Origin of the sequence: Rhizobium quercicola (genome assembly GCF_021168455.1) — a bacterium.
GTDB classification, from domain to species: domain Bacteria; phylum Pseudomonadota; class Alphaproteobacteria; order Rhizobiales; family Rhizobiaceae; genus Ferranicluibacter; species Ferranicluibacter quercicola.
In genome coordinates, this window is record NZ_JAJOZR010000005.1 from 283,612 (window position 1) to 340,292 (window position 56,681).

The window sequence follows — 56,681 nt, forward strand, 5'->3', positions numbered from 1 at the left end:
ATGATGAGGCTAGGAAAGGGCAAGGGCATCGCCGGCGGCGCGGCGAAGGACAGACGTGCCGGATGCAGCGCCTCGGTCCGCCGGAGATCGCAGGGCGCAACGAGAAAAGCACCCCTGACACGCCGCGCCGACGGGCGCTGACCGAGATGGGCCGTCAGCAGGCAGCCGAGGCTGTGCGCGATGATATAGGTCTCGCCGGCCGCCTCGACCGCCGCATCCATTGCCGCGAGCCAGGTTTCGAGGTCCGGATGCTCCCAGTCCGCCTGCTGCAGCATGCGCGTCTGCGGCCTGTCCGCGTGCCAGATCCTCTGCCAGTGCCCGTCGCCGGACCCGAAAAGACCGGGAACGATGAGCACCTGGACCGCAGAACCGGGTGGCCCTGGGGTCCGGGCCGGGATCGGGCCTGCACGCTCGACCCTCGTCATCCGGGATGCCGCCCAAAACAGGCGCGTTCCCGGGAACAGGCGCCTAGTACCATGGCCCGCCTGCCATGCCCCAGTAGAACATCTCTTCGGAGCGATGCGAGGATCGCCGCTCGTCGCCGTCCGTCTCCTGCCCGCTCCGCTCGGAGACCTCACGCTCGCCGAGGGATATGCGGGTCTGTGCCGCACCGGCCCCGATGCCGGGGAAGCCGTTGCTTCGAAATGCCTCGATGCTCGATTTCAGGATGGCCATCATCGCTCGTACCTCGCTGGGTTGGTGTCGAACATAGCCCCCGGGAACGGTCCGGGCCGCAGGCGCTCCGGTTCCGCGGGGCCGCCTGCAAGCCGGCGCCCTGCCGGCTGCATCTGCCATCAAACCCTTTAGTCTACAATTTTGGTAGAAAGGAATTGGCGTTGCGCACGCCTCCGGGAAACTGTTTTTCCGCAGAGGCCGCGAAACCCGGAACGGCCGGCCCATACCAAAGGTCTATGAGCGGAATCCTTCGGATGGCTCCTCGCATCGACAGAGGGACTACGTCGCGTCCGGCCAGCGATGCGCGGCCCCGACATGCGTATCAGGCAGCCGGTCGCCGCGGCCGAACAGGCGGTTCCGGAACGAGCCCTCGCCATAGGCCGTCTTGTAGAGCCCGCGCTCCTGCAGCACCGGCACGACATGATCGATCACGTCCTCGTAGCTTTCCGGCACCACCGTACGGGTGATGTTGAAACCGTCGATTTCGCCCTCTTCGACCCATTGTCCAAGAGCCGTGGCGACCTCTGCGCCGGTTCCAACCAGCACCGGATAGCGCCCGCCGAGCGCGGCCTCCTCCAGAATGCGCCGGCGCGTCCAGCCGGCCGCGCGCGCGACCTCGACCGCCGACTGGCTGGCATTCGACACGCCGTAGGTGATCGGCGCATCGAGATCGTATTGCGCAAAGTCGATGCCGGTGCTGGCCGAGAAATGCGCGAGCCCCGCTTCCGGATTGGCATGCGCCAGATAGTCCGCATGCTTCTCGCGGGCGATGGCGCCGGTCTCGCCGGCGACGATGGTGATGCCGACGAAGATGCGCAGCGCGTCCACGCCCCGGCCGGCATCGGCCGCTTCCTGCCGCAGCTGCCGGGCCGTCTTGCGCGCCGCGGCGGGGCTGGTGGCGGTGATGAAGATGCACTCCCCGTGACGCGCGGCGAAGGCACGGCCGCGGCCGGAGGTTCCCGCCTGGTAGAGAAGCGGCGTGCGCTGGCGCGACGGCTCGGCCAGGTGGATACCGTGCGAGCGGTAAAAGGGCCCGTCATGGGCGATGGCCCGGACACGGGCGGGATCGGCATAGATCCGCGCCGCCTTGTCGCGCCGCACGGCATCGTCCGCCCAGCTCCCCTCCCACAGCTTGTAGAGCACCTCCATATAGTCGTCGGCCCGGTCGTAGCGGCTGTCGTGCTCCGCCTGGCCGGCGTCGCCCAGCGCCCGCGCCGCGCTGTCGAGATAGCCGGTGACGATGTTCCAGCCGATGCGCCCCTGCGTCAGGTGATCGAGTGTCGAGAAACGCCGGGCGAAGAGGTAGGGCGCTTCCGCGCTCTGGTTGGCCGTGACGCCGAAGCCGAGATGGTCCGTGACCGCCGCCATGGCGGAGATCAGCATGGCGGGATCGTTGACCGGCAGCTGGATCGACTCGCGATGCGTGAGATCCGCCGAACCGCCATAGACATCGTAGACCCCGATGATATCGGCAAGAAACAACCCGTCGAACAGCCCCCGCTCCAGCGTGCGGGCAAGCGCGGTCCAGTAGGGCAGCGTCGTATAGAGATGCGACTGGTCGCGCGGATGGGTCCAGAGGCCATGGTTGATATGGCCGACGCAATTCATGCCGAAGGCGTTGAAGAGAATCTGCTTCGTGTCGGTCGTCATGCTGCGCTCCCGCTGGTGGCACGCGTTTTCGCCCGACGGCTCGGCAAGATCAAGGCGCAAGGCCCGAACGGCGAACGCACTGTCCAGCGAATGCGAGACTGTCGCGACGGCTGCGGATATGCGAAAACGGCGGCATCGCAGGCTGTTGCTCTGACAGGAACGGGCGCTGGATCGACGAACGGATGTTCGATCGCAGGCGCCGGGCATGGGAACTATCATGAAAAAGATCGGCTTTCTCTCCTTCGGGCATTGGACGCCCTCGACGCAGTCGCAGACGCGCAGCGCGGCGGATACGCTGCTGCAGTCGATCGACCTTGCCGTCGCGGCCGAAGCGCTGGGCGCGGATGGCGCCTATTTCCGCGTGCACCATTTCGCCCGCCAGCTGGCATCGCCTTTCCCGCTGCTGGCCGCCGTCGGCGCACGCACCAGCCGGATCGAGATCGGCACCGCCGTCATCGACATGCGCTACGAGAACCCGCTCTACATGGCCGAAGATGCGGGCGCGGCCGACATCATCGCCAGTGGCCGCCTGCAGCTCGGCATCAGCCGCGGCTCGCCCGAACAGGTCATCGACGGCTGGCGCCATTTCGGCTATGCCCCTATGGACGGCGAGACCGGCGGCGACATGGCCCGGCGCCATGCCGAGGTCTTCTACGACGTGCTGCGCGGCGAAGGCTTCGCACAGCCGAACCCCAATCCGATGTTCCCCAACCCGCCCGGCCTCCTGCGGCTGGAACCGCATGCGCCGGGCCTGCGCGACCGCATCTGGTGGGGCGCCAGCTCCAACGCGACCGCCATCTGGGCGGCGAACCTCGGCATGAACCTGCAGAGCTCGACCCTCAAGGACGACGAGACCGGCGAGCCCTTCCACGTGCAGCAGGCCGACCAGATCCGCGCCTACCGCGCCGCCTTCAAGGCTGCGGGCCATAGCCGCACGCCGCGCGTCTCCGTTAGCCGCAGCATCTTCGCCATCACCAACGACCTCGACCGCGCCTATTTCGGCCGCTCGGGCGATGCCGGCGACAAGATCGGCTTCATCGACGCCGACACCCGCGCCATCTTCGGCCGCGGCTACGCCGCCGAACCCGATGTCCTCATCGACCAGCTGCGCACCGACGAAGCCATCACAGAGGCCGACACCCTCCTCCTCACCGTCCCCAACCAGCTCGGCGTCGACTACAACGCCCACGTCATCGAAGCCATCCTGACCCAGGTGGCGCCAGCGCTGGGGTGGCGGTGACGGCACGCGGTCTTTCGATCATCCCCCGGGCGCTGCCGGTTGCGCGCTCCGCAGACAGGCCCAATGGCTGCTTCGAGACCCTTTCGCTCGAAATTTGGATTGTGTCGCCGATTTTCGATGGACATGCCCAGGCATCGGTCCTTTAATATGCGGATCTTCTCATAAAGTCGTCGGAGGGGGCGTAGCGCGATGAGACGTTTTTTCGCATCAATGGGTCTGGCTGCAGCCTTGCTCCCCGTGCCGGGGTTTTTCTCGGCGCCCGGTCTTGCGGCAGAGGCAATGACCGGCGCCGAGCTGACCGCGCTTTTGGCAAACGGCAAAGTGATCCTTCTTGGTGGCCCCGGCAAAGGCTACAGCGGCACGCTGAACATCACGGCGGACGGCAAGGGCAAGGGAGAGGTCAAGCTCGCCGGTGGCGATATCATTTCGATCGAAGGCGTCTGGAAAATCAAGAAGAACAGGTTCTGCCGCGTCTGGAAAGGTGGACGCGACGCCGGCAAGGAAGTCTGCGAAACCTGGGTGAAAACCGGACCGAAGGCTGTCGACGTCATCGCCGCCAAAAAGAACATCGGAAGCAATTCCTGGGAGTAGCCACGTTCTGCCGTTGGCGGCGCCCTGTCATCCCTCCGCCAGCATCGCGACGAGCACGTCCGACTGCGAGAGGATGCCGGCGAGGCGGTTTTGGGGGTCGGTGACGGGGAGGTGGTGGAGGCCGCCTTCGGCAAAGAGGAGGATGGCTTCGGAGAGGGAGCTTTCGGGCGAGACGCTCCGCACGGGGCTGGTCATGATATCCTTGACGGTGCCGTTGGGCGCCGTGGCGCCCGAGACGGCCAGCTGGTAGCGGCGGCGCAGTCCGATGGTCGGGCGGCCGCGGGTCCAGTCCGCGCGGTCGAGTATATCGGTCTGGGTCAGGATGCCGATGACGCGCGCATGGTCGTCGGTCACCGGCAGGGCCTTGATGTGATGGGCCCGCAGGAGCGCGTGCGCCTCCGACAGCGAGGCATCCGGCGCGATCGCGATCACGTCGCGCGACATGATCTGCCCGCACGGTGTCTGGCCGGACCGGCGCTGGAACGACCGTAATTCCGTGCGCTTCAGGATGGTGACGAGTTCGTCGCGCTGGATGTCGAGGACCCGGTCGTAATCCTTCAGCACGGCATCGAGATCCTCCGCGGCAAAGCCGATCCGCGCGGCCGGCGGCGGATCCTTCGTCTGATGGCTTCCGAGCGTCGGCGCGGCGAGATGCGGATAGCGGCGGCCGGTGAGATTGTTGAAGAGCAGCGCGGCGGCCAGAAGCAGCAGCGAATTTCCCAGCACCGGCCAGAGAAGGAACCCATAGCCGAGCGCGTGGATCGCCGGGCCGCCGAGAACCGCCGTCAGCGCGATCGCGCCGCTCGGCGGATGCAGGCAGCGCAGGCTCATCATCAGGCCGATGGCCGCGGCCCCCGCCAGCGCCGCGGCGAGCATGGGGTCGGCCACGAGCTTTGCCACCGTCACCCCGACGAAGGCCGCGACGAGATTGCCGCCGATCAGCGACCAGGGCTGGGCGAGCGGACTGGACGGCACGGCAAAGAGGAGCACCGCCGAGGCCCCCATCGGTGCGACCAGGGCCGGCGAGAGGGGAAATGTCACGCTCAGCAAGGCGCCGAGGAGACCCGTCACGAGCAGGCCGAACAGGGCGCCGGCCGCCGAGCGAAGCCGCTCCTTCGGGCTGACGGGCGAAGCCGGCCAGGGCATGAAGCGGGCCGCGCGGGAACGTGTCGTGGATGGCATGCAGTGGTCTCCGCAGGGCAGGCCCGCATTGGCGGAAGCCGTGTCGATCGTGCCGGGCGAGCCCCGGAAATTGGCGGGACCCCTGTGATGCCCCGGCGAAGGTTACCATCTCCCGGCAGGATTCCCGAGGCGCGACGTGAGACCGAGAGGGCGTTTTTCTGTGCGGAGCGATATCGAAGACCGGGCGATCCCCTCTCCGTCATTCCGCTCGGTCTCGTGCCCGGTTCGCAAGGGAATCGGCCGGCGGCCGGAATCCGGCCTGCGCCTGCGCTCCAATCCTTTGCGTCGTCGGGTCTACCCCTCGCCCTGCCCGTCCAGATCGTGCTGGCGGGCGGCGATATCCGGTGGGGTCCAGCCGCGTTCGGTCCGGTCGTGCAGCGCGCTGCGATCGCCCATCATCGCCTGCTCCAGCACATCGGCGATCTCGCGGGCCCGCGCGATATAGTCCTTGTTCTCGAACACCGGCACGCCCTCCTTCCAGAGCGGCGCGAGCTGACGCAGGCCCCAATTGTCCTGCTTGACGAAGACGGCCTTGCTCTTTTCCACATCGAAGGGATGCATGCCGAGGCTCTGCAGCGCGTAGCCGGCGGCCCGCACGGAGCTGTCGAAAACCTCGCGCACGATGTCGTCGGCACCGGCCTCGTAGAGCTGGTAGACATGGTTGCGATCATAGGCGCGCGCGATGATGTGGATATCGGGGTTCTCGTGCCGGGCGTGGCGGACGATGCTGAGGGCGCGCTCGACATCGTCGATGGCGACGACCAGCAGCCGCGCCTGGCGCAGACCGGCGGAATGCAGAAGATCGGGGCGGCCGGCATCGCCGAAGAAGGAGCGCACGCCGAATTTGCGCAGCCCGTCGATGACGTCGGAGCGGCTGTCGAGCACGATGGTCTTGTGGCCGTTGGCCAGCAGCATGCGGTTGATGATCTGCCCGAAGCGGCCGAGCCCCGCGATGATGACGGAGGCCTCCTCGCCGATGGCGTCGGCCTCCCGCATCTGCCCCCGGTCGAGACGTGGCATGATGCCCTTGTCGAACAGGATGAAGAGCGCCGGCGTCAGCAGCATGGAAAAGGCGATGACCAGCATGAGGATGGCGGCGAGGTCCGAGGGCAGCACCGCGTTCTGGACGGTGAAGGAGACGAGCACGAAACCGAACTCGCCCGCCTGCGCCAGCCCGAGCGCCAGCAGCCAGCGGTCCGAACCCCGCAGCTTGTAGAAATGCCCGATGAGCCACAGCACCGCCGCCTTGATGACGATGACGCAAAGCGTCAGCAACAGCACGAGGCCGAGATTGGCGGTCAGCAGCGAGAAGTCGATGCCGGCTCCGACGGTGATGAAGAAGAGGCCGAGAAGCAGGCCCTTGAACGGCTCGATATCGCTTTCCAGCTCGTGGCGGAATTCGCTGTTGGCCAGCACCACGCCGGCAAGAAAGGTTCCGAGTGCCGGGGAAAGGCCGACCATGCTCATCAGCAGCGCGGTGGACACGACGAGCAGCAGCGCGGCGGCCGTGAACATCTCGCGCAGGCGCGAGGCCGCGATCAACCGGAAGATCGGGCGCGAAAGGAAGTGCCCGGCGACCACGACGAAGGCGATGGCGAGAAGCGTGACCAGCGCCACCTGCCAGCCGGGAAGGTCGGAGACGAGCGTCGCCGCAGTGCCGGCACCATGCGCGGCATGCTCGCCGCCCTGCAGGGCGGGATGTGTCAGAAGCGGCAGCACGGCCAGCATGGGAATGACGGCGATATCCTGAAACAGGAGCACGGAGAAGCTGGACCGCCCGCCCTCGGACTTCAAGAGCCCCTTCTCGCTCAGCGTCTGCAGCACGATGGCGGTGGAGGAGAGCGACAGGATGAGCCCGACGGCGACCGCCGTCTGCCAGGGCAGCCCGGCAGCAAGCCCGATGCCCGTGACGACCGCCGCCGAGCCCGCGACCTGCAGGCCGCCGAGACCGAGCAGTCGCGCGCGCATGTCCCACAGCGCCTGTGGCTGAAGCTCCAGCCCGACCAGAAACAGCATCATGACAACGCCGAACTCGGCGAAATGCTGCAGATCCTGCGTCTCGTTGCCGACGACATGGAAAACGGGGCCGATGACGATGCCGGCGATGAGGTAGCCGAGCACCGAGCCGAGCCCGAGCCGGGCCGCGATAATGACGGAGGTGACGGCGGCCGCGAGATAGACGAAGGCCTGGAACATGAAGCCGCTCATTCGGAGATCCTCGCGGTGATGGCCGTGGGAGACGGCGATGTGTCGGAAAGCGTCGGGGCGTGCGAGGCGCCGATCAGGGGAATATCGTCGTCCAGAAGCTCGCGCCCCGAGACGGCATCGAGATCCAGCGTCTCGTCGCGCAGGGCCGAAAGCAGGCGGAGATAGGCCGCGATATGCGTGTCCGCGCGGCCATCGACGGCGGAATCATGGGCGGAGAACAGCGCGAACGGTGGCAGGAAGCGCATGCCGCAGAGCGAGGCCGTCTGTTCCAGCGGCGACAGCAGCGTGCGCAGCCGGAAATGGTTGGAGCCCTCCTCGCGATAAGCATCCCGCGCGCCGCCGGTGGTCACCACCGGCAGGAACAGCTTGCCCGCCAGCTTCGAGCCGCTCTGCCCATAGGCAAAGCCGTATTCCAGCACGAGATCCTGCCACTCCTTCAAAAGAGCCGGCACGGAATACCAGTAGATCGGAAACTGGAAGACGATGACGTCATGCGCCAGCAGCCGCGCCTGTTCGGCATCGATATCGATGTTGAAACGGGGATAATCCGCATAGAGATCGACGAAGGTGACACCGTCCAGCTGCCGCGCTGCCTGCGCCATGCGCACATTGAGGCGCGAATGCCGCTGACCGGGATGGGCAAACAGGATGAGGACGCGCGCCATGATGTCTTCCTCGGGATGTCTATCACGGGGTGCGACCGTCACCGGGGGCACGAGGCCGGGCGAAACGATCGACACGACCGGGCAAAGGGAGCAGCCGAAACGGGGTGATGGCCACAGACGTGGCCTCGGCGACAATCGATGTTGCGGGAAGATCTTGTCAAGCGGCAAGACGGATGCGATGGTGGGGCAGAGCGGAATGCTCCCGATGTGCACATCTTATTGCCGGCCGGCGCCCTTGCAGGGGCCGTCAGTCGCCGGAGAGAATGAGATTTGGCACTTTTCTTCGCTCTTTTTTCGAGCCAACCCCTTTTCATGACGGACGTGTGGTGAGATAAGGAGCGCCGAAGTCACCATACCACCGCCCCAGCGGGCGACAGAGATCAAGGTTCGAGATGCAGGTTCTGGTTCGAGACAACAATGTTGAGCAGGCGCTGCGCGTGCTCAAGAAGAAGCTTCAGCGCGAAGGCGTCTTCCGCGAAATGCGTATGCGCGAAGCCTATGAAAAGCCGTCTGTGAAGCGTGCTCGCCAGAAGGCTGAAGCTGTTTCCCGCCAGCGCAAGAATGCCCGCAAGCAGCTGCAGCGCGAAGGCCTCCTGCCCGGCCCGAAGAAAAAAGTCGCGACCCGCTAAGATCCGAACGGCGGCCGCCGGACGGTATCCGGTGGCGCGCGGCTGGTCTTCGAAATCACCTCGGAACGACGCTCTGCGTCGCGCCGGGGTTTTTCTGCGTCTTGTCGTTCCGTCCTCCCGTCGTCTCGTGACGCGCGACCGCGAACCGGCCCTGCGACCGGTCCGCAGCCTGCAACGGCGCGCTTTATGATGCCGTGTCAAACAACGTCTTGAACTGCCGGGGCTGGCAGCGGAGATACTGGGGCGCCGCCTCGACCGTCGCGCCGAAATGCGCGGCCGCATGCCAGGGCCAGCGGGGATCGTAGAGAATCGTCCGCGCCAGCGCGATCATGTCGGCATCGCCCGTGCCGATGATCGATTCGGCCTGCTCGAATTCGGTGATCAGGCCCACGGCGACGACCGGGATGGAGACGGCCTGCTTCACATCCCGGGCAAGCGGCACCTGATAGCTCGGACCGACGGGAATGTCCTGCGCATCGCTCAGACCACCGCTCGACACATGGATCGCCGCGCAACCGCGCGCTTCCAGCGCCTGAGCGAAGGCAACGGTCTGTGCGCTGTCCCATCCACCTTCCACCCAGTCCGTCCCCGAGACACGCATGGTGACGGGACGCTCCGCGGGGAAAGCCGCGCGAACGGCCTCGAACACCTCGAGCGGAAACCGCATGCGGTTTTCGAGCGAGCCGCCATACGCATCGGTCCGGCTATTGGAGAGCGGCGAGAGGAACTGGTGCAGCAGATAGCCATGGGCGCCATGGATCTGCACGGCATCGATGCCGAGACGTGCGGCCCTGCGGGCGGCATCGGTAAAGCCCTCTCTGATCCGCGCCAGACCTTCCTCGTCCAGCGCCTCGGGCGCATCATAGGTCGGCTTGAACGCCGATGCCGAAGGCGCCACCGTCTTCCAGCCACGCGCATCGTCCGGCGGCAGTTGCGCCCCGCCCTTCCAGGGCAGATCGGTGGATGCCTTGCGGCCGGCATGGCCGAGCTGGATCGCGATCGGCATGTCCGACCAGCGGCGCACGCCCTCCAGCACGCGAGCCATCGCCGCTTCGCAGGCATCGTTCCACAGCCCGACATCGCCGAAGCTGATGCGGCCCTCCGGCGTCACCGCCGTCGCCTCGATCGTCAGAAGTCCGGCGCCCGACTGTGCGAGCATGCCGAGATGGGTCAGGTGCCAATCGCTCATTTCACCGTTTTCGGCGGAATACTGGCACATCGGCGCAATGACGATGCGGTTGCGCAAGGTCAGACCACCGACGTCGATGGGCGAAAAGAGTTTGGGGGAAGCCATGTCGATCTCCTGAAGACATCCGAGCGGCGCAGGAAAAGCCGCCGCTGCCGGGCAGCATATGGGGTGGCGATCCGCCCATGTCATGCAGCCCTTGACGCATTACCGGCGATCCCGCGCCCAAACGTTCGCCACCGCTTGCGAAAACCGGACGGGCGGGCGACAACATCAGCGGGTATCGGCGCCGCCATCGGCCGCGGCCAGACAGAAGGGAGTGCGCATGTTCGACCATGTTTCCATCGGCGTCCGGGATATCGACCGGTCGCGCATCTTCTACGATGCCGCCCTGACTCCGCTCGGCTATGGCCGGCTGACCAGCGGCGCGACGATGCTCGGTTACGGCGACGAGCAGGTGAGCCTCTGGGTCACGCAGGCCGACCATCCGGTCCGCCCGGATCTTCGCTCCGGCCTCCACTTCTGCTTCAAGGCCTATAGCGAAGAGGACGTCGAAGCCTTTCATGCCGCGGCCATCGCCCATGGCGGGGAGGACAACGGCGCCCCGGGCCTGCGCCCGGAATACGCCACCTTCTACTACGCAGCCTTCGTCATCGACCCCGACGGCTACCGGTTGGAAGCCTTCTTCCACAAGCCGGACCTGTAAACCGCACGCTGCAGACGGCGAACCGATCAGACCGGGATCTGGGTGGCGACATCCCGGTCAGACGCGCGCGCGCTTTCGGACAGCCCGTTGGCCACGCCCTGGCGATCGGCCTCGTTGCGGTTCTGGCTCATCTTCCGCTTGCCCTCCAGATGCGTGATCGGCATGCGCAGGCCGATAATGCCACGCAACTGGGATGCGATGAAATCCGCCGGCGCGTCGTCCACCGCCCAAGCGACGGCCCTCGGCGCCTCGTGCAGGGCCGTCAGCCGGGTCACGACATCGAGCAGCCGCCCGGCATCGTCGAAGAACTCGACCGGCCCGCGCGCCTGAACCGTCACATAGTTCCAGGTCGGCACGACCTTTCCCGTCTGCTGCTTGGTGGCGTACCAGGCCGGCGTGACATAGGCATCCGGGCCCATGAAAATGGCCAGCCCATCGCCGATGACCGGCGTTCGCCATTGCGGGTTGGCCTTCGCAAGGTGCCCGTAAAGGACGCCGTACTCCCCTTCGCTTTCGTCCAGAAACAGCGGCAGAGGCGTCGCGAACGGCCCGTCGGCCGTCGCGGTGATGACGTTCGCCAGCCGCGCCGCCCGCATGGTCGTAAACATGTCGCGACGATCGTCAAGACGGAATGCGGGCGGTGTGTACATGATGGCGATCCTCGTTCGACGCGGGAGACTACCGCGAAACGGGACATCGACGAAAGCCCGTTCGCAGACATGACCCGGAAGGCCGGCCGGCCGGCCTCAGCCGAACTCGACCGTCGTCAAGGCGAGCGCCTCGCGGCGCAGATCGGCCGCGCGCTCCGGGGCGAAGGATCGCTCCAGCGCCGCCTGCGCCGCTTTCCAGAGCGGCACGGCCCTTTCCCGCATCCGCCGGCCCTCGTCCGTCAGCGCATAGCTATAGGCCTGTTCGCCTTTCGCTCGCGTGCTTGCCATCCAGCCGGCGGACAGCAGCGGCTTCAGCCCGCGCAACAGCGTGGTACGTTCCATCACCATGATCCCGCTCAGCTCGGATATCCGGATACCCGGCCGGCGGTTGACGATGCTGAGAAGCGAATATTGCGAGATCGACAGGCCGATCGGCGCGAGATGGGCGTCATAGAGCCGCGTGACATGGCGCGAGCCCCGGCGGAGGGCAAGGCAGTGACACGAATGGGATCCCTCGGATATCGACATGCATCGAGGATAGATGTGTATTTACACACCGTCAATCCTCCACTACGAAGGAGGGGCAGCGTCGTCGCTTGTCGGCCGTTGCCGGGTTCGCCTGCGCGCAATCGACTCGATGCCACCCACGAAGGTTCTCCCATGCTCTCCACCACCGTCTCCGCATGGCTTGCCCGCAAGAAGATCCACTACGGCTGGGTCGTCGTCGTCACGACATTTCTCACCATGCTGGCGACAGCGGGCGCGATGGGCTCGGCCGGCGTCCTCATCCAGCCACTGCATCAGGAGTTCGGCTGGGATATCGCCGATATCTCCTTCGCCATGGCAGTGCGCCTCGTGCTCTTCGGCCTGCTCGGGCCCTTCGCCGCGGCGTTCATGACGCATTTCGGCGTGCGACGGGTCGTGTGTTCGGCGCTTCTGCTCATCATGAGCGGCATCGTCCTTTCCTTCTTCATGCAGGAGGTCTGGCAGCTCGTTCTCCTCTGGGGTGTCGTCATCGGCACGGGAACGGGCATGACGGCGCTGGTGCTGGGCGCGACCGTCGCCACGCGCTGGTTTTCCAAGCGCCGCGGCCTCGTCATCGGCCTGATGACGGCGAGCAACGCCACCGGTCAGCTCGTCTTCCTGCCCCTGCTGGCAGCCCTGTCGGAGGCCTATGGCTGGCGCACGGCGCTGACCTTCATCACCGGCGTCCTGGCGCTCGCCATGGTGCTCGTGATGCTGCTGATGCGCGACCACCCGGCCGATCTCGGCCTTCCCGCCTATGGCGACACGCAACCGAGCCCTGTTCCGCGCCGGAACCAGGCCTTCCTGACCACGCTCGTCTCGCCCCTGAAGACGTTGCGCGAGGTCTCCGGCCAGCCGGTGTTCTGGCTGCTCTTCGGCACCTTCTTCGTCTGCGGCCTCTCCACCAACGGGCTCATCCAGACCCACTGGATCTCCATCTGCGGCGATTTCGGCATGACGGCGGTCACGGCGGCCGGTACGCTGGCCGTCATCGGCGTGTTCGATTTCCTCGGCACCATCGGGGCCGGCTGGCTGTCCGACCGTTTCGACAATCGCTGGCTGCTCTTCTGGTTCTACGGCCTGCGCGGCCTGTCGCTCCTCTACCTCTCGATCTCCGGTTTCGGCTTCACCGAACTCTCCGTCTTCGCCATCTTCTACGGCCTCGACTGGGTGGCGACCGTTCCCCCGACCGTCAAGCTGACGGCCGACAGTTTCGGCCGCGAGAAGGCACCGCTCGTCTTCGGCTGGATCTTCACCGGCCACCAGCTAGGCGCCGCGACCGCCGCCTTCGGCGCGGGCTGGTTGCGCTCGGATTACGAGAGCTACATGCCGGCGCTGCAGATGGCCGGCCTCATGTGCATTCTCGCAGCGCTGGCCGTGGTCATGCTCCGTCGTCCCGCCACCGCCGTCCCGGCCGGCGCCTGAAAAGGCGGGCCGTGACCTGCCCCGCTGCGCGACACGCCGGCCGCGTGGAATAGCATTTCCCTTCGGCCGGCATCTTCGCGAACTTCTTCTTTGTCTATCAATTGACTCAGCAATAACGTGACCGCGGCTCGGACCCTGAGCTGCCCGGTCGCCGGGCCAATCCGTCATGCACAGAACGGGCCTGCCGGTGTCGGACATCGCTGCCCGCCTGCCGATCGAGGAAGACGCCATGAGCCTGCTTCACGCCCTGCGCTCCCCTGCCCCTGAAACCGCCCCCGAACCGGAGCGGCCACCTGCCCCGACGGCCGCCGCTTCGGCGGCCGACCGCGAGCGCCTCTTTGCCCGCGCCACGGCCATCGCCGCAGATCTCAGAGCCCGGGGAGCCGCCCTCGACCGGGATGGCCGCCCGCCCTTCAGCGAGATCACCGAGCTAAAGGCGGCAGGCCTGCTCAACGCCCTGCATCCACCCGAAATCGGCGGCGGCGGTCTCGACTGGGTCGACGGCCTGCGTCTCGTGCGCATCCTCGCACGCGGCGAAAGCTCCATCGGCCAGCTGCTCGGCTATCACTTCGTCAACAGCCAGTACATTGTCTGGGCAGCCGAGGACGGCGACCTTGCCTGGCGGCTGTCGTCGGAAACCGTGGCGAAGAGCCTCTATTGGGGCGCCGCCGTCAATCCGCGCGACCCCGGCCTCGTGCTGACGCGAAAGGACGATCACTATGTTCTGAACGGCAGAAAGACGTTTTCGACCGGCGCGCGGATTTCCGACCGCATCAATGCGAGCGCCGCCTTCGGCGACCAGATCGCCAGCCTCGTCCTGCCCACCGACAGGCCGGGCTATATCGCCCATGACGACTGGGACAATATCGGGCAGCGCCTGTCGGACAGCGGCAGTGTCGTGTTCGAGGACTTCCCGGTCCATGACGGCGATTTCCTGCTGCCGCTCGCGGCCCCGGACGCCGCCCCGAAGGTGCTGGCAAGCTTCAACACGCCGCTGATCCAGCTGGTCTTTGCCAATTTCTATATCGGCACGGCCGAAGGTGCGCTCGCCGAGGCGCTCGACTACGTGCGCGACACCACCCGCCCCTGGATCACCTCCGGCGTCGAACGCGCCGCCGACGACCCGCATATTCTGGAGCGCGTCGGCGAATTCCGCGCCGCGCTGAAGGCGGCCGCAGCTCTCGCCGACAGCGCCGGCCACGCCGTGCAGACAGCCCTCGCGCGCGGCCACGCCATCACCGAGCGCGAACGCGGAGAAGCCGCCATCGAGGCTTACGAATCCAAGGTCAACGCAACCCACGTCGCGCTGGATGTGACCGCCCGAGTCTTCGAGCTCATGGGCGCCCGTGCGACGGCCGGCCATTACCGCTTCGACCGCTACTGGCGCAACGTCCGCACCCACACGCTCCACGATCCGGTGTTCTACAAGGCCCGCGAGGTCGGCGATTTCGCCCTGAACGACCGGATACCGACACCAAGCCTCTACAGCTGAGACAAACCCTCAAAACGAAACGCCGTCATCCCGCACACACGGGATGACGGCGTTTTCTCGAGACGGACGGGACGGACGGCGTGCCTTGCGCGGCGGCCGTCCTTCGCCGGAACGCGTCAGTTCTGCCCGGAGGCGAGCTTCTGCTCCACGCGGCCGAGGTCGCGATAGGCGGCACCGGGATGCGGCGCAACGAGGCGTGGGCCTTCGCCAAAAAGCTTCTCGCGCAGTGTCCCCTGCCGGTACGCCGTCTTGTAGACGCCGCGCTTCTGCAGCTCCGGCACCAGCAGATCGACCGCGTCCTCAAATGTCTCCGGCGTCACGGCGTACGCCAGGTTGAAACCGTCCACATCGGTTTCCTCGACCCATTCCTGCATGAGATCGGCCACCGTCTGCGGCGAGCCGACGAAGACGGGCCCGAAGCCGCCGATGCCGACCCAGTCGGCCATCTCCCGCACCGTCCATTCCTTGGCCGGATCGATGGTGGTGAAGGTCTCGACAGCCGATTGCACGGCATTGGTATGACGATGGCGCAAGACCTCGTCCGGCGAGAACTGTCCGAAGTCGATGCCGGTCCAGCCGGAGATCAGCGTCAGCGCGCCCTCGTAGGAGACGTATTTGCGGTATTCGTCGAACTTGCGCTTGGCGTCGGCATCCGTCTCGCCGACGATGACGGTCTGCAGGTTGAAAGCGAGAATGCCGCGCGGGTCGCGCCCCGCCTGCACGGCCGCTTCGCGAACATTGGCAACATAGCGCTTCAGAACGGCCTTGGACGGCGCGGCGACGAAGATGCATTCGGCATGCTGGCCGGCGAAATCCTTGCCGCGGCTGGAAGCGCCGGCCTGGTAGAGCACCGGCGTGCGCTGGGGCGACGGCTCCGACAGGTGAATGCCCGGCACGCTGAAATGCGGCCCCTTGTGGCCGATGGCGTGAACCTTGGAAGGATGCGTGAAGATGCCGGACTCGCGGTCGCGCACCACGGCATCATCCTCCCAGCTGCCCTCCCAGAGCTTGTAACAGACCTCCAGATAGTCCTCCGCCACGTCGTAGCGGTTGTCATGCTGCATCTGCGCCGACTGACCGACATTCAGCGCGCCGCTGTTGAGATAGGAGGTGACGATGTTCCAGCCGATGCGCCCCTTGGTCAGGTGGTCGAGCGTCGAGATGCGGCGGGCGAAGGTATAGGGGTGCTCGAACGACAGCGACGCCGTCAGGCCGAAACCGAGATGTTCGGTGAGATAGGCCATGGTCGGGATGAGCTGCAGCGGGTCGTTCACCGGCACCTGGGCCGAATGTTTCAGCGCCGCATTCACATTGCCGTTCAGCACGTCATAGACACCGAGCACGTCGGCGATGAACAAGCCGTCGAACTTGCCGCGCTCCAGCGTCTTGGCGAGGTTCACCCAGTAATCGAGATCCTTGTAGGATGCCGACTGGTCGCGCGGATGCCGCCAGAGGCCGGGCGACTGGTGCCCGACGCAGTTCATGTCGAAGGCGTTCAGCCGGATTTCACGTGTCATGCTCGTCTCCTGGCCTCAGAGGCCGTTTGGGAACCCGGCGGCGAAAAGCCGGCCAGGGATTTTGTGTTCCGGCGGAAGGGGATCGCAGGCGAACTCCCGAGAGATCGGCCAGATGCTCGAGGCACCGGCGTGCGACAAGCATTGGCGGCTCGCCCCGTCCGGATCGTCCGACAACCTCTCAGAGGGCACCGCTTCTGGGCGGAGGCACGTCGTTCAGGTGGAAATTGCCGGCCACGTGGTACTTCCAGCGGACCGGGTCGTGCAGCGTGTGGGTGCGGGCATTGCGCCAGTGACGGTCGAGGTTCAGCCCCTCGCGGGCGGATGCCGTGCCGGCAAGCTCGAACAGCGTGTTGGTGGCCTCGATCGCGATCTCGGTGGTCAGCACCTTGGCGCTGGCCACGGCCAAAGAGGCGGCGACGGCCGTCTCCTCGGTCAGGTCGACCTGGGCGTGATCCACCTTGCGGCCGGCATAGTCCACGATGGCGGTTGCCGCCTCGATGCGGATGGCGACCTGGCCCACCCGGGCGATCGTCAGCGGATCCTCCGACGCCCGCTCGACGCCGCTGTTCGTCCAGGGCCGCGAGACCGTGCGGATGAAGCGGACCATGTCGGCAAAGGCCGCCCGGGCAATGCCGAGATCGATGCCGGCATGGATGATCTGCCCGACGGAGCCGATCGTGCCGGGGCGCTCGAAGCCCTTGTGGTGGCGCACCACGGCGCTCGGGGGCACGCGGACGCCGTCGAGGATGGTGGTGCCGCTGCCGGTCGTGCGCTGGCCGATGCCGTCCCAGTCGTCGACGATCTCGACGCCCTCCGTGCCGCGCGGCACGAAGGAGATGGTGATCTTCTCGTCCTCGTCGAGCGCGAAGATGGCGATCCAGTCGGCAAAGAGCACGCCGGTGGAATAGAACTTGCGGCCGTCGATGCGGAAGCCGGCGCCGTCCCGCGTCAGCCGCGTGTTGTAGTGCCCGACGGTCTTGGTCCCCGTCTCCGACAGGGCATTGCCGAACCGGTCACCGGCCAGGGCACGACCGTAATAGAACCGTTTCTGGTCGTCGGTCCCGTCATGGCGCAGGGCTTCCAGAATGTAGAAATGGTTCTGCGGGATCTGCCCGATCGAGCCATCGGCCTCCGACAGGATGGCGGTGACCTCGGCCAGCACGGCGTTGGAGACGTCGATGCCGCCAAAGTCGGCCGGCACGGTGATAGCCAGCAGGCCGGAGGCGGCGAGCCGGTCCATTTCCGCATGCGGCAGGGTCCGGTCGCGGTCCCGCTCGCTCGCGGTGAGCGCGAAGTCCGCCGCCAGCGTCCGGGCGACACTAAGCGCTTCCTCCTCGCTTGCGATCCTGTCTGCCGTGCGGTCGGTGTCGTGGGTGTTGAGGCGTATTAGTTTGGTCATGGCTCTTCTCCCGAGAAGCACCGCGCGTCAGGCGCGGGCCACGGCCTTGCGGTTGGCAAAGCTGATGGCGAGGACGGCAAAGATCAGGAGACCGGTGCCCACCTGCTGCCAATAAAAATTCAGACCGGTCAGAAGCAGTCCGTTGGAGACGATGCTGAGCAGCAGGACGCCGAGCACCGTGCCGGCGATGTTCGGCCGCCCGTGCGGACTGAGCGTCGTGCCGATGAAGGTCGCGCCGATGGCGTTGAGCAGGAAGGCATTGCCGGACGACGGAATGTAGACGGTGACGGTCGAGGTCAGCACCAGCCCGGCAACGGCTGCGATCACCGAGACGAGAAGATAGGTGACCGCGATATGCGCCTTCAGCGCAATACCGGAATAGCGCACGACATTCGCCTCGACGCCGGTCGCCAGCACCACGCGCCCAAAGCGGCTGCGTGTGAGGACGAGCGCCGCGACCGCGATGACCAGCGCCGCGACGATGAGCGGCACCGGCACGCCGGCAACGACGCCGCGACCAAGAAACCGGAAGCTTTCGGGAATGCCGGCCGGCGGCAGATAGACCGGATTGCCGCCATTGGTCAGGATCTGCTGGGCGCTGCGGCCGATGAACAGCGTGCCGAGCGTCGCCAGAAACGGCGAGATGCCGATGCCGGAGATCAGCGCTGCATTGAAGAGCCCCACCAGCGCACCGCCGCCGATGCCGACAAGGGCGGCGAGCGGCACCGGCTGCCCGGCCAGCACCAGCGAGACGAAGGTGAAGCTGGAAAAATCGATCGCGGTGCCGACCGAGAGGTCGATGCCGCCGGCGGCCACCGCAAAGGTCATGGCGATGGAGACGATGGCGAGCAGCGTGAAATTGTTGACGAGGATGCTCTGCAGATTGGCGACGGTGAGGAAGCTCGGCGCTGCCGCGGAGAAGGCGGCAAACACCGCCACTAAGGCCACGACCAGAGCATACCGGGCGGAGCGGCGCAGCAGGCCATAGGGAAGTCGGGCCTGGGAACCGGACACGAGCGTCATGCCGACGTCTCCTGTTTGCGCAGCAGCGTGGTGGCGGACACGACGAAGAGGATCAGGAGACCCTGGATGCCGCTCACCAGCGTGCTGGAAAGGTTGAGAAGCTGGAAGCCGTTGACGAGGAAACCGACGAACAGTGCCGAGAGCAGCGTGCCGGTGACGGTCGGCACCAGCCGGCGCGAGAAGACAGTGCCGAGCAGCGCCGTCACCACCACCGGCAGCAGGAGATCGCCCGCTCCCGTCGTGCTGCCGCTGAGATAGGACACAGAGAGAATGCCGGCGATGCCGCCGCAGAACCCGCTGAACACGAACGAACCGGCGATGAACGGCTTGACGGAGAGGCCAGACGCCCGTGCGGCCTCGGGAAATTCGCCGACCGCATAAAGCCGCAGACCGAGCGGCGTCGCCTGTACGACGAGCGCTGCGACCAGCGTGAAGCCGATGAGGACATAGGCGAGAACGGGGATATCGAAGGGACCGCTGCCCGACAGCAGCGTCAGCAGATCGCCGGTTGCGGGAATGACGGTGTTCTGCGTCAGAACGAGCTCGAGCCCGGCCACGACATTCATGACGGCGAGCGTCGCCAGCAGGGGCACGATGCCCGCAAGGGTGATGGCGAGCGCATTGACGATGCCGATGGCAAGCCCCGTCGCCAGCGCGCCGGCCACAGCCACCGAATCTCCCAACCCCGCCTGTGACAAGGCCGCATAGACGGCGGCGCTCAGACCCATGTTGGCGGCAAGCGACAGGTCGATGCCGCCCGTCACCACATTGCCGCCGCCGGCGATCATCACGACCGTCAGCCCGATCGCGAGCACGCCGGCAATGGCCGACTGGCCGAGCACATTGCCGATATTGCCGACCGACAGGAAATACGGCGCCGTGACGGAGAAGGCGATCAGCACCGCGACGAAGACAGCCAGCGACCCGCCGCGCAGGAGCAGCGTCGCAATCCGCCGCCCCGCCGTGCCGGAAGCCGCACCGAAACCACGCACCGGAACGGGCGCAGTGTCGCCCTGTTGCGAGCCGCCGAAAGGAACAGCCTCAACCGACATGACGCAGCGCCTCCGAAGATCCCGTGACGTCGGCAAGGACGGCATCGACGCTCGTCTCGGCCGTGACGCGTTCGGCCGCGATGCGCCCGCGGAAGAGCACAAGGATGCGGTCGGTGATGCCCAGCAGCTCCGGCAGGTCGGTCGACAGCACGATGACGCCGGCGCCGCGCGCGGCAAGGTCGGCGATCAGCTGGTAGATCTCCACCTTCGCGCCGACATCCACGCCGACGGTCGGCTCGTCGAGCAGGTAGATTTCCGAATGGCGGCTCAGCCACTTGGCGATCGCCACCTTCTGCTGGTTGCCGCCCGACAGGGTGCGCACCAGCGCGCCGCTGCCGTCGGTCTTGATCTGCAGGCGTTCGACCAGCCGGCGCGCCTCCGCCGTCTCCGTATCGGCATCGAGAAGCCCGAAGTGGGTGAAACGATCGAGGCTCGCCAGCGTGATGTTTTCGGCCACGCTGAGGTCGAGCGCCACCCCATGGCGGCGGCGATCTTCGGGCACGAGGGCGAGGCGCCGACGCGCGGCCTGTGCCGGCGTCTTCGTCCAGACCGTCTCGCCATTCACCTCGACGCGTCCCGAGGCCGGCTGCTCCAGCCCGAACAGGGTGCGGACCAGATCTTTCGCGCCCGAACCGAGAAGCCCCGTCAGACCGAGCACCTCGCCGCGGCGCAGCGCGAAGCTCACATTCTCGTAGCGGCCGGACGCGCTCAGCCCTTCGACCCGCAGCAGCGTCGCGCGGAGCGCGGCGGTCCGCTTCGGGTAGAGTTCGCCGATCTCGCGATTGACCATGAGACCCGCGATTTCGGAGGCGGACGTCTGCGCCACCGGCTTCGTCGCGACGTCGCGGCCGTTGCGCAACACGGTGACCGTGTCGCAAAGATCCTCGATCTCGCCGAGATAGTGCGAAATATAGATGACCGTGATGCCGTCGTCGCGCAGGCGCCGGATCAGCCTGAAGAGCATGTCGGCCTCGCGGCGGACGAGTGCGGCGGTCGGCTCGTCGAACACGAGAACCTTCGGCGCGTGCAGCAGGGCGCGGGTGATCTGAACGATCTGCTTTTCGGCCGTCGACAGTTCGGCGATGAGCGCGGATGTCGGCAGGCGCAGGCCGAAATAGCGATCGAGAACCTCGGCGGCACGCCGCTGCATCAGCCGACGGTCGAGAAACGGCGTCCCCGCGATGCGCGGCTCGCGGCCGAGAAACAGCGATTCGCCGACCGTGAAGGTCGGCACCAGCAGGCGGTCCTGGTGGATGAAATGGATGCCGAGCGCCTCGACGTCATGCGGCGTCAGATGATCGTGGACGATGCCGTCGATCGCGATCTCGCCGGCATCCGCCCGGTGCAGCCCGGCGAGCAGCTTGATCAGCGTCGATTTTCCCGCGCCGTTCTGCCCCACGAGACCGTGCACCGAACCGCGCGCGACCGTCAGCGACACGCCGGACAGTGCCTTCGTCCCGCCAAAGCTTTTTTCGATTCCGGTCAACCTGATGATCGGGCGGATGATCTCATCCTCTTGCGGCGACGCCATTTCGCAAACTCCTGCCAGACAGTCTCAACGACACACGATCGGGGACCGCGACCCTGATGGCCACGGTCCCCGGGGACGGCTGGGGAGGATCAGCCGATACCGAGTTTCTTGGTGACGTCGTTGACGTTCGCCTTGTTGGCGAGAAGCGCGGGGACGTAGGTCTCGCGCGGCAGCGTCTCTCCGGCGAGCAGACGGGCGACGTTGCGGATGGCCGTGCGGCCGAGCTCGGCCGGCTGCTGGGCGACGTCTGCGGCGGCCGGCGACGCCGGGTCCGCCACCAGCTGCAGCACTTCGGGGCTGCCATCCACGCCATAGGTGCGGATCTCGGTGCGGCCGGCCGCCGCCAGCGCCTGCGTCGCGCCCAGCTGCGGGATGTCCCAGGCCGACCAGATCGCCTTGATCGAGCCCTTCTCGGGATATTTGTTGAGGATGGCGGTGATCTGCGTGAAGGCGTCCTGCACCGTGTTCGGAATGATGTCGCGGAGCTCGGGCTCGAGGATCTTCACCTTGGGGAAGTACTTCACCACATTGACCAGCTGGTCGTAGCGGATGGCGCAGGGCGTGACGCCGTAGAAGCCGTTGAACACGACGATATTGCCCTCGCCGCCGATGTCCGACACGAGCTGCAGGGCCAGATCCTTGCCGATGCCCCAGTTGTCGGAGGTCGAGTTGTTCAGCGAATGCGTCGAACCGACATCGATCGTCAGCACCGGAATGCCGGCATCGCGCGCCTTCTTCAGCCAGGGATCGATCACCGTCAGCGTGCCGAGCAGCTGGACGATCGCATCCGGCTTCTGCGCGATCAGCGTCTGCAACTGCGACACGAGCTTGCCGTCGTTGCGGCCGGCATCCACCGCGATCGGCTCGCCGCCGAGCCGCTTCACTTCCTCGATCTGGGCATTGTAGGCCTGCAGGTCGAAGAAGTGGTCCGTGCCCGCCGTGCTGATGCCGATGCGCTTGCCCTTCAGCGAGCCCTCGGCTGCCGAGGCGAAAGCGGATGTGCCGCTGAGAAGCGTCGTGCCTGCCGCAGCAACGCCGGCAACCGCCGACCACTTCAGGATTTCGCGTCGGCCAAACCAGCCGCGTGCCCCATTATCACTCATGTCCCCGTCTCCAAATCCATCACTTCGATAATGTCTATCGTTTCAGTAGATTGGATGGCTTTCGAGGAAGCGGATTTTGTTTGAGAGGCGTTCCAGAGAAACGATCACTCTTTTTAGGGCACGCGAGGAAACGCTGCGAATGCCGCATGGCTCCCGCCCGGAAACGGCCGGACGGGACGTGGGATGGACGACGATCGCGCCGCAGCGTTGACGCTCAGGCGACCTTGACGACCAGCTTGCCGAAGTTGCGGCCCTCCAGAAGCCCGATGAAGGCCTGCGGCGCGTTCTCGAGCCCCTCGACGACGTCTTCGCGATAGCGCAGCCGTCCATCGGCGATCCAGCCGGCGGCGTCCTTCAGGAAAGTGTCGCGCTGGTCGCTGAACTCGGTCTGGATGAAGCCGCGGATCTGCAGGCTGCGGCTGAGCACCTGCCGCATGAAGCCGGGCAGTCGATCCGGACCGTCCTGCGCCTGTCCGTCCTGGTTGTAATGCGCGATGAGGCCGCAGACCGGCACCCGCGCATAGGTGTTGAGCAGCGGGAATACCGCCTCGAAGACGTGACCGCCGACATTCTCGAAATAGACGTCGATACCATTCGGGCAGGCCGCCTTCAGTTGCTCGGCGAAATCCGGCGCCCGGTGGTCCACCGCGACATCGAAGCCCAGCTCCTCCCGCAGGAAAGCACACTTGTCCGGCCCGCCGGCGATGCCCACCGCGCGCGCGCCCTTGATGCGGGCGATCTGTCCGACGACGGAGCCGACGGCACCGCTGGCTGCAGCCACCACCACCGTCTCGCCCGGCTTCGGCTGGCCGATGGTCAGCAGTCCGGCATAGGCGGTGAAGCCCGGCATACCGAGAACCCCGAGGGCCGTCGAGATGGGTGCCGTATCCGGATCGAGCTTGCGCAGCCCCTTACCGTCGGACAGCGCATAGGACTGCCAGCCGGAATGGGAGAGGACGATATCGCCGGGCTTGAAATCGGCATGGTTCGAGCGGACGACCTCGGCCACCGTGCCGCCCTCCATCACGTTGCCGATCTCGACCGGCTTGGCATAGGATTTTGCCGTGCTCATCCGCCCGCGCATATAGGGGTCGAGCGAGAGATGCAGGATCTTCAACAGCACCTCGCCCTCGGAGGGCTGGGGCACGGGCACCTGCTCGATGTGGAAATCCTCCGCGACCGGCGCGCCCTGCGGCCGGCGGGCCAGCGTGATCCGTGTGTTCGTGAGGTCTGTCATAGCGTCTTCCTTGCTGTCTCCGCCGATGCGGCGGATCGGCGGAACGTCCACCGATTGTCAGGCTCTGACATAGGCCGCAAAGCCGAAGGTGCAACGTTTCCGCGTCGTCTCAGGCACCAGCCACGGGGTAACCGAGCGCCCGCGCGCCCTCGGCAAGTGCGGCCAGCGGCGCGTAATCCGCATCCTCGAGACGGGCGAAACCGACAAGGCCGAGCTGATCGCGCACCCTTTCCAGGGCCGGATCGGCCGCCGCGGCATCGAGCACCTGCCGGAGAAGCGCCACCTCCGCGTCGGGCGCGGACAGGCGGGTGATCAGCGGCAGGCCCGGCCCCTTCATCGTCTCGCCGAGCACCCGGATGCCGGCCAGGCGGCGGGGGTCGAAGCGGAGGATGTTGGCATAGGTGATGCCATCGATCGCCGCGATATCCGCCGCACCTTCGCGCACCGCATCGATGCTGGCGGCATGGCTGCCGGTCTGGAGCGAGGCACTGAAAAAGTGGCCGCCCACGGCCAGCGGCGCGACCACGGCGCGGAAGAGATTGGCGCCGGAATTGCTGTCGGACTGGTTGATGGCGGCACGGGCACCTTTCAGGTCGATCAGCGCGGTCGCCGTGCTGTTGCTGCGCACGATGAGAAAGCTGCACATGTCCGACCCGTCGCACCCGGGATGGCGATAGACCGGCGTCGCGACGAGCCGCACCCTGCCCCGCAGCCGGCTGACGAAGGGAAAGCCGCAGGTCTGGGCCAGCAGCAGATCCGGCCGCAGCCAGGCCTCGTCGTAAGGCAGCGTCGAAAGCGCCCCGGGCACGCCTGCCAGACCCTCGGCGCGAAGCCTGTCGCGGAGATAATGCCAGAGCTCTGCCGTTGCCGCCGCCACGGGCTCCGGGCTCGCATACATGGCGAGGCTGGCGAGACGCGGCGCGACGTTCAGGATCTGCGGCATAGGCTCCCTTCGCCAATGGATGCCGCCGCGTCGCCCCGCTCAGGCGGAATGATGCGGATGCGTGATGCGGTCGTGCGGCCGCAGGAGGAAGCGGCGGGCGACATCGAGATAGCCGTTGTAGACCAGACCGCCATTCGCCGCCACCAGCGCCTCCCGGTCGCGCCGATAGATGGCCGGCAGGCGATACCAGGGCAGGCCGGGCTTGCGGTGATGCAGCACATGCAGGTTGTTGAACAGGAAGACCGGTCCGAAGATGCGGCTGTTCTCCACGATCGCGGTCCGCTCCGCCTCCGCCTCGGCAAAGCGGTGCTCGGCATAGGACCGCAGCCGCGTGATGGCGGCTCCGGGATAGACGAAGCCGAAGAAGTAGAGCCAGAACGGCATGCCGCAGATGGCGACGACCCAGGTGAGGACCAGCGCGACGCCCACCGCATGCAGCGCCCAGATGCGCCGACGACCGGCCTCGTTGCGCCAGACGAGCCGCGCCTCGCCGGCCAGAAAGCTGGCCAGCATCACCGCAGGCCCGATCGTCAGCCGCCCGAGCAGCGTCAGGTTCCACTGCGCCAGCCGCTTGCCCGCACGCCCGAGGCTCAGCCACATGGCCTGCGTGAAATAGGAGGATTCGGGATCCTCCACCGGATCGGTCAGGAATTCGTCCCTGTGGTGGTCGAGATGGCTGTCCTTGTAGATCGGATAGGGCAGCCACAGCGACAGCGGCACGGAGCCGATCGCATCGTTGATGCGCCGGCTGCGCGTCGGGTGATGGTGGATGACCTCATGCTGCAGCGAGGCGTGCCACGCGATCAGCAATCCGCCGATGACCACCACAAGCGGCAGCGGCAACACCGCCCACCACCACGTCACCGCCAGAAAGCCGCCGTGAATGCCGACAGCGAGAAGAACCGTCGGCCATTCCACCCGGAGACCCGGGTCCGCGCGCGAAACGGGCGGTGGCGTGAAGCGGTGCGTGGCAGTCTCGGTCATCGATGTCCCCCTGTTCTTCGCGTGTGTCGTCAGGCCGCGTCGATCGCCTGGCGCAGATCGGCGATGATATCGTCGGGATGCTCGATGCCGATCGACAGCCTGACATAGCCAGGGGTCACGCCGGTCGCGCGCTGGTCCTCGACGCTCAGTTGCGAATGCGTCGTGGTCGAGGGATGGATGGCCAGCGATCGCGCATCGCCGATATTCGCAAGATGATAGAAGAGCGTCAGCGCATCGATGAACCGGCGTCCGGCCTCGCGGCCGCCCTTCAGCTCGAAGCCCACCAGTGCGCCGAAGCTTCCCGGAACAAAATAGGCCTCCGCCCTTTCACGTGCCTGACCGGTCTGGAACTTCGGGAAGATCACCGTCTCCACCTTCGGGTGGGAGAGGAGGAAATCGGCCACCTTGATCGCATTGTCATTGTGCTGGCGCAGACGCAGCGGCAGCGTCTCCAGCCCCTGGATCAGGTTGAAGGCATTCTGCGGGCTGATGGCGGCCCCGAGGTCCCGCAGCAGCACGGCACGCGCCCGCAGGATATAAGGGTGGAAACCGATCGCATCCGCCTTCTCGATCCAGGTCTTGCCCTGATAGCTCTGGTCGGGCTCGTTGAGGTTCGGGTGCCGCTCGGCCAGATCCCGCCAGGGAAAGGTGCCGCCGTCGATGATCGCGCCGCCGATCGAGGTGCCGTGGCCGCCGATATATTTCGTCGTCGAGTAGACCACGATCGCCGCGCCATGCTCCAGCGGTCGGATGATGAGCGGCGCCGCCGTATTGTCCACGATCAGCGGAATGCCGAAGCGCCGCCCGACGGCCGCGACCTCGGCGATCGGGAACACCTCGAGCTTCGGATTGGGCAGCGATTCCCCGTAATAGGCCCGCGTCCGGTCGTCGGTCGCGCGTGCGAAGGCCTCAGGATCGGCCGCATCCACGAAGCGGGTCTCGATGCCGAAGCTCTTCAGCGTCGCGGCGAACAGCGCCCAGGTGCCGCCGTAGAGGCCCGCGGCACTGACGATGTTGTCGCCGTGTCGGGCGAGGTTGAGGATGGAATAGGCGGACGCCGCTTGGCCCGAGGCGACGGCCAGTGCCGCGGCACCGCCTTCGATTTCGGCCAGCCGCTGCTCGAAGGCATCCTGCGTCGGATTGGAAATGCGGGAATAGAGATGGCCGGCGGCCTCGAGCGCAAAGAGCTTGTCGGCCGTCTCGGTGCTGGAGATCTGGAACGACGAGGTCTGATAGATCGGCACCGCCACGGCACCGGTCGCCGGATCGAACCGGAAGCTGCCGCCATGCAGCGCCAGCGTCTCGGGATGCCGGCTCCTGAAGGTCGGCGCACCCGTCGGCACGCTCGGTTCCTGGCGTGCGCTCTGCTGTTCTGCGAGGTCTGGTGGCTGGTGGATCGTCATGACGCTGTCTCCCGTGGAAGTCGGATGATCGGGTTGCCGATGCAGACAGCGTAGGGCCAGGCCTAAAAATACACAGTTTTAATAGACTATTTTTACGCGCATATGTGAAATCGCTTTCTCACGCGCGGCGTTCCCGCGAAACGCTATCGGCGAGACGGTGACCCACGGCGCGTCTGCGACCGCCGATCGGCCGACCATGGTGGATGCTTTGCGTAAGCGCTCGCATCGGCACAAACACATGCTCGCGAGGCCGTAAAAAAGAGCATGCGATATCTGTCATCGGCAGGCTCCACGCTTAGTCTACGGAGAAACTCAGTTTCCCGGGGTCGCCCTCCGGGATTTTCGGACCCGCGACGGAGCACATTTCATGCTGATCACCAGACGTTCCCTCACCGCCGCTTTGGCCGGCACGGCACTTCTTCCCCTCCTCGGCACCTTGCCCGCCCGGGCAGCCGACAAGGTGATCCGCGTCGGCTACCAGAAATACGGCACGCTGGTGCTGCTGAAGGGCAAGGGCATTCTGGAGAAGAAGCTGGAGACGATCGGCTACACGGTGGAATGGTCCGAATTCCCGGCAGGACCGCAGCTGCTGGAAGCGCTGAACGTCGGCGCCGTCGATTTCGGCTCGACCGGCGAGACGCCGCCGATCTTCGCGCAGGCCGCCGGCGCGCCGCTCGTCTACGTCGCCCACGAGCCGCCGGCGCCCCGCGGCGAGGCGATCCTCGTGCCCGCCGACAGCCCCATCAAGACCGTCGCCGATCTCAAGGGCAAGAACGTCGCGCTGAACAAGGGCTCGAACGTCCACTTCCTGCTGGTCAAGGCACTGGAGGAAGCAGGCCTTGCCTATACCGATATCAAGACCTCGTTCCTGCCGCCGGCCGACGCCCGCGCCGCCTTCGAACAGGGCGCCGTCGATGCCTGGGTGATCTGGGATCCCTTCCAGGCCGCCGCCGAAGCCGCCATCGGCGCCCGCACGCTGCGCAACGGCGAGAACCTTGTGCCCAACCACCAGTTCTACCTGAGCACCAAGACCTTCGTGGACGCGCATGCCGAAGCGCTCGACGTCACGATCGCCGCCATCGGCGAGATCGACCAGTGGGCAAAGGCGAACGCCGCGGCCGCCGCGCAGGAGCTCGCCCCCATCGTCGGCATTCCCGGCGATATCCTCGCCGTCGCGCTCGAACGCCAGTCCTTCGGCGTCACGCCTCTCAGCGAAGCCGTCGTCGCGCAGCAGCAGGCGATCGCCGATACGTTCCACACGCTCGGCCTCATCCCCGCGCCGATCGTCATTGCCGACAACGTTCGCAAGGGTGGTGCCTGATGGCGGAGGCCTCGCTCGCCGGCGCCCGAACCGAAGCCTCCGGCGCATCGCGGCGACAGCCGGTCTCCGACCGGGCTCCCGGCCAGGGTGCCGCCTTCCGGCAGCGCCTGGCACCCTGGGCGCTGCCGATTGCGATCCTGATCCTCTGGGAGATCGCCTCGCGCAGCGGTCTCGTGACGGCCCGGCTCATTCCCGCGCCGACGTCGGTCGCCGCCGCCTTCTGGCGGCTGCTGCTCGACGGCTCGCTCCTCTACCACACGCTCGCCTCCACCCAGCGCGCGGTGATCGGCCTTGTCATCGGCGGCGGCATCGGCTTCGTGCTCGGCGTGGTCAACGGCCTGTGGCGGCCGGCCGAAACCTTTCTCGACAGCACGATCCAGATGGTGCGCAACGTGCCGCATCTGGCGCTGATCCCGCTCGTTATCCTGTGGTTCGGCATCGGCGAGACGGCCAAGATCTTCCTCGTCTCCGTCGGGGTCTTCTTCCCGATCTACATGAACACCTTCTACGGGGTGCGCACCATCGACCCGCAGGTCGTGGAGATGGCCGAGGTTTACGGGCTCAACCGCCGCGCCATGATCCTGCGGATCATCCTGCCCGGCGCCCTGCCCTCGATCCTCGTCGGGCTGCGCTACGCACTCGGCTTCATGTGGCTGACGCTGATCGTCGCGGAAACCATCTCGGCCACCAACGGCATCGGCTACATGACCATGAACGCCCGCGAGTTCCTGCAGACCGACGTCGTGCTGCTCGGCATCATCGTCTACGCTTTGCTCGGCAAGGTCGCCGATCTCGCCACGCGCGCCATCGAACGGCGCGTCCTCTCCTGGCATCCGGCCTATCAAGGCCAGAAAAAGGGAACGCCATGATCCTCGCACTGACATCGTCCGACACCGTGAAGCCGCCAGCGGCGAGAGAACCGAAGCCCCCGGTGAACGGCCTGCCCTTGTCGCTGTCGAACGTGGAAAAACGCTTCGGCGCGCTCAGCGTCCTCCAGCACTTCTCGCTCGACGTGCCCGCCGGCCGGTTCCTCGCCGTCGTCGGGCGCTCGGGCGGCGGCAAGTCCACGCTGATGCGCCTGATCGCCGGGCTGGACAAGCCGAGTTCCGGCACCGTCTCCATCGGCGGCGCGGCCGTGGACGGTCTGAATCCCGACGTGCGCCTGCTCTTCCAGGAGGCCCGGCTGGTGCCGTGGCAGCGCGTGGGAGAAAATGTCGGCATTGCCCGCGGCCCCCAATGGCAGGAAACGGCCCGCGCGACGCTCCGGGATGTCGGTCTCGAGGACCGGGAAAACGACTGGCCGAGCGTGCTCTCCGGCGGGCAAAAGCAGCGCGTCGCGCTCGCCCGCGCCCTTGTCAGCCAGCCGCGCATTCTCCTGCTTGACGAGCCCTTCGGCGCGCTCGACGCGCTGACCCGCATCGAGATGCACCGCCTTCTCGAAACCCTGTGGACCGCCCGCGGCTTCACCACCGTGCTGATCACCCACGACGTCGCGGAAGCCGTGGCACTGGCCGATCGCGTCGTCGTGCTGCGCGAAGGCGCCGTCGCGCTGGACATCGACATCGACCTCGAACGTCCCCGCCGCGAACTGGCCGATCCTCGCGCCGTGGATCTGCAACGGCGGATTCTGGAGGCGGTCTGACCTCTTTCCGGTGAGCCGCCATCCGCTGAACGAGCGTGTTGCCGTCGTGACAGGCGGCAAAGCGGACACGGTGGCTGCACAATGATCGAACCGCCCCGGACAGACGTCAGGCAATCGCTCCGGAAAGCGTCCTCTCCCGAAACCTTATCCCGCCCCTGCGCGTTAACCCGTCATAAAAATCATAAGATCGCGCAGGGAGTGAGACATGACCGACCAGCAGAAAATGTCCTTTGACGCCAGCCTTCTGAAGATCGTCATTGCCGCCAGTGCGGCGCTCATCACCGTGGCGGCCCCAGTGCTCTTCCTGGTCTGATCAGCGCTAGGTCTGATCAGCGCTAGACGCGCCGCTTGGCGGCGGCGCACATATTTTGCGGATGATGAAAGAGATAGCGGCTTCGGGAAAGCCATTTTTCGGCTGGTCGGAGTGGCAGGATTTGAACCTGCGACCCCCACGTCCCGAACGTGGTGCGCTACCAGGCTGCGCTACACTCCGTGACCAGCGGCGTCTCTATAGAACAGCGGTTTTCATTCCACAAGCGGCAAATCATCCGTACGGTCGAGTTTTTGACAGGATGATGTCGGAAGGCCGGATGTGGTGACCGGGCGGTAGAGATTTTCGGCAACGCTTGGAAATTATTGCGCATCGGCAGGTCCCCGACGATTTTCTTTGCGCACGATTGGGGATAGAGGCGTGAGCCGAACGGGCGGTGCGCCTCATGCCGGCACGGGGCTGGTGGCAGGCGGCAGGGCGTCCGGTTTCAGGATCTTTCGAAGGGGACGATACATGACCTTGCGGGTTTTCGCCGCTGCCGGCCTTGCGCTGACGCTTGCCGGATGCACGACCATTGCGCCAACGCAGCAGAACGCGGTCGAAGCCCGCTGGGCCGGACAGCCGGCCGGCGTCTTTTTCGCCCAGTTCGGCCCGCCGATCGCCGACGTGCAGAGCGGCGGCGATACGCTCTATTCGTGGAAGGGCGGCTATCGCAACCGCAAGGTTCCCGCGACCTATGCCAAGAAGGCGGACGGCTCGCGCGGCAAGCAGACGGCACCCGCCCGCACCGAATATCTCAGCTGCTCGGTGCAGCTCACGGTCTCCTCGGACTACATCATCCGGTCAGTCCGCCTCGTCGGCGACCGCCGCCAGCCGGGCGGCCCGAGCTGGTGCGAGGAAGTGCTGGCCGGCGCCAAGGCGTCCTGAGCCCAACCGCCAGACGATGCGAAGACAGAAACACCGGGGCGATCGACGCTCCGGTGTTTTTCGTTGCGGGTCGGTGCAAGGTGCGGATCAGGCCTTCGGCCGGCCCTTGCGCCCGTCCAGCACCACCAGCAGGATGACGCCCGCAAGGCCGATGAAGCCGCCGAGGATGGACGTGAAGCCGTAATCGCCGAGCCGCGTGCCGGCGGCGAAGACGACGGCGCTGATGCCGGCGCTGAGGAACATATTGACGGCGATCAGCGAGCTGCCGAGGCCGGGACGATCGGCGATGAGATCCTGCAGATAGGTAATCGGCAGGCTGATGATGGCGGCCGCCGCGATGCCGCTGATGATCGTCTGGGCGTAGATATGCCAGGTCTGCGTCGCCATGCCCTGCAGCGCCATGTAGACGGCATAGAGCGTGGCGCCGATGACCAGCGAGCGCAGCGACGTGATCCGCCGCTCGGCCGCGCTCCAGAACAGGATGAAGACGATTTCCAGAAGCGCCACGATGCCGACGACGATGCCGATATCGCGCACCGTACCGCCGGCCTTGCCGGTGATGATGAGAGAGCGCACCGCATCGTTGACGAACAGCATGGAGCAGATGAGCGCTATGGCGAGGAGTCGCAGCGCGACGCGCGGAGAGACGACCTCTCGCAGCGATGCCAGCACCCGGTAGCGCGCGACATCGTCGCGGTCCCCGAGCGGCAGCGGCCGCGGCAGATAGAAGGCCGCAAGGATGAAGCAGACGCCGGCGGCCAGCGCCGCGATGAGATAGGCCGGCAGCATGGATTGCGAGCCCGCCAGCGCGATGCCGACGATGCCCGGCACCAGCACCCAGGACAGCGAGATCGTGGCGCGCATCGTCGCGTTGACCGCCACGAGCTGCGACTGCGACAGCTCGGCCGACGCCGCGCGCACATTGGCGAAGATCAGCGAATTCAGCGCGCCGAAGACGGGCAGCAGGACGAGCTTGGCGATGACGAAGGCCGTGATGGTCGCGGAGAGATAGACGAGCGCGAAGCCGGAAATGCCGAACAGCGCGACATAGAGGATGGAGGTGCGATAATCGCCGAGCCGATCGGCGAAGATGCCCATGAGCACGCTTGCCGTCACGCTGACGGCGGCGGCCGCAAACATCAGGCTGGCATAGCCGCCGTCGGTCAAGCCGAGTTCGCGAATGCCGATGATTGACTGGTAGGGCTGGGTCGCCGCTCCGGAAAACCCGAAGAAGAAGATGGCAAGCGCGCTGACGCGCAGCGACGGATCCCGCAGGGCGGTCGCGATCGAGAGACTCATGGGATCACCAGGGCGCGAATCGGCCCAGCTGGAGAGACGGCACATCGCCGGAACTGCGAGGATGCGGGATGTTCTATACCAGAAACAACGGCGCGGAGAGCGCCGTTGCAGACGATTTTCAGGTATGCAGACGGCGCCTACGCCCAGCGGGCGGACGACGTCGGCTGGGGCACATAAACGAAATCCCGATCGAACGGATAGGACGGCCGCCGGCGCCGCTCATTGGGCAGACGCTCGATATCCTGATTGATGACACCATCCGTCAACGCCATCAGGTTCGGCCGGGCGATGGGCGCAAGCTCCGGCGAGAGATAGCCGGACTTGACCACGAGCAGACGCACGCTCGCCGGGTCGATGCCGTGGCGGGTGAAGTCGGCGATATCGTGATAGGGCCGCCGGCGCGCCGCGAGAATGACCGTGATGCCGCCCACCGTAACGACTGCCTGCCGCGCCCCTGCGACGCCGGTGTCATCCAGCCGGACGACGGTCGCGGAAACCTCGACGGAGGGGCTCGCGGGATCGAGCGCCCCGCCGATCCGCAGAGACAGGGTCGCGCCCTCGCCCGCCGCAAAGCAGGCCTCCACGGCCGGCCGGTCGGTCAGGCCGCCGATGACGGCGCCTTGGAAATCGCGGGCGATCAGGGCCTTGAGCACATCGGCCCGGTCGCCTACGCCGCCGCCCGTCGGGTTGTCGCCGGAATCCGCGAGAATGACGGGCCGCGTTTCGCTCGCCTGAGCGATATCCAGCATCTCCTCGAGCGGCCCGGTCACGGGGCCGAAGCGGAGGGCCTCGCGGGCATCCCAGTAGGATCGCGCGATGTCGGCAGCCGTCGCTTCCGCCGCCGCCTTGTCGGTTCCGGTCACGACGGCGCAGGCGGTTCCGCGCGGCTCGTCGGCCCAGACATAGCCGACCATCAGGTTCGCGTCCCACACACCCGGCACCGCATCGTGCCGCGACAGCGCCTCGTAGAGGCTTTTGGCCGGCTCGTCTTCGGTCGAGGTGCGCTCGCCCGGCAGCAGCACCGGTACCGGCGCCCAGGCGACACCGGGCTTTTCTCCCGTCTGCAGCGTCTTCACCAGCATGGACCAGGCCCGCACCATGGTTTCGCGCGTGTCGATATGCGGCGCGGTGCGGTAGGCCGCAAAGATATCCAGCTGGTCGATGATGCGCTGGGTGACGTTACCGTGCAGGTCGTAGCTCGCGGCCACGGGAATATCCGGGCCGACCACGCTGCGTGCCGCCGAAATCCAGTCGCCCTCCGCATCGTCCATGCCCTCGACATTCATCGCGCCATGCATGGCGAGGTAGAGCCCGTCGAGCGGCAGGGACGCCTTCAGCAGATCGAGGAATTCCGCCTTGAACCCTTCATAGGTGTCCCGCGCCAGAGGCCCGCCCGGTACGGCGCGGGCATGAAGCAGCGGCAGCAGCGCGACATCGGGGTTCGGCAGAAACGAGAACGTCTCGGCCGACAGCAGATCGGGACCGCGCAGCACGCGAAAATCCTCCGGCCGCATCAGGACCGGGGAAGAGGTGCTGCACTCGGTATGGATGCCGCCGACGGCGATACGGAAGGTCATGATGTCTGGCCCCTGGGTGGGTTTCGGATTGGGCGGGAGAAAGAAGGAAGAAGAAAGGAAGGAAAACCCTCTCTGGCCTGCCGGCCATCTCCTCCACAAGGAGGGAGAGGACTCGCGGTCGGCCCATCACTTTACCCTTCAACATCTGCTGAAGGAAAGGGAGGACAGCCCCAGGTCTTCTCGCCCTTGTGGCGGAGATGCCCGGCAGGGCAGAGAGGGTTTTTTCCTAAAGCTTAGGGCTCAACGGCGCCAGAGCTGCAAAACGCTGCCAGTCCTTGCGCTCCCGCGGCGTCCACGCGGCTTCGGCAATCGCCGCGAGCCGGGGGAAAACCAGGTGGTTGAAATAGTCGCGGTTGAGGAAGTGCTCCGACCAGATGCAGGCCTGCACGCCGCGCATGCGGGCCTGCAGCGCGTCCGGGAAATCGCCGACCGCCTCGTATGTATAGGTGTGCTGCGGCGGCACGGTGCCGGCCCAGCTCGCGCCCGGTTCCTGGAAGGCCTCGTCCTGCACCATGTCGAGATAATAGGCCTGCCCCGGCGTCATCACCACGTCATAGCCCTGGCGTGCCAGCTCCACGCCGACCTCCGGCTTCTGCCAGGCCATCAGCAGCGTCCCCTCGGGATCGACGCCGCCGCCATGGGAGACCTCGTCCCAGCCGGCGAGACGGCGGCCGCGTGCCGCCAACATCTGCTGGATCCGCTTCATGAAGTAGCTCTGCAGCCCGAACGTGCCCTCGACGCCCTCCTCCGCCATCAGCTTGCGCGCGAGCGGCGAGGCCATCCAGGTGTTGGAAGCCACCTCGTCGCCGCCGATATGGAGAAGCTCCGAGGGGAAGAGCGTGACCATCTCGTCGAACACCTTGCCGAGAAACACATAGGTGTCCTCGACCGCCGGGTTCAGCGCATTGTTGGGAAAGCCCTGAACGGAGCGGTAGCTGTCGGGCGCTTCCTGCCCGTCGGCAAGCTCCGGCAGGGCGACCAGCGTCGCCGTGCTGTGGCCGGGAATGTCGATCTCCGGCACGACCTCGACATGCAGCGCCAAGGCATGCGCGACGATCTCCTTGACGTCGTCCTGCGAGTAAAATCCGCCGACCGGCTTGGCGCCGTTGCCGAGCTGCGGCAGCATCGGCTCGTCCGGGCCGCGCAGCACACCAAGCGTCGTCAGCGTCGGATAGGCCTTGATCTCCAGCCGCCACGCTTCGTCGTCCGAGAGATGCCAGTGGAACACGTTCATCCGGTACCAGGCGAGAATGTCGATCAGCCTGATGACATCGGCGACCGGATAGAACTGCCGCGATACGTCGAGATGGCAGCCGCGCCAGACATAGCGCGGCGCGTCCGCGATCTCGCCGGCCGCGGGAAAGCGGAACAGGGCCTTTTCCGTCCGCGTCCCGTGCAGCATCTGGGCAAGCGCCGTCAGCCCGTACTGCCGGCCGGCAGCGCCACCATACGTAAGCGTGACGACATCGCCGAAGTCCAGCCTGTAGCCCTCGGCCCCGAGATCTTCGGCCTGCCGGAACCGAAGCGCGCGCCCTTCATGGACCGGCGCGAGCGACAGCGGCACATGCCCGACGCTGAACAGGCGCCGGTAGAGCGCAATGACCGTTGTGACCGCCTTCAGATCCTCGACCCCCGTCCCCTCCGCAGGATAGAGCGCGACGGGCACGGCATCGCCAGCCGTCAAGCTGGCCGCCTTCGGCCAGGGAAGTAGGTAGAACGGTTCCGTCACCGCGCCCTTCGGCAGCAAATCCGGTGCGGGCTCGGCCGGACGTCCGCCCAGAAGCAGGTCATCCACATCGACAGGCACATGGACACCGTCGGCGCGTGTCAGATAGGCGGACTTCGCGCCATCTGTCCGGTGCTTGGCCGGACGCCATAGACCCGACACGGTGAAGCGCCAGCAGCCGCCCGGCGCCAGCACGAAGCCTTCCGGCGGGGCGAACTGGTGGAAATTGGCGTTGCGCATGAGGAAGGTGGCATTGTCGCAGGCGGGATCGTCCATCACGCGGGTCAGCGACGTATAGGCCAGCTTGAAGCCGGAAATGGGCGCGTCCGACAGGTTGAACAGCGTGAAGACGAAGCCGCCGCAGTCTTCTCCCTCGATCGGGTGCCAGCTGTTCTCGAGCCGGAAATCATGTGCCTTTGCCATGGTGGTTTCCCTTCTGGACGGTCGTGATGTCAATAATGGTCGGATTGCGAAAACGTCCGCGCCAGCTCGGCCTGCCCGGCCGTCAGCCCGCAGTCCACCGCAAGGCACACGCCGGTGATGGCGCGCGCCTGCTCGCCGGCCAGAAAGAAGACGGCATTGGCCACATCGTTCGCCGTCGCGATGCGACGCAGCGCGTACCAGCGCTTCACATCCTCGAAAACCTCCGGGTTGGCGCGCGCACGCGCCTCCCAGGCCTGCGTGCGCACCGTGCCCGGAGCGACCGCATTGGCGCGTATGCCGAACTTGCCGTATTCCACGGCAATCGACTGCGTCAGGTGGATCAGCCCGGCCTTGGCCGCACTGTAGGCGGGGTGGCCGAACACGGCGAGGCCGTTGACGGAGGCGATATTGACCACCGCGCCCTGCGTCGCCTTCAGCGCTGCTTCCAGCGCGCGGAACACCAGGAACGGCGCTTCCAGATTAAGGGCCGCATCGGCCCGCCAGATGGCGCCATCCGTATCGTGCAGGCTGACGGCGCGCGCAGCCCCCGCATTGTTGACCAGCGTGCGCACGAGGCCGAGGCCGGCCGTGGCCTGCGCCATCGACCGGATGCTTGCCTCGTCGGTGACGTCGCAGACGATCGTCGCGAAGCGGTCGGAGGAGCCGAGGGCGCCCGCAGCCGCGTCGAGCGCCGTCGCATCGATATCGACCAGAACGACGACATCATGGCTTTCGGACAGGCGGGCGGCGATCGCACGGCCGATATCGCCGGCCGCGCCCGTGACGACGGCAACCGAGCGGGTCATCGGCGGCCCTCTCTCACGTGGGCAGAGGTGCACGGCATGGTCAGTCTCCGAGGATCTGGCGGTCGTCACCGTCGCGGTGTTCGACCAGCTGTTGCTTGATATGGCGCAGCGTCACGGTGGAAAGCTTGCGGTTGCGATAGGCGACGAGGCTCGCGATCACATCGACGACGGCCAGGAAGGCGAAACGGGTGGAGGTGGGGCGGAAAATGTTGGCCCCCTCCGGCAGGTCGATGCCGACGACCAGTTCGGCCGCGCGCGCCACCGGGCTGTCCGATTGCGTGAGCGCGATGGTGGTGATGCCGTTTTCGCGGGCAAGCGCAAAGCAGCGCGCGAGGTCCTGATTGCGGCCGGAGAAGGACGAGCCGACGATGACATCGTTGGTGCGCGCGGCGGCCGTCAGCATCAGCTGCATATTGTGATCGTTGCTGGCCGTCACCCGGGAGCCGAGGCGGAACAGCCGGTTCTGCATCTCGGTGGCGATCATCGAGGAATTGCCGCCGGAGCCGAACGTATAGACCATCTCGGCGCGGGATATGCGGTCGGCCACCTTGTCCAGCAGCGCGGGATCGAGCGCGCGATGCATCATGAACAGCGCGTTCTGCGCCTTGGTGATCACATCCTCCGCCACATCCTTCGGCTCGGTGCTCTTGGCCTCGGGATTGAGGTAGCGCACGCCGATGAAGGCGGTCTTCGCGAGGTTCACCTTGAAATCGGAAAAGCTCTGGCAGCCGACATTGCGGCAGAAGCGGGTAACGGTCGGCGGCGACACTTCCGCCCGTTCGGCAAGCTCGATGATGGAGGCGTTGACCGCAAACTCGAAGTCGCCGAGGAGAATATCGGCAATCCGCTGCTCGGATGGCGAAAACTGTGCCCGGCCTTCCTGGATCGTCGTGAAGATATCCATCCCGCCTCCCCTCAAGCCCTTCGACGCGACCGGTACCGCGGTCCGTCAGACCGGCGCCTTGTAGGCGATGCAGTCGATCTCGACCTTGCAATCCACCATCATGGATGCCTGAACGCAGGCCCGCGCCGGCGGATGCTCGCCGAACGTGGACTGGTAGATCCTGTTGAACGTCCAGAAGTCGCGCGGATCGTCCAGCCAGACGCCGCAGCGCACGACATGCTCGACGCCGTAGCCGGCTTCGTCCAGAATGGCGAGCACATTGGCGATGGTCTTGTGGGTCTGCTCGACGATGCCGCCCGGAATGATCTCGCCGTCTTCCATGGCCACCTGGCCGGAGACGTGCAGCCAGCCGGCGGCCTCCACGGCGCGGGCGAAAGGCAGTCTCTGGCCACCGGCACCGGCTTTTTCAGCGCCATATCGCTTGATGGTCATCGCGGCCCTCGTGCAAATTATTTTCGTCGATGATTGACAATGGACCATAGAAAACGGAACTTGACCAGAGTTTTCGCGCTTCCATGAAAATAATTTAGACCGAAGGCCCTCTTATGCGTGATCCTCATGCCAATCCCTTTCCCACGAGCGATGTGGCCCGCCATTCCATCTGGGAGATGCTGGTTCCCCGCGATATCGACGCCTTTCTCGCTGCGGACTGGTCGATGGTCTCGGGCGATTTCGTCGAGGACGGCTTTCTCGCCATCAGCGGCAACCACAAGCCGAACCCGGACGACTGGAGCCTCGCCTTCCCGTCGCTCGCCGCCTACCGCGACGAATGGCTGAAGCAGGCCCGCGACTTCCAGGGCCAGACCTATGGCGAAGACCCGCGGCAGGCGATCTTCGCGACGACGACGCTGGAACAGATCGAGGTCGAAGGCGAAACCGCGCTTGCCCGCAAGAAATTCCAGGGCGGCATCCGCAAGACCGATGGCAGCCTCGACGTGATGCAGTGGCAGACGCTCTATACCTGCCGCCTGCATGAGGGCCGCTGGAAGATCTGCGGTTTCACCGGTTACCTGCCGAACCCGGCCTGAGCGACAACCGATCCGGGCGGTGCGCAGATCCCGCACCCTGCCCTGCCAACCTGCGGAAGGCCTAGCCCGTTGCGTCTCTTTACCGCCGCCCTCGCCACGGAAACCAATACCTTCGCGCCGATCTGCATCGACCGCCGCGCCTTCGAGGCGTCTCTTTACGCAGCGCCAGGCGAGCATCCGGAAACCCCGACGCTCTGCACCGCCCCCATCACCGTGGGACGAAAGGTCTGTGCGGAGAAGGGCTGGACGCTGATCGAAGGCACCGCCGCCTGGGCGGACCCCGCCGGCCTCGTCAACCGGCAGGCCTATGAGAGCCTGCGCGACGAGATCCTCGACCAGTTGAGGGCCGCTATGCCCGTCGATGGTGTGGTCATGGGCCTGCACGGCGCCATGGTGGCCGACGGCTATCTCGATCCGGAGGGCGATCTTCTGACGCGCATCCGCGCGATCGTCGGCCCGGATGTCCTCGTCTGCGCCGAAATCGATCCCCATAGCCACCTCACCGCAAAACGCGTCGCGGCCGTCGATTTCTTCGTCGTCTTCAAGGAGTTTCCCCACACCGACTTCGTCGCCCGCGCCGAAGACCTCTGGCGGATCGCGGTGGACACGCTGGAGGGCCGCGTGAAGCCGGTCATGTCCGTGTTCGACTGCCGGATGATCGATGTCTTCCCGACCTCGCGGGAGCCGATGCGCTCTTTCGTGGACCGGCTGATGCGGATGGAGGCGGACGATCCCGAGATCTTGTCGCTCTCCGTCATCCATGGCTTCATGGCCGGCGACGTGCCGGAGATGGGCACGAAAACCATCGCCATCACCGACGGACAGCTTGAAAAGGGCGAGCGGCTGGCGCGCGACCTCGGTCTCGAGCTGTTTTCCCGGCGCGGAACCTTCATGATGCCGCAGATCGACGAGGGGGAAGCGATCGACCGGGCGCTCGCCAACCCGCGCGGCCCCGTGGTGATTGCCGATATGTGGGACAATCCGGGCGGCGGCACGGCGGGAGACGCGACGGTGATCCTTGCGGCGCTTCTCGCGCGTGGCGTAGAAAACGTCGCCCTCGGCATGATCTGGGATCCGATCGCCGTGCAGATCTGCCTTGCCGCCGGCACAGGCGCCGAAATCCCGCTCCGCTTCGGCGCGAAATCCGCGCCCGGCACCGGGAGCCCGATCGACGGGCTGGTGACCGTCAGGCGGGTCGTGCGCAATGCCGAAATGCGCTTCGGCGAGAGCGTCGCGCCCTTCGGCGACGCGGCGCATATCCACCTCGACGGCATCGACATCATCCTGAGCTCGGTGCGCGTCCAGAGCTACGACCCGTCGCTCTTCACCGCGCTCGGCATCGACCCGACGACGAAGCATCTGCTGGTGATCAAATCCACCAACCATTTCTATGCCGCCTTCTCGAAGATCGCCTCCGAGATCCTCTACTGCTCGGCCGGCTCGCCCTACCCGAACGACCCGGCAAACACGCCTTATCGCCGCGCGCCGCGCGCGATCTGGCCGATCGTCGAGGACCCGCATGGGCTTGCCCCGTTGGGCTTGGATGCAGGATAGGGCGGCATTTGCCGATCCGAGAGCCCGTTGCGCAAACCGCGGGCAACCGGCAGAAGACGACGCATCATCGAACATGAGACAACCGGGAGAGACGCCGATGACCACCCCGCCCCGGCCGCAGGTCGGCCAGTCCATCCTGTCGCTATCGACGCCGCTGCCCCTTATCGACGAGGTGCGGCTTGCCGCAAACATCGCCCGTGTGCAGGCCTATCTCGACAGCCACGGCCTCGCCTTCCGACCGCACATCAAGACCCACAAGATCCCGGCCATCGCCAAGGCGCAGGAAGCCGCCGGCGCGCGCGGCATCAACTGCCAGAAGATCACCGAAGCCGAGGTTTTCGCGGACGCCGGCTTTGAGGATATCCTGATCACCTTCAACATTCTCGGACCCGAGAAACGCGACCGGCTGAAGGCGCTCAACGACCGGATCGCTAGCCTCAAGGTGGTGGCCGACAGCATGGTAACGGTCGATGGCCTCTCCGCCCGGTTTGCCGGCGCAAAGCCGCTTGCCGTGCTCGTCGAATGCGACACCGGCGCCGGACGCTGCGGCGTGCAGGACCCGGCGGCCGCGGTCGCCCTGGCGCAGGCGATCGCCTCTGCCGACGGCCTCACCTTTGCCGGCCTGCTGACCTACCCCAAGGCCCATGACGAAGCGACCGTGGAGGCCTTCTTCGCAAGCGCGATCGCCAGCCTGAAGGCCCTCGGCATCCCCTGCCCGATCGTCAGCCACGGGGGAACGCCGAGCCTCTTCTCCGCCCACCATGTTTCGTCCGCCACCGAACATCGCGCCGGCACCTATGTCTACAACGACCGCGCGATGGCCCGCTCCGGCCACTGCACGCTCGACGACTGCGCCATGCAGGTGCTGGCCACCGTCGTCGCCCGCCCGACGCCCGGCCGCGCGGTCCTCGATGCCGGCTCCAAGGCGCTGACCTCGGATCTGCTCGGTTTTTCGGACTACGGCCTGATCGTGGACTACCCGGACGCGGTCATCACCGGCCTGTCGGAAGAGCATGGCGTCGTGGACCTGTCACGCGTGACCGGCCCCCGGCCCGAGATCGGCGACAAGGTGCGGATCGTGCCGAACCACACCTGCGTGGTGTCGAACCTGTTCGACGTCATGACGTTTCATCGCGACGGCGTGGTGACGCGCGTCGAGGATGTTGCGGCGCGCGGGCTGGTGTGGTGAGGGGTTAAGCAAGAAAAACCCTCTCTGCCGCGCCGGGCATCTCCCCCACAAGGGGGAGAAGACTCGCGGCTCGCACTCAGTATTAATCTGAGGCGTCCTTTTGTGGCATTGCGCCGCCAGCCCAGGATTTTCTCCCCCCTTGTGGGGGAGATGCCCGGCAGGGCAGAGAGGGTCTTTCTTTACCGACCCCCAAATACCGTCAAGCCGCCGTCATAGCCGCGGGTATCTCGAGGTTCCGCCAGTCCACCGTCCGCTCCAGCGCCTCGCCATTGGCCTCGAACAGATGGCAATCGGCCGCCATGATGCCGGTCGAGACGGGTTGTTCCACGGCGAGCGGTGCGGAACCGGGCAGGAGCACGCAATAGGGCGTGCCGTCCGTGAGGCTGGAATAGCCGACCGTGTTGATGCCGAGCCGCTCGATGACCGAGGGGATGATCGGGATGTTAAGGTCGCCGGGGGTCAGCATCGTGTGCTCGGGGCGGATGCCGAGCGTCAGGGGCTGGCCGACGAGATCGGCACGGCTGGCGACCGGAATCGTAACCGCCTGGCCCTGATATTCGACCGTGACGCCGGCGGGGCCGACGGCGGTGCAGGTGACCGGCACGAAATTCATCTTCGGATTGCCGATGAAGCCGGCGACGAAGAGGTTTTTCGGCTTGTGGTAGAGCTCCAGCGGCGCGCCGACCTGCGAGATATCGCCGGCATTCAGAACGACGATGCGGTCGGCCATGGTCATGGCTTCCACCTGGTCGTGCGTCACATAGATCATTGTCGCATTGAGTTCGCGGTGAAGCTTGGCAAGCTCGATGCGCATATCGGCGCGCAGGGCCGCGTCGAGGTTCGACAGGGGCTCGTCGAACAGGAAGATCTTGGGCTCGCGCACGATGGCGCGCCCGATGGCGACACGCTGGCGCTGGCCGCCCGACAGCATGCCCGGCTTCTGCTGCAGACGCTGTTCGAGGTGCAGGATGCGCGCCGCGTTCTCGACCTTGGCCTTGAGCTTGCTCTCCTCCATCTTTTCAACGCGCAGCGGAAAGGCGATGTTCTCGAACACCGTCATATGCGGATAGAGCGCGTAGGACTGGAAGACCATGGCGATGCCGCGCTTGACCGGCGGCAGGTCGTTAACGCGCACGCCGTCGATGATGATATCGCCGCTCGAGGTGGAATCGAGCCCTGCGATCATGCGCAGGAGCGTGGACTTGCCGCAGCCGGACGGGCCGACGAAGACGACGAACTCGCCGTTGACGACCTCGAGCTGCACGCCCTTGAGCACTTCGAAGTCGCCGTAGAACTTCTGCACCTTGTTGAGGAAGAGCTGTATCACATCGGTCTCCGGTCGCCGAAGCGGGCGGCGTTGGTCAGGAATAAACAAAGGGCGGCGGGTCGGCACAGAGGGACCAGACCCGCGCCCGGGAAGGTGCGGTCGCGGCGGCACAGACCGTCGCGACCGCAGGCAGGGACTGGCTTATTTGTACTCTTCGATCGCGGCCGAAGCCTTCTTCAGAGCATCTGCCGGTTCGGCCTTGCCGGTCACGACCGACTGCACCATTTCGATGATGGCGTTCTGGAAGCCCTTGTAATCCTTGAACAGGGGCTCCGGACCACCGAAGGCGATGCCGTCGATGAACGGCTTCCACGACGGATCGGCCTTGACGAATTCGTCAACCTTGGCAGAAGGACGCAGCGGGGTGAGGCCAGCGCCGCCCTGCAGTTCGTATTCGCCCTGCGGGCCGGGCGACGTGATGAACTTGGCGAACTCGATCGCCTTTTCCTCGACGCCCGTGCCCTTGAAGACGGCCAGGCTGTCGGTGATCAGCAGCGTGCCTTCGCCCTTGGCCGAAGGGCCGAGCGGCAGCGGCGCGACGCCCCACTTCATGTTGGTCTTCTTGAGAAGCGCCGCGGCACCGGAGGCGGACTGGATCATGCCGGCCTTGCCGTCGAGGAAGATGGCGCGGATTTCGTTCTGCTCGTAGGCGGTCGCACCTTCGACGGAGTAGGGCGTGATGTCCTTGACGGCCTGCAGGGCGGCCAGAACTTCCGGGCTGTCCATGACGATCTTGTCGCCATCGATGACCTTGCCGTTATTGGTGTAAACCCAGTGCATGAACTGGTGCATGGTGTTGTCGAAGGTCTTGGCCGGAAGGCCGTAACCGGCGATCCCGGTCTTTTCCTTGATCTGCTTGGCGAAGGCGATCTCTTCGGCCCAGGTCTTCGGCGGGGTTTCCGGGTCGAGGCCGGCTTTTTCAAAGAGCTCCTTGTTCCAGTAGAGCGCCTTGGTCGAGAAGGCGACCGGCACGCCCCACTGGTTGTCGTCGAAGGTGACCGTGTCGACGATGTTGGGGTAGTAGCTCTTCTTCTCGTCTTCCGTCATCGGCACAGGAACGATCAGGTCGTTCTCGGCGAATTCCTTCAGTGTGCGCGAGCCGACATAGGCCATGCCGACCGGGTTACCGGCAGCCGCCAGCGTCGTTGCCTTGTCCTGGCACTGCTCCCAGCCGACCAGTTCGGGCTTGACGGTCCAGCCGGCGTTCTTGCCTTCCCATTCCTTGATGTACTTCTCGTGGATCGGGTCGATCTTGTCGCCGCAATAGATCCAGCTGATTTCCTGATCGGCAGCCTGTGCTGTCACAGCGGTGCCGAGCAGGCCGAGCGCGGTCGAGCCGAGCAGCGACAGGGCCAGCAGCCCGGTTTTGACGTGAAATGTCATGTTTTATGCTCCCGTTTGGTCTCTGGTGGTTGGTCTTATTGTTTCACCGCGCCGGCGGTCAGGCCGCTGACGAGATAGCGTTGCAGGAAGAAGATGATGATCATGGCAGGCGCAATGCCGACGAAGCTCGCCGCCATGAGCTCGTTCCAGACGACTTCCTGACGTCCGAAATAGGCAAACAGCCCGACGGGCAATGGCGCATATTCGGACTTCGAATTGAAGGTGAGCGCGTAGATGAACTGCTGCGCGTAGGAGCCGATGAAGGTGGTGATGGCCACCACGACGATGCCGGGCATTGCGATCGGCAGGATGACGCGGCGCAGCGTGTAGAAATGGCTGGCGCCATCCACGAAAGCGGCTTCATCCAGCTCCTTGGGGATGCGCATCATGTATGTGCGCAGAAGCCAGATGGCCGTGGGGATGAGGAAGGCGACGCCAGGCACGATCATGGCGAAATAGGTGTTGAGAACGCCGAGCGAGCGCATCAGGCGGAAGAGCGGAATGAGCAGAACGGCGCCGGAGAACATATTGACGGCGAGGAAGGCGCCGAGGAGCTGGCCCGAGCCCTTGAACTCGAAACGGGCAAAGGCATAGGCCGCGGGCACCACGAGGATCAACACGACAATGGTGACGACGCTCGAGATGAACAGCGAGTTGAAGATGTAGCGCGCAAAGCCGGGAACGCTGACCCACATGGTGCGGTACGCCTCGAACGAGCCGTTTTCCGGAATGAAGCGATAGGGTGAGGAGAACAGCTGGCTCAGCGGCTTCAGTGACACCAGAAAGCCTTCGACGAAGGGCGCGAGCAGGAAGGTCAGGAAGACCAGGATGCCCGCATAGATCCCGACGATCTCATACCAGGTATAGCGGTTGATCAGGATGGACGGCTCTTTCATCGCTTGTCTCCGGCGGAAAGGCGGCTGGTCATACGGAAGTAGAAGACGCAGAAGATCGACAGGAAGATGCAGATGAGAACCGCCCGCGCCGCGCCCTCCCCGTATTTGTTGGAGCCGATCGCCGTCCGGTAGGTGTCGATGATCATCGTCGTCGTCTCGCCGGTCGGCCCGCCGCGCGTGAGGATCCAGATGATGTCGAAGGAATTGAAGGTCGAGATGAGCGAGATCATCGACATCGTGATCATCGACGGTACGAGCAGCGGCAGGGTGATGCGGCGGAAGCGGTAGAACCGGCCGGCACCATCGGTCCAGGCGGCCTCGTAGAGGTCCTGCGGGATCGATTGCATGGCCGCCAGCATATAGAGCGTGACCATGGGAACGCCGATCCACACATCCGTGATGACCGTCGCCCAGAAGGCGGTGGAACCCTGCGCGAGAAAGGCGATCGGGCTGTCGGACAGGCCGAAGCGCTGGAGCAGGCCGGAAATCATGCCGAACTGGCCGTTATACATCCAGCCCCACATGAAGATGCCGATGGCCATGGGCACGATCCAGGGCGGCATGGTCAGCACGCGGAAGAGCGCCCGGCCGGGCACGGCCGCATTCAGCATGGAGGCGCCGAACGTGCCGATGATCATCTTCAGCGACACCGAGAAGAACGTCCAGATGAAGGTGCGGATGATGACTTCGGCGAAGGTGGCGTTGAAGATCTTGCTGTAGTTGGCCCAGCCCACCCAGTTCGTCGTCTTCTTCAGGGATGCATCCGTGAAGGAGAGAATGAACGTATCCACCAGCGGATAGGCGACGATGACGGTGACGTAGAGAATGGCCGGCGCCATCAGGAGCCAGGCGAAGAGAACGGTGCTTCGTTTGGCGTCCATGACCTATCCTCTCAAGCAGACTTGGTCTGCGGTGCGGATGACGCTGCCGTCGTGCCGTGCAGGCAGGCATCGTATTCGGCCCAGACCGGCGCGAGATCGACCACCTTGCGCGCAAACCGTGCCTCGTCCATCGCCAGCGCCAGAATGCCCGCCTCGATGGCGTTCAGCGCCGAAACCGGCAGCGCCTGCCCTTCCGTGACGAACTTGTAAACGTCTTCGGCCATCTGCTCGTCGGCACCATAATGATGCGACATCTCGGACGGTGCCTGATAGGTTTTGGCGACAACCTTCTCGTTGTTGCGCGCGCTGTGCACATCGAGATAGCCGCGCACGAAATCCCCTTCCGCCATGCCCTTGGAGCCGATGACGCAGAAGCGGCGGAACTGGTCCGGCACGTTCAGATTGGTGTGGAAGGTCATGGCGGCACCGTTCTCGTATTCCACGATCGCGGTCTGATAGTCGATCAGGTCGCCATCGCTGTCGAACACCTTGTCGGAGCCTTCCCAGCCGCTCGGCTTGCGGTGATAGACTTCCATGTCGTTGGCGCCTTCGTTGCGCGGGTCGTTGGCGGGAGTGAAGCTCTTGCGGCCGCCGAAGGAGGAGACGTAGCGCGGACGTGCGCCGACCACGCCATTGTAGAGGTCGAGGTCGTGGCAGCACTTTTCCAGCATGAAGCCACCGGCATAACGGCCATAGCGGCGCCAGTCGCGCATGAAGAAGGCGCCGTGATAGGGCTCGATATGCTCGGACGCCTCGATCGACACGATCTCGCCGAGCCGGCCTTCGGCCTGCGCCTGGCGCAAATCGCGATAGAGCGGTGAATAGCGCAGCACGAGGCCGACCAGCAGCCGGTCGTGGCCGTGGCGATGGAGAAGACGCGCGAGTTCGAGGCTTTCCTCGATGGTGACGACGATCGGCTTTTCGGTGAACACCGTCAGCCCGGCTTCGAGCCCGATGCGGATATGCTCGAGATGCAGATGGTTGGGAGACCCGACCATCAGGAGGTCGAAGGTCTCCGCGGCGATCATTTCCTGCGGCGTCGCATAGGCCTTGCCGGCGGAAATGCCGGCCTCTTCGAGACCCGGCAGGCCGGCCGGAGCGGGATCGACGTGACCGACGATCTCGAAGGTCGGATCCATGTCTCTGAAAATACGGCCCAGATATCCCAGCCGAAACCCAAGCCCGATCATCGCGACCTTCATCTCGGCCTGCTCCCCGTTTTTTCGTAATTTATTTTCGCAGCCTGTGTCAGATCAGCGAACTCGTCAACATAAAATCCGTCTTCGTGAACAATCGTGAAATTCATTTTCATAAACGACCGAAACACGCTGCGACGCAGAAGCTCAAACCAGCCATCGCAGAACCCTGAAGCACTGTCGAACGACCCTTTCCTGAGATCGTTCGGCGGCATCGGCAGGCCCGCATCCCGCTGGAGCTCGCTCCTGAGATGGACAATACCAAAAACAGGCCAATCGTCCAGCCCTTCCGCAAGCGATTTTTAACGATTGCAATAATCCATTGAAATTAAACATTTTATAAATAGCTGCAACTTGTGGAGGAATTGTCATGCCATTTGTGAATTGGTTTTTTTTGGTATTGCTGGGGCGAAAACTGGGGAGGTTCGGCTGTCGGCTGCGCATGGGGCAAAGCAGCAATGGACGGCTTAAAGGAAGAGGCCAGTCGGCCCCTGCCATGCGGCCTCGGGACGCAGGGCGCATGATCGACCACAAGGCACTTTCGCAGGCCGTGAATTAGGAGTAAGTTGGATTCCGTTAACGTATACGTCAACGGGAGGAGCCGATGGCAATATTCGACTACAAGGGAAGAGACGCGAGCGCAGAGGTGTCGGAGGCCTTCAACCTTGCGCGTTACGGACAATTGCGCGCGTTCGGAGCCTTGGGAGAGCTCGGAACGACGCTGACGGGAACGAGCGGCAACTTCGCGCCGCCGGCGGGCTGGCACGACCTGACGGCCGCGGATGTGGAGCTTCCGGGGGATGACGTCGACAGTTTCGGCTTCTTTCACGGATCCACCTCGCTCAGCGCACAGGTGAAGATCCTCGCCTATACCGGCACCAGCGGAAACATCGAGCGGCTCGGCATTTCCTTTGCCGGCACCAGCGATATCGGCGACCTGCCGGATTATCTGACGCTCGCCAAGGGCCAGTATCTCGATCAGTTCGTCTACGTCCTCGAGGCCGCCGCCCGCTTCGCCGCGGCCCACGGCCTGACCGGCGAGGACGTCGTCGTCACCGGCTACAGCCTCGGCGGCGGCGCGACCAACATCATGGCGGAACGTTCATCCGCCGTGGCCGACGGCTTCTACGACACCGCGAACTATTTCGGTTTCGATTCGCCGAACATCTACGACAACAGCGACAAGATCATGAACTTCGGCGGCGAGAACGACCTCGTCTACCGCTCGCTGGGCACATCGACCGACAGCATCATCGAGGGCTTCACAGAAGCGCTCGTCCACAAGGACCGGGAGTTCGGCAGCTCGAACGACAACACGGTCCTCTTCAACGACTTCTATGCCAATCCGCTCTCGCCGTTCGGACCGACCAGCGTCTTCAACGTCGTCGGCGGCTGGAATTCGCATATCACCAACCTCTTCGCGGATGCCTTCGCGACGATGGCCCGGTCGAGCTTCGCTTCCATCATGGAAAAGGACAGCGCGATCGTCGTCTCGCAACTGAGCGATCTCCTGCGCCCCGTGACATGGGTGGAGGATGTAGCGCGCGATACCTCCAGTCATTTCGGGGCACCGGCCTTCATCCTCGGCTCCGATCAGGCCGACCTGCTGCGTGACGGCAAGGCCAGCGACTTCCTCGAGGGCTTTGCCGGAAACGACCGCTTCAGCCTCTCCACCGGCAACGACACCGTGGCCGGCGGCGACGGCACCGATACCGTGCAGCTGGCCGGGGCGATCGGCAATTACGAGGCCATCCGCCTGTCGGACGGCACGCTCGTGATGCGGGGGCTGTCGGGACAGTACGGGCTGAAGGAAATGACGTCGGTCGAGCGGATCGAGTTCGGCTCGCTCGTCCCGACGACCTACACCGTCACGAACACCAAGCTCGATACGCTGCTGTTTGCCGACAAGACCTATGCCGCCCATGTCGAAGGCACGGCCGGTAACGACAACCTGGTCGGCACGGCGGGCGTCGACCGCATCTTCGGTCTAGCCGGCAACGACGTCATTCGCGGCGGCGCCGGCAACGACCTGCTGCATGGCGGCACCGGCAACGACCAGCTCTTCGGCGATGCCGGGGATGACGACCTGTACGGCGGCATCGGCAATGACGTATTGTCCGGCGGCGCGGGCAACGACCGCCTGTCCGGCGGGGTCGGCAGCGATGTGTTCGACTTCTCGAAGATCGCCTCTGGCCGCGACGTCATCACCGACTTCAACAAGGGTGTGGAGGGGCACGACACGCTTCTCTTCAGCGCCTCGCTCTTCAAGACGGCGGATGCGGCACTCTCGCATTTCGTCCAGTCCGGTGCGGATGCAGTCCTGTCATGGCTCGGCGGCAGCGTCGTGCTGGCGGATACGAAGGTCGCCGATCTTCACCACGGCGATATTCTGATCGTGTGATCGGCGCTGTGACCGGAGCGTCATCGACGTCTCCCGGTTCGAAAAAAAACAGGCGGCGGATCGTGTGCTCTCAAGGAGCGGCACGATCCGTCGCCTGCATCGTCTTTGCGGCATGACAGGCTGATGCCGGCCGTGCGTCAATCCCTCTGGCGGCTTTTGCCGGGCAAGACCTGCACCGCGCACTCCCGCATCGCGATGTAAGGGAGCCGCGGGCGGATCAGGGAAGCGGAACCCGGATCAGGCAGCGGATGCCGTGGTCGAGAAACTGCAGCTCGGTTGTCGCGTTCAGCTGATAGGGCAGCGCCCGCTCGATGAGTTCGCGGCCGTAGCCCTTGCGGCGGGGCGCGTCATCCCCCGGCATGTTCACGCCCTCCTCCCGCCATTCCAGGAGCACGGCCCGTTCGCCTGCCGCGTCTTCGAGCGTCCAGGAAATCCGCAACACGCCTGTCTCCTGGCTGAGTGCCCCGTATTTGATGGCATTGGTCGCAAGCTCGTGCAGGGCAAGCCCGAGCGCCTGCACGCCGGGCGTCGGCACCGTGACCGGCGGCCCCTCCGCATGAACGGCCTCCATGCGGGACGCGGTACCATGCGCCCGCAATTCGCCCTCGATCAGGTCCTGCAGCGAAATGGTGTCCGCAGCCCGCGCGGCAATCCCCTGAACGCGGCTGAGGGCCCGCAACCGGCTTGAAAATTCGGCGCCGAAACTTTCCAGCGACGAACTGCTGCGCAGCGTCTGGCTGGCGACCGACTGGACGACGGCGAGAAGATTGCGCGTGCGATGCTGAAGCTCGGCCACCAGCACGTCCTGCCGATCCTTCATCGCGCGCAAGGCGTGAATGTCGGTCATGGTGCCGATCCAGTCGCCCGTCGACTCGCCGAACGCGCTGAGCACCGGCAGCGCCCGCGTCTGGTGCCAGCGATAGGCGCCGTCGGAGGCGCGGCGAATGCGGTGTTCGACATAGCATTCGCCCGTCCCGGCTGCCGCCTGCCAGGCCGAAAGCGTCGCGGCGCGATCGTCCGGATGCACCGCATTCAGCCAGCCGAGCCCGAGGCTCTGCGGCTGGTCGAGGCCGGAATAGTCCACCCATTGCGGGCTACCCCAGAGGCGCGACCCGTCTGCGAGGCACCGGAAGACGAGCTGCGGGATCGTGGTGGCGAGCAGCCGGAATCGCTCCTCGTTCTCCATCAGCCTCTGACCGGCCAGATGCGCTTCCGTTCTGTCGCGCAGGATCCTGACGAAGCCCGACCCGTCGCTGAGCGGCATGGTCAGCCCGGATGCCCAGAAGCGCGTCCCGTCCTTGCGCATCTGCCAGCGCTCGTCCTCCGCGCGGCCATGGGCCGTGGCTTCCGCGCGCTCCAGCGCGGGTACGCCCGCCGCCCGGTCCTCCGGCGTGAAGATCACCTCGCCCGACTGTCCGAGAATATCGGCTTCCGTAAAGCCCAGCACGCGCTCGGCACCGGTGTTCCAGCTCGTCACGCGCCCCTCCGGGTCGAGCGAGAAGATCGCGAAATCGACGGCGCTTTCGAAGACGACCCGCAGCAGGTCGTCGCTTTTCGGTGCCAGGAGCGGAGATGGAGGCGTGTCATGAGAGATCATGGCCCGTATCCTCTGTCTGTGAGCCGATCTACAAACGGCTCAGGAGGTGCAGCAATTCATCGGGATCGGCCGGTTTCTGAAGGAAGGGCGCCTCGCGGAAGCGTTCCGGCAGATCGCCCCGGTCATAGGCCGTCAGGAAGGCGAAGGGCACGTTTCGCAGCGACAAGGCATCGGCCACCGGATAGACCTCCGCGCCGCGCAGATGAATGTCGAGAACGGCCGCATCGATCTGCTCGGCTTCGTCCACCAGCTTGAGGGCACCCTCGAGGCTCGACACCGGCCCGATGACATCGGCCCCGGCCCGGCCCAGCACGTCCAGAATATCCGCCGCCACCAGATACTCGTCCTCCACGACGAGAAAGACCTTGTCGAAAATGTCGGCTTCCTCACTCACCACCCGTTCCTCGTCATTCTGTCGTTTCCTCCATGTGCCGGTTCTGGTGGCCGCTCGTTCGGAGCGGGCACCCGGCTTCGGTCAAACTCCCGAACCCGCATCGCGCTGTTCGGTTCCGCGGAAATCGCGAGAGACCAAATCGCCTCTCCGGCGCAGGATCGCGCGCGACTCCGGCGGTCCCGTATCCCAAGTGTTTGCGGCGCAAAGGCGACACGCCGCAAAGTCGTTCCTGCGCATATGTGCATTCATGGCCGGAATGGATAGGTCCATGCGGTTTTCGGGGCCTAATCCTCCCGCCCCGGGCGCCTACCTGCCTCATGCCGCACCGTCCTCCCGCCATCCGGTGCGGCCACATCGACAGGAGGTTCCCTTGAAGACCATCGCCACCACCATCGCCCTTTCGGCCCTCGCCACCACCGGCGTCGGGGCCGAGGAAAACCGGCGGACCCGTGTCGCACCCGCCGCCGTCTACGATGTCGCGCCGGGCCTCGGCCATTTTACCGATGACGTGCTTTTCGGCGACGTCTGGCGTCGCCCGCAGCTTGCGGCCCGGGACCGCAGCCTCGTCACCGTCGCCGCGCTGGTCGCCACCGGCAAGTCCGCGCAGATCGGCAGTCATGTCGGCCGCGCGCTCGACAACGGCGTCGAGCCGCGCGAGATCGGCGAATTGATCACCCACCTCGCCTTCTATACGGGATGGCCGAATGCCATCTCCGCCGCCACCGAAGCAAAGACCGTCTTCGAGGCCCGCAACATCGCGCCGGTCGGCGAAAGCGACGCCGCCCGCATCGAGCACGATGCGGGCGCCGAGGCCGCACGCCGGCGGACGGTGGACGCCACGGTCGCGCCGACGGCACCGGCCCTTGCCGCGCTGACGAACGACGTTCTCTTCGGCGATCTGTGGCAACGACCGGACCTCCGCCCCCGCGACAGAAGCCTCGTCACCATGGCCGCGCTCATTGCCATCGGACAGCCCGAACAGTTGCCATTTCATGCCAACCGGGCCATGGACAACGGGTTGACGGAGACGGAAGCTGCGGAGGTTCTGACCCATCTCGGTTTTTACGCCGGCTGGCCCCGGGCCATGTCGGCCGTTCCCGTCCTGGAGCGCGTGCTTGCCACCCGCCATGAAAAGAAAGCCGAAGCCATGTCTGAAAGATCCGAGTCCGAAAACGCCGATATCACCCTGACGCGAGCCGGCTCCGCCGCCACGGGCGGTCCCGAAGCGTACTTTACCGGCAATGTCGAGATTTCGACCCCGTACAAGAGCACCGCCCCGGCCCGCATCGGCGGCGCCACCGTCTCCTTTCCCGCCGGTACGCGCACGGCGTGGCACACCCATCCGCTCGGGCAGACGCTCTATATCGTCTCCGGCAAGGGATGGGTGCAGAAGGAAGGGGGCCCGCGCGAAGCCTTCGGTCCGGGAGACGTGGTCTGGATTCCCCCGCTGGTCAAGCACTGGCACGGCGCGGCCGTCGACACGCCCATGGTCCACTTCGCTGTCGCCGAAGCTCTCGACGGCAGCGCCGTGACATGGCTCGACAAGGTAACGGACGCGCAATACGCCGGCGACGCCACGGTCGACTGAACGATTCTCCGCCTCTCGGGATCGTATGAACGCGATCCTGAGAGGTGGAACCCAAGGCCCGGCGGGTGTCGGGGCAGAGGACCTTTTCGCGATGCGAAAAGTCCAAGGCCTGCGGGGTGCCGTATGCTACACCGGACCCCAACGTCATTCTCATATCCGGAACCGCATGTTTCATCTCATCTTCGGACTCCCCTGGCTGGTCGTCCTCGTCCGGTTCATCCAGCCGCTGCCGTGGCTCTGGTCCGTCAAGGCGCTGCTGGCGATCGTCCTGCTGCTCGCCTCGCAATACCATTTCGTCAGCCGCCTCTCCTCGGGCTCCGTCTTTTCGCCGGAGTTCCCGCGCTGGCTGGTGATCGGCTTCAACCTGCTCTTCGGCGCCATCGCCCTCTTGGCGGTCCTGCAGATCGCGCTCGATCTGGTGTCGCTGCTAATTGCCCTCTTCAAAGGCCGGCTCATCACGGTTCCCCCGGGCATTCGCTATGCCATGAGCGCAACGGCACTGGCTGCGGCCGCCCTCGGCGTCTCGCAGGCCGTCCGTGTTCCCCCGCTGAGATCGATCGAGATCGCCATCCCCAACCTGCCGCCATCCTTTGAAGGATACCGGATGCTGCAGCTGACCGACATGCATATCAGCCGGCTCTTCCCGCAAGCCTGGGCGCAGGCCGTCGTCGAGACATCCAATGCGCTTGCGCCCGACGTGATCGTCATCACCGGCGACCTGATCGACGGCAGCCTGGCGGATCGGCGGGCCGATGTCGCGCCGCTCGCAAGCTTGAGCGCCCGCGACGGCGTGATCGCCATTCCCGGCAATCACGAGTATTTCTTCGGCTATGCCGAATGGATGGCGCATTTCGCCGCGCTCGGCATGACGGTGCTCGAGAACCAGCACGTCACCGTGACGCGGGACGATGCCGCGATCACCATTGCGGGCGTCACCGACCTTTCCGCGAGCGCCCACGGCCAGTCCGGCCCCGATCTTGCCAAGGCGCTCGACGGCGCGCCGGCAGACGCGCCCATCATCCTTCTCGATCACCAGCCGCGCGAAGCGGCACGCGCCGCTGCCGCCGGCGTTGCCCTGCAGCTGTCGGGCCACACGCATGGCGGCCTGATCCTCGGCCTCGACCGTCTCTTCGCAAAGCCGAACAACGGCTTCGTCTCCGGCCTCTACACCGTCGGCGGCCTGCAGCTCTACGTTAACAACGGGACAGGCCTCTGGCCCGGCTTCGCACTGCGCCTCGGGCGCCCCTCCGAGCTCACGGTCATCACCTTCCGGCGGAAGATGTAGCGCAGCCTCAGCCCCGTGCCCGAAGCGCCGCGGTCAGCGGCAAGCGCGTGGCCATGAAAGCCGGGACGAGGCCGCCGAGAGCACCGATCGCAAGGCCGAGCAGGCCGGCGACGGTGGCGACATCGGATGTCACCGACAGCTGGAAGGCCAGCCGGGCATTGTTGGCCCCGATCGTGCTCGCCTGCCAGCCATTGAACCCGAGCCAGGAGACGACGAGCCCCAGAACGACGCCGGCCGCGGCAAGGCACAGGGCCTCCACCCACGTTCCGACGAAAGCCGCAAACCGCTGGAACCCCAGCGCGCGGACCGTGGCGATCTCCACCGTCCTGTCGGACACGGAACTCATCATGGTGTTCAGCGCCCCGGCCGTCGCGCCGATGGCCATCAGGAGCGCCAGCGGCCAGGCAAACAGCCGGATGAGCAGCGCCGTGCGGCCGGACTGGGCGGCATAGAGATCCGCCTCCGTCATCGCCACGAGAGGCACGGTGCCGAGCGTCGAAAGCCGGGCCTGCAAGCGCGCCAGGCCCTCCGGCTCCATCAGCCGCAAACGCAGGCTCTGCACCGCGTTCTCTCGGTCGAAGCCCGCGCGCACCGCATCGAGATCGGCCCAGATCTCGGACTCGAACGCGCTGCCATGGGCAGAAAACCGCCCGACGACCCTCCAGTCGATTGCGCCGAGACGCACGCTTTGGCCGACCGTGAACCCGAGCGTCGCGGCAAGCTGGTCACCCACGACGATCTCCCGCGCGCCCGGCGAGAAGAGCCGCCCCTCCGACAATGCGATCCGATCGCGCATGGAGGCACCGGCGGCATCCATGCCGCGGACCGCGACGGTGCGAACCGCACCGGCGCCGGCCACATCTACATCGACGGCGACGACCACCTCCCGTGACGAGACGAGCCGCTGCCTGTCGTCGCGCATCACGCCGATATCCTCCGTCGTCGCTTCCAGCGATCGAATGATGTCGGGCGGAAGATCCGAGCCTTTCTCCTGCTGCGCGCCACCGCCGAGAACGACCGCGACCATCGGCGAGCCCGCCCCGGAAAGGGCCGTCTCGAAGCCCTTGGCGAGAGCGAGAAAGCCCGCAAGCACGCAAACCACCAGGGCGATGGACAAGGCCATCGACAGGGAAATGGCAAGGCGGCGCGGCAGGCTGAGGAGATTGACCCGGACCATGATGCCGGTCTGTCGCAGAAGTGTGGACATGAGGATCACCGTGTTCTGAAGGCGTTGATGACGGGAATGCGCAGCGCCGCGATGGCCGGAAGCGCACCGGTCGCAAGAGCGAGGGCGATCATGATCGCCACGCCTCTGACGAGCACCGCGGGCGAAAACACGAGCCCAAGTTCCGGGCCGGCCATCTGGCTGGCCAGCCATGCGAGGATGAGCCCCACACCTCCGCCCAGCAGAAAGATGAAGCCCGTCTCCACGAGGAGAAGGATGACGAGTTGGGAGCCGGAAAAACCCAGCGTTTTCAGGACGCCGATTTCGAAGGTCCGCTCCCGAATGGCGAAGATCATCGTGTTGACGACGATCATCAGCAGCGTGACGAAGGCCGCGCCCACCACGAGGTTCACGATGAGGCCGACATCGGCATATTGCCGCAGGAAGGCTTCGAGGAACTGCTTTTCCGACTGGGTGCGCGTGGGGCTGGCGGAATTGGCGAACCGCGCATCGATGCGGGCGGCAAGCACCGCCGGCGACACCTGTGCGGAGGGCCGCACCACGAAAGCATCGACCGTGTCGCGTCCACGGGCACGCGCGGCATTCACATAATCATAGCGCGCGATCATGAAATAGGTGTCGGTGGAGGCCGTCTCGCCCTCGAAGATGCCCGCGATCTCGAACCGCCAGTCACGGCCGCCTTCCTGCCTGGCGACGTCGAACGCCGTGACCGTGACCCGCTGCCCGACCGTCCATCCTTGCGCATCCGCAAGCGCCCGCCCGACCAACACCCTGTCGCGCGCCATGTCCACGGCCGAGAGAAGCGCCGGCGTCAGCCCGAGGCCTTTGCCGTTGACGTCCATCAGCCGCGCCATGTCGGCCGCA

General features: G+C 65.7%; 50 protein-coding genes and 1 tRNA gene (2 of these 51 only partly in view). 16 read left to right on the forward strand and 35 right to left on the reverse strand.

Features of this window, described 5'->3' with window-relative positions; all coding sequences use genetic code 11:
* From LRX75_RS09795 to LRX75_RS09805, 3 genes are all read right to left on the reverse strand, one after another.
* Positions 1-356, reverse strand: partial view of an RBBP9/YdeN family alpha/beta hydrolase gene (locus tag LRX75_RS09795; RefSeq protein ID WP_231813856.1) — the 5' portion only. Its footprint begins 232 nt before the window's first position; the window shows 356 of its 588 coding nt (coding positions 1-356); the start codon lies at positions 354-356; its stop codon lies off the left edge, out of view.
* A gap of 112 nt (positions 357-468) precedes the next feature.
* A complete protein-coding gene (locus LRX75_RS09800) occupies positions 469-678 on the reverse strand; it encodes a hypothetical protein (RefSeq protein ID WP_231813857.1) in 210 nt (69 codons plus the stop codon).
* Between the two features lie 276 nt (positions 679-954).
* Entirely contained in the window at positions 955-2,325 is a 1,371-nt protein-coding gene (locus tag LRX75_RS09805) for an LLM class flavin-dependent oxidoreductase (RefSeq protein WP_231813858.1), read from the reverse strand.
* 217 nt (positions 2,326-2,542) lie between these two features.
* Between LRX75_RS09805 and LRX75_RS09810 the strand changes: the two genes are divergently transcribed.
* Positions 2,543-3,565, forward strand: a complete 1,023-nt coding sequence (locus LRX75_RS09810) for an LLM class flavin-dependent oxidoreductase (RefSeq protein WP_231813859.1) — start codon at positions 2,543-2,545, stop codon at positions 3,563-3,565.
* A gap of 189 nt (positions 3,566-3,754) precedes the next feature.
* A complete protein-coding gene (locus LRX75_RS09815) occupies positions 3,755-4,156 on the forward strand; it encodes a hypothetical protein (RefSeq protein ID WP_231813860.1) in 402 nt (133 codons plus the stop codon).
* A gap of 27 nt (positions 4,157-4,183) precedes the next feature.
* Here LRX75_RS09815 and LRX75_RS09820 read toward each other — a convergent pair whose 3' ends face one another.
* The 3 genes from LRX75_RS09820 to LRX75_RS09830 form a co-directional block, all read right to left on the reverse strand.
* Complete coding sequence (locus LRX75_RS09820) at positions 4,184-5,338, reverse strand: HPP family protein (RefSeq protein WP_231813861.1); 1,155 nt, start codon at positions 5,336-5,338, stop codon at positions 4,184-4,186.
* Between the two features lie 294 nt (positions 5,339-5,632).
* The gene (locus tag LRX75_RS09825) at positions 5,633-7,546 is read right to left on the reverse strand and encodes a monovalent cation:proton antiporter-2 (CPA2) family protein (RefSeq protein ID WP_231813862.1); all 1,914 of its coding nucleotides are present in this window, start codon (positions 7,544-7,546) and stop codon (positions 5,633-5,635) included.
* Positions 7,543-8,211, reverse strand: a complete 669-nt coding sequence (locus LRX75_RS09830; protein ID WP_231813863.1) for an NAD(P)H-dependent oxidoreductase — start codon at positions 8,209-8,211, stop codon at positions 7,543-7,545. Before LRX75_RS09830 ends, LRX75_RS09825 begins: the two co-directional genes overlap by 4 nt.
* A gap of 392 nt (positions 8,212-8,603) precedes the next feature.
* Here LRX75_RS09830 and rpsU point away from each other — a divergent pair, with 392 nt between their 5' ends.
* Complete coding sequence (rpsU, locus tag LRX75_RS09835; protein ID WP_113151045.1) at positions 8,604-8,840, forward strand: 30S ribosomal protein S21; 237 nt, start codon at positions 8,604-8,606, stop codon at positions 8,838-8,840.
* Between the two features lie 184 nt (positions 8,841-9,024).
* Here the strand turns inward: rpsU and LRX75_RS09840 are convergent, their stop codons facing one another.
* Positions 9,025-10,134, reverse strand: coding sequence for an NADH:flavin oxidoreductase/NADH oxidase (locus LRX75_RS09840; RefSeq protein ID WP_231813864.1), 1,110 nt, complete (start codon positions 10,132-10,134; stop codon positions 9,025-9,027).
* Between the two features lie 217 nt (positions 10,135-10,351).
* Between LRX75_RS09840 and LRX75_RS09845 the strand changes: the two genes are divergently transcribed.
* Positions 10,352-10,732, forward strand: a complete 381-nt coding sequence (locus LRX75_RS09845) for a VOC family protein (protein WP_231813865.1) — start codon at positions 10,352-10,354, stop codon at positions 10,730-10,732.
* Positions 10,733-10,758: 26 nt separating this feature from the next.
* On the opposite strand, the gene LRX75_RS09850 is transcribed toward LRX75_RS09845, so the two are convergent.
* Both LRX75_RS09850 and LRX75_RS09855 read right to left on the reverse strand, forming a co-directional pair.
* The gene (locus tag LRX75_RS09850; RefSeq protein WP_231813867.1) at positions 10,759-11,382 is read right to left on the reverse strand and encodes an FMN-binding negative transcriptional regulator; all 624 of its coding nucleotides are present in this window, start codon (positions 11,380-11,382) and stop codon (positions 10,759-10,761) included.
* Between the two features lie 96 nt (positions 11,383-11,478).
* Positions 11,479-11,910, reverse strand: a complete 432-nt coding sequence (locus LRX75_RS09855; RefSeq protein ID WP_231813869.1) for a MarR family winged helix-turn-helix transcriptional regulator — start codon at positions 11,908-11,910, stop codon at positions 11,479-11,481.
* Positions 11,911-12,042: 132 nt separating this feature from the next.
* On the opposite strand from LRX75_RS09855, the gene LRX75_RS09860 reads away from it, so the two are divergent.
* Complete coding sequence (locus LRX75_RS09860; RefSeq protein WP_231813870.1) at positions 12,043-13,332, forward strand: MFS transporter; 1,290 nt, start codon at positions 12,043-12,045, stop codon at positions 13,330-13,332.
* Positions 13,333-13,498: 166 nt separating this feature from the next.
* Positions 13,499-14,824: an acyl-CoA dehydrogenase family protein gene (locus LRX75_RS09865; RefSeq protein WP_231813872.1), complete on the forward strand. Its 1,326-nt coding sequence runs from the start codon at positions 13,499-13,501 to the stop codon at positions 14,822-14,824.
* 116 nt (positions 14,825-14,940) lie between these two features.
* On the opposite strand, the gene LRX75_RS09870 is transcribed toward LRX75_RS09865, so the two are convergent.
* The 10 genes from LRX75_RS09870 to LRX75_RS09915 all read right to left on the reverse strand — a co-directional run bounded on the left by LRX75_RS09870 (position 14,941) and on the right by LRX75_RS09915 (position 27,016).
* Positions 14,941-16,341, reverse strand: a complete 1,401-nt coding sequence (locus LRX75_RS09870; RefSeq protein WP_231813874.1) for an LLM class flavin-dependent oxidoreductase — start codon at positions 16,339-16,341, stop codon at positions 14,941-14,943.
* A 178-nt stretch (positions 16,342-16,519) separates the two neighbouring features.
* Complete coding sequence (locus tag LRX75_RS09875) at positions 16,520-17,740, reverse strand: SfnB family sulfur acquisition oxidoreductase (RefSeq protein WP_231813876.1); 1,221 nt, start codon at positions 17,738-17,740, stop codon at positions 16,520-16,522.
* Between the two features lie 27 nt (positions 17,741-17,767).
* On the reverse strand, positions 17,768-18,763 hold the full coding sequence (locus LRX75_RS09880) for an ABC transporter permease (RefSeq protein WP_231813878.1): 996 nt from the start codon (positions 18,761-18,763) through the stop codon (positions 17,768-17,770).
* Positions 18,760-19,815, reverse strand: coding sequence for an ABC transporter permease (locus LRX75_RS09885; RefSeq protein ID WP_231813880.1), 1,056 nt, complete (start codon positions 19,813-19,815; stop codon positions 18,760-18,762). The genes LRX75_RS09880 and LRX75_RS09885 overlap by 4 nt, the downstream gene beginning before the upstream one ends.
* Positions 19,805-21,346: a sugar ABC transporter ATP-binding protein gene (locus tag LRX75_RS09890; RefSeq protein ID WP_231813882.1), complete on the reverse strand. Its 1,542-nt coding sequence runs from the start codon at positions 21,344-21,346 to the stop codon at positions 19,805-19,807. The genes LRX75_RS09885 and LRX75_RS09890 overlap by 11 nt, the downstream gene beginning before the upstream one ends.
* Positions 21,347-21,435: 89 nt before the next feature.
* The gene (locus tag LRX75_RS09895) at positions 21,436-22,449 is read right to left on the reverse strand and encodes a sugar ABC transporter substrate-binding protein (protein WP_231813884.1); all 1,014 of its coding nucleotides are present in this window, start codon (positions 22,447-22,449) and stop codon (positions 21,436-21,438) included.
* Between the two features lie 214 nt (positions 22,450-22,663).
* Positions 22,664-23,686: an NADP-dependent oxidoreductase gene (locus tag LRX75_RS09900; protein ID WP_231813886.1), complete on the reverse strand. Its 1,023-nt coding sequence runs from the start codon at positions 23,684-23,686 to the stop codon at positions 22,664-22,666.
* 109 nt (positions 23,687-23,795) lie between these two features.
* The gene (locus LRX75_RS09905) at positions 23,796-24,629 is read right to left on the reverse strand and encodes a phosphate/phosphite/phosphonate ABC transporter substrate-binding protein (protein WP_231813888.1); all 834 of its coding nucleotides are present in this window, start codon (positions 24,627-24,629) and stop codon (positions 23,796-23,798) included.
* 39 nt (positions 24,630-24,668) lie between these two features.
* Positions 24,669-25,613 (reverse strand): fatty acid desaturase, encoded by a 945-nt coding sequence (locus LRX75_RS09910; protein WP_231813890.1) that lies wholly within the window; start codon positions 25,611-25,613, stop codon positions 24,669-24,671.
* A gap of 29 nt (positions 25,614-25,642) precedes the next feature.
* Positions 25,643-27,016: an O-acetylhomoserine aminocarboxypropyltransferase/cysteine synthase family protein gene (locus LRX75_RS09915; protein ID WP_231813892.1), complete on the reverse strand. Its 1,374-nt coding sequence runs from the start codon at positions 27,014-27,016 to the stop codon at positions 25,643-25,645.
* Positions 27,017-27,383: 367 nt separating this feature from the next.
* Here LRX75_RS09915 and LRX75_RS09920 point away from each other — a divergent pair, with 367 nt between their 5' ends.
* Genes LRX75_RS09920 through LRX75_RS09930 form a run of 3 tightly spaced genes read left to right on the forward strand, consistent with a single transcriptional unit; the run spans position 27,384 to position 29,979 of the window.
* Complete coding sequence (locus LRX75_RS09920; RefSeq protein WP_231813894.1) at positions 27,384-28,337, forward strand: sulfonate ABC transporter substrate-binding protein; 954 nt, start codon at positions 27,384-27,386, stop codon at positions 28,335-28,337.
* Positions 28,337-29,206, forward strand: a complete 870-nt coding sequence (locus LRX75_RS09925; RefSeq protein WP_231813896.1) for an ABC transporter permease subunit — start codon at positions 28,337-28,339, stop codon at positions 29,204-29,206. Before LRX75_RS09920 ends, LRX75_RS09925 begins: the two co-directional genes overlap by 1 nt.
* On the forward strand, positions 29,203-29,979 hold the full coding sequence (locus LRX75_RS09930) for an ABC transporter ATP-binding protein (RefSeq protein WP_231813898.1): 777 nt from the start codon (positions 29,203-29,205) through the stop codon (positions 29,977-29,979). The genes LRX75_RS09925 and LRX75_RS09930 overlap by 4 nt, the downstream gene beginning before the upstream one ends.
* A 416-nt stretch (positions 29,980-30,395) precedes the next feature.
* Here LRX75_RS09930 and LRX75_RS09935 read toward each other — a convergent pair.
* Positions 30,396-30,472, reverse strand: a tRNA-Pro gene (locus tag LRX75_RS09935).
* 291 nt (positions 30,473-30,763) lie between these two features.
* On the opposite strand from LRX75_RS09935, the gene LRX75_RS09940 reads away from it, so the two are divergent.
* Positions 30,764-31,177 carry a hypothetical protein gene (locus tag LRX75_RS09940; protein ID WP_231813900.1) on the forward strand — a complete coding sequence of 138 codons (414 nt, stop codon included), beginning with the start codon at positions 30,764-30,766 and terminating at the stop codon, positions 31,175-31,177.
* 87 nt (positions 31,178-31,264) lie between these two features.
* Here LRX75_RS09940 and LRX75_RS09945 read toward each other — a convergent pair whose 3' ends face one another.
* The 6 genes from LRX75_RS09945 to LRX75_RS09970 form a co-directional block, all read right to left on the reverse strand.
* Complete coding sequence (locus LRX75_RS09945) at positions 31,265-32,476, reverse strand: MFS transporter (RefSeq protein WP_231813902.1); 1,212 nt, start codon at positions 32,474-32,476, stop codon at positions 31,265-31,267.
* 137 nt (positions 32,477-32,613) lie between these two features.
* A complete protein-coding gene (locus LRX75_RS09950) occupies positions 32,614-34,053 on the reverse strand; it encodes a M81 family metallopeptidase (RefSeq protein ID WP_231813904.1) in 1,440 nt (479 codons plus the stop codon).
* 226 nt (positions 34,054-34,279) lie between these two features.
* Entirely contained in the window at positions 34,280-36,202 is a 1,923-nt protein-coding gene (locus tag LRX75_RS09955; RefSeq protein ID WP_231813906.1) for a beta-N-acetylhexosaminidase, read from the reverse strand.
* A 29-nt stretch (positions 36,203-36,231) separates the two neighbouring features.
* Positions 36,232-37,008 carry an SDR family oxidoreductase gene (locus LRX75_RS09960; protein WP_231813908.1) on the reverse strand — a complete coding sequence of 259 codons (777 nt, stop codon included), beginning with the start codon at positions 37,006-37,008 and terminating at the stop codon, positions 36,232-36,234.
* A 40-nt stretch (positions 37,009-37,048) separates the two neighbouring features.
* Positions 37,049-37,912, reverse strand: coding sequence for a MurR/RpiR family transcriptional regulator (locus LRX75_RS09965; protein WP_231813910.1), 864 nt, complete (start codon positions 37,910-37,912; stop codon positions 37,049-37,051).
* Positions 37,913-37,957: 45 nt separating this feature from the next.
* Positions 37,958-38,344, reverse strand: a complete 387-nt coding sequence (locus LRX75_RS09970; RefSeq protein WP_231813912.1) for a RidA family protein — start codon at positions 38,342-38,344, stop codon at positions 37,958-37,960.
* A gap of 113 nt (positions 38,345-38,457) precedes the next feature.
* Here LRX75_RS09970 and LRX75_RS09975 point away from each other — a divergent pair, with 113 nt between their 5' ends.
* From LRX75_RS09975 to LRX75_RS09985, 3 genes are all read left to right on the forward strand, one after another.
* Positions 38,458-38,940: a hypothetical protein gene (locus LRX75_RS09975; protein ID WP_231813914.1), complete on the forward strand. Its 483-nt coding sequence runs from the start codon at positions 38,458-38,460 to the stop codon at positions 38,938-38,940.
* Between the two features lie 69 nt (positions 38,941-39,009).
* A complete protein-coding gene (locus LRX75_RS09980) occupies positions 39,010-40,494 on the forward strand; it encodes a M81 family metallopeptidase (protein ID WP_231813916.1) in 1,485 nt (494 codons plus the stop codon).
* Positions 40,495-40,591: 97 nt separating this feature from the next.
* Positions 40,592-41,683 (forward strand): D-TA family PLP-dependent enzyme, encoded by a 1,092-nt coding sequence (locus LRX75_RS09985; protein WP_231813917.1) that lies wholly within the window; start codon positions 40,592-40,594, stop codon positions 41,681-41,683.
* A gap of 199 nt (positions 41,684-41,882) precedes the next feature.
* Here LRX75_RS09985 and LRX75_RS09990 read toward each other — a convergent pair whose 3' ends face one another.
* The 5 genes from LRX75_RS09990 to LRX75_RS10010 all read right to left on the reverse strand — a co-directional run bounded on the left by LRX75_RS09990 (position 41,883) and on the right by LRX75_RS10010 (position 47,372).
* Positions 41,883-43,010, reverse strand: a complete 1,128-nt coding sequence (locus tag LRX75_RS09990; RefSeq protein WP_338110301.1) for an ABC transporter ATP-binding protein — start codon at positions 43,008-43,010, stop codon at positions 41,883-41,885.
* A gap of 141 nt (positions 43,011-43,151) precedes the next feature.
* Complete coding sequence (locus LRX75_RS09995) at positions 43,152-44,393, reverse strand: extracellular solute-binding protein (RefSeq protein ID WP_231813919.1); 1,242 nt, start codon at positions 44,391-44,393, stop codon at positions 43,152-43,154.
* 35 nt (positions 44,394-44,428) lie between these two features.
* A complete protein-coding gene (locus LRX75_RS10000; RefSeq protein WP_113151074.1) occupies positions 44,429-45,289 on the reverse strand; it encodes a carbohydrate ABC transporter permease in 861 nt (286 codons plus the stop codon).
* A complete protein-coding gene (locus LRX75_RS10005) occupies positions 45,286-46,170 on the reverse strand; it encodes a carbohydrate ABC transporter permease (RefSeq protein ID WP_113151075.1) in 885 nt (294 codons plus the stop codon). Before LRX75_RS10005 ends, LRX75_RS10000 begins: the two co-directional genes overlap by 4 nt.
* Before the next feature lie 11 nt (positions 46,171-46,181).
* Positions 46,182-47,372: a Gfo/Idh/MocA family protein gene (locus LRX75_RS10010; protein WP_231813921.1), complete on the reverse strand. Its 1,191-nt coding sequence runs from the start codon at positions 47,370-47,372 to the stop codon at positions 46,182-46,184.
* A gap of 598 nt (positions 47,373-47,970) precedes the next feature.
* Here LRX75_RS10010 and LRX75_RS23280 point away from each other — a divergent pair.
* Entirely contained in the window at positions 47,971-49,767 is a 1,797-nt protein-coding gene (locus LRX75_RS23280; protein ID WP_269456137.1) for a calcium-binding protein, read from the forward strand.
* 217 nt (positions 49,768-49,984) lie between these two features.
* Here LRX75_RS23280 and LRX75_RS10025 read toward each other — a convergent pair whose 3' ends face one another.
* Together LRX75_RS10025 and LRX75_RS10030 are read right to left on the reverse strand one after the other, a co-directional pair.
* Positions 49,985-51,364, reverse strand: a complete 1,380-nt coding sequence (locus tag LRX75_RS10025; RefSeq protein WP_231813923.1) for a sensor histidine kinase — start codon at positions 51,362-51,364, stop codon at positions 49,985-49,987.
* A 28-nt stretch (positions 51,365-51,392) separates the two neighbouring features.
* Positions 51,393-51,758 carry a response regulator gene (locus LRX75_RS10030; protein ID WP_162743018.1) on the reverse strand — a complete coding sequence of 122 codons (366 nt, stop codon included), beginning with the start codon at positions 51,756-51,758 and terminating at the stop codon, positions 51,393-51,395.
* A gap of 370 nt (positions 51,759-52,128) precedes the next feature.
* Here LRX75_RS10030 and LRX75_RS10035 point away from each other — a divergent pair, with 370 nt between their 5' ends.
* Both LRX75_RS10035 and LRX75_RS10040 read left to right on the forward strand, forming a co-directional pair.
* A complete protein-coding gene (locus tag LRX75_RS10035) occupies positions 52,129-53,346 on the forward strand; it encodes a (R)-mandelonitrile lyase (protein ID WP_231813925.1) in 1,218 nt (405 codons plus the stop codon).
* Positions 53,347-53,512: 166 nt separating this feature from the next.
* Complete coding sequence (locus LRX75_RS10040) at positions 53,513-54,631, forward strand: metallophosphoesterase (protein ID WP_231813926.1); 1,119 nt, start codon at positions 53,513-53,515, stop codon at positions 54,629-54,631.
* Positions 54,632-54,638: 7 nt separating this feature from the next.
* On the opposite strand, the gene LRX75_RS10045 is transcribed toward LRX75_RS10040, so the two are convergent.
* Both LRX75_RS10045 and LRX75_RS10050 read right to left on the reverse strand, forming a co-directional pair.
* Positions 54,639-55,838, reverse strand: a complete 1,200-nt coding sequence (locus LRX75_RS10045; RefSeq protein WP_231813928.1) for an ABC transporter permease — start codon at positions 55,836-55,838, stop codon at positions 54,639-54,641.
* 5 nt (positions 55,839-55,843) lie between these two features.
* Positions 55,844-56,681: the 3' portion of an ABC transporter permease gene (locus tag LRX75_RS10050; protein ID WP_231813930.1), read on the reverse strand. Its footprint extends 308 nt past the window's final position; 838 of the gene's 1,146 nt are visible here — the last part of the coding sequence; the start codon falls outside the window, past its right edge; it ends in the stop codon at positions 55,844-55,846.

What these genes read in the sequence shown, in the direction of transcription:
- LRX75_RS09995 (WP_231813919.1), bottom strand. Translation starts at nt 44,393, where the DNA reads ATGACATTTCACGTCAAAACCGGGCTGCTGGCCCTGTCGCTGCTCGGC.
- LRX75_RS09815 (WP_231813860.1), top strand. Translation starts at nt 3,755, where the DNA reads ATGAGACGTTTTTTCGCATCAATGGGTCTGGCTGCAGCCTTGCTCCCC.
- LRX75_RS09975 (WP_231813914.1), top strand. Translation starts at nt 38,458, where the DNA reads ATGCGTGATCCTCATGCCAATCCCTTTCCCACGAGCGATGTGGCCCGC.
- LRX75_RS09985 (WP_231813917.1), top strand. Translation starts at nt 40,592, where the DNA reads ATGACCACCCCGCCCCGGCCGCAGGTCGGCCAGTCCATCCTGTCGCTA.
- LRX75_RS09810 (WP_231813859.1), top strand. Translation starts at nt 2,543, where the DNA reads ATGAAAAAGATCGGCTTTCTCTCCTTCGGGCATTGGACGCCCTCGACG.
- LRX75_RS09970 (WP_231813912.1), bottom strand. Translation starts at nt 38,344, where the DNA reads ATGACCATCAAGCGATATGGCGCTGAAAAAGCCGGTGCCGGTGGCCAG.
- LRX75_RS09800 (WP_231813857.1), bottom strand. Translation starts at nt 678, where the DNA reads ATGATGGCCATCCTGAAATCGAGCATCGAGGCATTTCGAAGCAACGGC.
- LRX75_RS09860 (WP_231813870.1), top strand. Translation starts at nt 12,043, where the DNA reads ATGCTCTCCACCACCGTCTCCGCATGGCTTGCCCGCAAGAAGATCCAC.
- LRX75_RS09865 (WP_231813872.1), top strand. Translation starts at nt 13,499, where the DNA reads ATGCACAGAACGGGCCTGCCGGTGTCGGACATCGCTGCCCGCCTGCCG.
- LRX75_RS09905 (WP_231813888.1), bottom strand. Translation starts at nt 24,629, where the DNA reads ATGCCGCAGATCCTGAACGTCGCGCCGCGTCTCGCCAGCCTCGCCATG.
- LRX75_RS10005 (WP_113151075.1), bottom strand. Translation starts at nt 46,170, where the DNA reads ATGGACGCCAAACGAAGCACCGTTCTCTTCGCCTGGCTCCTGATGGCG.
- LRX75_RS09875 (WP_231813876.1), bottom strand. Translation starts at nt 17,740, where the DNA reads ATGACCAAACTAATACGCCTCAACACCCACGACACCGACCGCACGGCA.
- LRX75_RS09890 (WP_231813882.1), bottom strand. Translation starts at nt 21,346, where the DNA reads ATGGCGTCGCCGCAAGAGGATGAGATCATCCGCCCGATCATCAGGTTG.
- LRX75_RS09955 (WP_231813906.1), bottom strand. Translation starts at nt 36,202, where the DNA reads ATGGCAAAGGCACATGATTTCCGGCTCGAGAACAGCTGGCACCCGATC.
- LRX75_RS09870 (WP_231813874.1), bottom strand. Translation starts at nt 16,341, where the DNA reads ATGACACGTGAAATCCGGCTGAACGCCTTCGACATGAACTGCGTCGGG.
- LRX75_RS09845 (WP_231813865.1), top strand. Translation starts at nt 10,352, where the DNA reads ATGTTCGACCATGTTTCCATCGGCGTCCGGGATATCGACCGGTCGCGC.
- LRX75_RS09920 (WP_231813894.1), top strand. Translation starts at nt 27,384, where the DNA reads ATGCTGATCACCAGACGTTCCCTCACCGCCGCTTTGGCCGGCACGGCA.
- LRX75_RS09885 (WP_231813880.1), bottom strand. Translation starts at nt 19,815, where the DNA reads ATGTCGGTTGAGGCTGTTCCTTTCGGCGGCTCGCAACAGGGCGACACT.
- LRX75_RS09840 (WP_231813864.1), bottom strand. Translation starts at nt 10,134, where the DNA reads ATGGCTTCCCCCAAACTCTTTTCGCCCATCGACGTCGGTGGTCTGACC.
- LRX75_RS10045 (WP_231813928.1), bottom strand. Translation starts at nt 55,838, where the DNA reads ATGTCCACACTTCTGCGACAGACCGGCATCATGGTCCGGGTCAATCTC.
- LRX75_RS10025 (WP_231813923.1), bottom strand. Translation starts at nt 51,364, where the DNA reads ATGATCTCTCATGACACGCCTCCATCTCCGCTCCTGGCACCGAAAAGC.
- LRX75_RS09805 (WP_231813858.1), bottom strand. Translation starts at nt 2,325, where the DNA reads ATGACGACCGACACGAAGCAGATTCTCTTCAACGCCTTCGGCATGAAT.
- LRX75_RS09945 (WP_231813902.1), bottom strand. Translation starts at nt 32,476, where the DNA reads ATGAGTCTCTCGATCGCGACCGCCCTGCGGGATCCGTCGCTGCGCGTC.
- rpsU (WP_113151045.1), top strand. Translation starts at nt 8,604, where the DNA reads ATGCAGGTTCTGGTTCGAGACAACAATGTTGAGCAGGCGCTGCGCGTG.
- LRX75_RS09940 (WP_231813900.1), top strand. Translation starts at nt 30,764, where the DNA reads ATGACCTTGCGGGTTTTCGCCGCTGCCGGCCTTGCGCTGACGCTTGCC.
- LRX75_RS09895 (WP_231813884.1), bottom strand. Translation starts at nt 22,449, where the DNA reads ATGAGTGATAATGGGGCACGCGGCTGGTTTGGCCGACGCGAAATCCTG.
- LRX75_RS10010 (WP_231813921.1), bottom strand. Translation starts at nt 47,372, where the DNA reads ATGAAGGTCGCGATGATCGGGCTTGGGTTTCGGCTGGGATATCTGGGC.
- LRX75_RS09820 (WP_231813861.1), bottom strand. Translation starts at nt 5,338, where the DNA reads ATGCCATCCACGACACGTTCCCGCGCGGCCCGCTTCATGCCCTGGCCG.
- LRX75_RS23280 (WP_269456137.1), top strand. Translation starts at nt 47,971, where the DNA reads ATGGCAATATTCGACTACAAGGGAAGAGACGCGAGCGCAGAGGTGTCG.
- LRX75_RS10040 (WP_231813926.1), top strand. Translation starts at nt 53,513, where the DNA reads ATGTTTCATCTCATCTTCGGACTCCCCTGGCTGGTCGTCCTCGTCCGG.
- LRX75_RS09925 (WP_231813896.1), top strand. Translation starts at nt 28,337, where the DNA reads ATGGCGGAGGCCTCGCTCGCCGGCGCCCGAACCGAAGCCTCCGGCGCA.
- LRX75_RS09825 (WP_231813862.1), bottom strand. Translation starts at nt 7,546, where the DNA reads ATGAGCGGCTTCATGTTCCAGGCCTTCGTCTATCTCGCGGCCGCCGTC.
- LRX75_RS09910 (WP_231813890.1), bottom strand. Translation starts at nt 25,613, where the DNA reads ATGACCGAGACTGCCACGCACCGCTTCACGCCACCGCCCGTTTCGCGC.
- LRX75_RS10000 (WP_113151074.1), bottom strand. Translation starts at nt 45,289, where the DNA reads ATGAAAGAGCCGTCCATCCTGATCAACCGCTATACCTGGTATGAGATC.
- LRX75_RS09915 (WP_231813892.1), bottom strand. Translation starts at nt 27,016, where the DNA reads ATGACGATCCACCAGCCACCAGACCTCGCAGAACAGCAGAGCGCACGC.
- LRX75_RS09830 (WP_231813863.1), bottom strand. Translation starts at nt 8,211, where the DNA reads ATGGCGCGCGTCCTCATCCTGTTTGCCCATCCCGGTCAGCGGCATTCG.
- LRX75_RS09965 (WP_231813910.1), bottom strand. Translation starts at nt 37,912, where the DNA reads ATGGATATCTTCACGACGATCCAGGAAGGCCGGGCACAGTTTTCGCCA.
- LRX75_RS09880 (WP_231813878.1), bottom strand. Translation starts at nt 18,763, where the DNA reads ATGACGCTCGTGTCCGGTTCCCAGGCCCGACTTCCCTATGGCCTGCTG.
- LRX75_RS09850 (WP_231813867.1), bottom strand. Translation starts at nt 11,382, where the DNA reads ATGTACACACCGCCCGCATTCCGTCTTGACGATCGTCGCGACATGTTT.
- LRX75_RS09950 (WP_231813904.1), bottom strand. Translation starts at nt 34,053, where the DNA reads ATGACCTTCCGTATCGCCGTCGGCGGCATCCATACCGAGTGCAGCACC.
- LRX75_RS09900 (WP_231813886.1), bottom strand. Translation starts at nt 23,686, where the DNA reads ATGACAGACCTCACGAACACACGGATCACGCTGGCCCGCCGGCCGCAG.
- LRX75_RS09960 (WP_231813908.1), bottom strand. Translation starts at nt 37,008, where the DNA reads ATGACCCGCTCGGTTGCCGTCGTCACGGGCGCGGCCGGCGATATCGGC.
- LRX75_RS09855 (WP_231813869.1), bottom strand. Translation starts at nt 11,910, where the DNA reads ATGTCGATATCCGAGGGATCCCATTCGTGTCACTGCCTTGCCCTCCGC.
- LRX75_RS09930 (WP_231813898.1), top strand. Translation starts at nt 29,203, where the DNA reads ATGATCCTCGCACTGACATCGTCCGACACCGTGAAGCCGCCAGCGGCG.